The organism is Bacillus sp. (in: firmicutes), assembly GCA_017656295.1.
Classification (GTDB): domain Bacteria; phylum Bacillota; class Bacilli; order Bacillales; family JACDOC01; genus JACDOC01.
This window is the reverse complement of record JACDOC010000001.1, coordinates 230,686-288,356: the sequence shown is the minus strand read 5'-3', so window position 1 is coordinate 288,356 and position 57,671 is coordinate 230,686. Positions and strand designations below refer to the sequence as shown.

The 57,671-nt window shown below is 39.3% G+C and carries 49 protein-coding genes, 2 pseudogenes and 3 riboswitches (2 of these 54 only partly in view); of the genes and pseudogenes, 17 read left to right on the top strand and 34 right to left on the bottom strand.

Features of this window, described 5'->3' with window-relative positions; translation table 11 throughout:
* On the bottom strand, nt 1–2,550 hold the 5' portion of the coding sequence (locus tag H0Z31_01385; GenBank protein MBO8176090.1) for an S-layer homology domain-containing protein. 177 nt of this gene lie to the left of the window's left edge; only the first 2,550 of its 2,727 coding nucleotides appear in the window; the start codon lies at nt 2,548–2,550; its stop codon lies off the left edge, out of view.
* Between the two features lie 891 nt (nt 2,551–3,441).
* Between H0Z31_01385 and H0Z31_01380 the strand changes: the two genes are divergently transcribed.
* Complete coding sequence (locus H0Z31_01380; protein MBO8176089.1) at nt 3,442–5,892, top strand: N-acetylglucosaminidase; 2,451 nt, start codon at nt 3,442–3,444, stop codon at nt 5,890–5,892.
* A gap of 54 nt (nt 5,893–5,946) precedes the next feature.
* Here the strand turns inward: H0Z31_01380 and H0Z31_01375 are convergent, their stop codons facing one another.
* Nucleotides 5,947–6,264, bottom strand: coding sequence for a hypothetical protein (locus tag H0Z31_01375; GenBank protein ID MBO8176088.1), 318 nt, complete (start codon nt 6,262–6,264; stop codon nt 5,947–5,949).
* A 450-nt stretch (nt 6,265–6,714) separates the two neighbouring features.
* Between H0Z31_01375 and H0Z31_01370 the strand changes: the two genes are divergently transcribed.
* On the top strand, nt 6,715–9,000 hold the full coding sequence (locus tag H0Z31_01370; protein MBO8176087.1) for a S8 family serine peptidase: 2,286 nt from the start codon (nt 6,715–6,717) through the stop codon (nt 8,998–9,000).
* A gap of 35 nt (nt 9,001–9,035) precedes the next feature.
* On the opposite strand, the gene H0Z31_01365 is transcribed toward H0Z31_01370, so the two are convergent.
* From H0Z31_01365 to pxpB, 5 genes are all read right to left on the bottom strand, one after another.
* The gene (locus tag H0Z31_01365; protein MBO8176086.1) at nt 9,036–10,109 is read right to left on the bottom strand and encodes a LysM peptidoglycan-binding domain-containing protein; all 1,074 of its coding nucleotides are present in this window, start codon (nt 10,107–10,109) and stop codon (nt 9,036–9,038) included.
* Between the two features lie 98 nt (nt 10,110–10,207).
* Nucleotides 10,208–10,354 carry a hypothetical protein gene (locus H0Z31_01360; GenBank protein MBO8176085.1) on the bottom strand — a complete coding sequence of 49 codons (147 nt, stop codon included), beginning with the start codon at nt 10,352–10,354 and terminating at the stop codon, nt 10,208–10,210.
* 436 nt (nt 10,355–10,790) lie between these two features.
* Nucleotides 10,791–11,552 carry a LamB/YcsF family protein gene (locus H0Z31_01355; protein MBO8176084.1) on the bottom strand — a complete coding sequence of 254 codons (762 nt, stop codon included), beginning with the start codon at nt 11,550–11,552 and terminating at the stop codon, nt 10,791–10,793.
* 13 nt (nt 11,553–11,565) lie between these two features.
* Nucleotides 11,566–12,522 carry a biotin-dependent carboxyltransferase family protein gene (locus H0Z31_01350; protein ID MBO8176083.1) on the bottom strand — a complete coding sequence of 319 codons (957 nt, stop codon included), beginning with the start codon at nt 12,520–12,522 and terminating at the stop codon, nt 11,566–11,568.
* Complete coding sequence (pxpB, locus tag H0Z31_01345) at nt 12,519–13,214, bottom strand: 5-oxoprolinase subunit PxpB (protein MBO8176082.1); 696 nt, start codon at nt 13,212–13,214, stop codon at nt 12,519–12,521. The genes H0Z31_01350 and pxpB overlap by 4 nt, the downstream gene beginning before the upstream one ends.
* Before the next feature lie 340 nt (nt 13,215–13,554).
* Here pxpB and H0Z31_01340 point away from each other — a divergent pair, with 340 nt between their 5' ends.
* The 3 genes from H0Z31_01340 (at nt 13,555) to vanZ (ending at nt 16,264) form a co-directional block, all read left to right on the top strand.
* On the top strand, nt 13,555–14,817 hold the full coding sequence (locus H0Z31_01340) for a GHKL domain-containing protein (protein MBO8176081.1): 1,263 nt from the start codon (nt 13,555–13,557) through the stop codon (nt 14,815–14,817).
* 264 nt (nt 14,818–15,081) lie between these two features.
* Entirely contained in the window at nt 15,082–15,564 is a 483-nt protein-coding gene (locus H0Z31_01335) for a sigma-70 family RNA polymerase sigma factor (protein ID MBO8176080.1), read from the top strand.
* A gap of 280 nt (nt 15,565–15,844) precedes the next feature.
* Nucleotides 15,845–16,264, top strand: a complete 420-nt coding sequence (vanZ, locus tag H0Z31_01330) for a VanZ family protein (GenBank protein MBO8176079.1) — start codon at nt 15,845–15,847, stop codon at nt 16,262–16,264.
* Here vanZ and H0Z31_01325 read toward each other — a convergent pair.
* The 9 genes from H0Z31_01325 to H0Z31_01285 all read right to left on the bottom strand — a co-directional run bounded on the left by H0Z31_01325 (nt 16,226) and on the right by H0Z31_01285 (nt 27,991).
* Entirely contained in the window at nt 16,226–16,588 is a 363-nt protein-coding gene (locus H0Z31_01325; GenBank protein MBO8176078.1) for a hypothetical protein, read from the bottom strand. The genes vanZ and H0Z31_01325 overlap by 39 nt on opposite strands.
* 90 nt (nt 16,589–16,678) lie before the next feature.
* Nucleotides 16,679–17,653, bottom strand: a complete 975-nt coding sequence (locus tag H0Z31_01320; GenBank protein MBO8176077.1) for an NERD domain-containing protein — start codon at nt 17,651–17,653, stop codon at nt 16,679–16,681.
* Between the two features lie 103 nt (nt 17,654–17,756).
* Nucleotides 17,757–19,877 carry a 5'-nucleotidase C-terminal domain-containing protein gene (locus H0Z31_01315; GenBank protein ID MBO8176076.1) on the bottom strand — a complete coding sequence of 707 codons (2,121 nt, stop codon included), beginning with the start codon at nt 19,875–19,877 and terminating at the stop codon, nt 17,757–17,759.
* Between the two features lie 269 nt (nt 19,878–20,146).
* Complete coding sequence (locus H0Z31_01310; GenBank protein MBO8176075.1) at nt 20,147–21,703, bottom strand: AbgT family transporter; 1,557 nt, start codon at nt 21,701–21,703, stop codon at nt 20,147–20,149.
* 205 nt (nt 21,704–21,908) lie between these two features.
* On the bottom strand, nt 21,909–23,216 hold the full coding sequence (locus H0Z31_01305) for a hypothetical protein (GenBank protein MBO8176074.1): 1,308 nt from the start codon (nt 23,214–23,216) through the stop codon (nt 21,909–21,911).
* Entirely contained in the window at nt 23,182–24,456 is a 1,275-nt protein-coding gene (locus H0Z31_01300; GenBank protein MBO8176073.1) for a M20 family metallo-hydrolase, read from the bottom strand. Before H0Z31_01300 ends, H0Z31_01305 begins: the two co-directional genes overlap by 35 nt.
* Entirely contained in the window at nt 24,449–25,771 is a 1,323-nt protein-coding gene (locus tag H0Z31_01295) for an amidohydrolase (GenBank protein MBO8176072.1), read from the bottom strand. The genes H0Z31_01300 and H0Z31_01295 overlap by 8 nt, the downstream gene beginning before the upstream one ends.
* Nucleotides 25,764–26,963, bottom strand: coding sequence for an amidohydrolase (locus H0Z31_01290; GenBank protein MBO8176071.1), 1,200 nt, complete (start codon nt 26,961–26,963; stop codon nt 25,764–25,766). Before H0Z31_01290 ends, H0Z31_01295 begins: the two co-directional genes overlap by 8 nt.
* A 578-nt stretch (nt 26,964–27,541) precedes the next feature.
* Nucleotides 27,542–27,991: a hypothetical protein gene (locus H0Z31_01285; protein ID MBO8176070.1), complete on the bottom strand. Its 450-nt coding sequence runs from the start codon at nt 27,989–27,991 to the stop codon at nt 27,542–27,544.
* A gap of 79 nt (nt 27,992–28,070) precedes the next feature.
* Here H0Z31_01285 and H0Z31_01280 point away from each other — a divergent pair, with 79 nt between their 5' ends.
* The 6 genes from H0Z31_01280 (at nt 28,071) to H0Z31_01255 (ending at nt 33,771) form a co-directional block, all read left to right on the top strand.
* Nucleotides 28,071–28,790 carry a metallophosphoesterase family protein gene (locus tag H0Z31_01280; GenBank protein MBO8176069.1) on the top strand — a complete coding sequence of 240 codons (720 nt, stop codon included), beginning with the start codon at nt 28,071–28,073 and terminating at the stop codon, nt 28,788–28,790.
* Nucleotides 28,791–29,002: 212 nt separating this feature from the next.
* Nucleotides 29,003–30,010, top strand: a complete 1,008-nt coding sequence (locus H0Z31_01275) for a tripartite tricarboxylate transporter substrate binding protein (GenBank protein ID MBO8176068.1) — start codon at nt 29,003–29,005, stop codon at nt 30,008–30,010.
* Between the two features lie 80 nt (nt 30,011–30,090).
* On the top strand, nt 30,091–30,552 hold the full coding sequence (locus H0Z31_01270; GenBank protein MBO8176067.1) for a tripartite tricarboxylate transporter TctB family protein: 462 nt from the start codon (nt 30,091–30,093) through the stop codon (nt 30,550–30,552).
* A 12-nt stretch (nt 30,553–30,564) separates the two neighbouring features.
* A complete protein-coding gene (locus H0Z31_01265) occupies nt 30,565–32,085 on the top strand; it encodes a tripartite tricarboxylate transporter permease (GenBank protein MBO8176066.1) in 1,521 nt (506 codons plus the stop codon).
* A 1-nt stretch (nt 32,086) separates the two neighbouring features.
* A complete protein-coding gene (locus H0Z31_01260; protein MBO8176065.1) occupies nt 32,087–33,457 on the top strand; it encodes an acyclic terpene utilization AtuA family protein in 1,371 nt (456 codons plus the stop codon).
* Nucleotides 33,454–33,771: a DUF4387 domain-containing protein gene (locus H0Z31_01255; protein ID MBO8176064.1), complete on the top strand. Its 318-nt coding sequence runs from the start codon at nt 33,454–33,456 to the stop codon at nt 33,769–33,771. The genes H0Z31_01260 and H0Z31_01255 overlap by 4 nt, the downstream gene beginning before the upstream one ends.
* Here H0Z31_01255 and H0Z31_01250 read toward each other — a convergent pair.
* The 7 genes and pseudogenes from H0Z31_01250 to H0Z31_01220 form a co-directional block, all read right to left on the bottom strand.
* On the bottom strand, nt 33,758–34,453 hold the full coding sequence (locus tag H0Z31_01250) for a response regulator (GenBank protein ID MBO8176063.1): 696 nt from the start codon (nt 34,451–34,453) through the stop codon (nt 33,758–33,760). The genes H0Z31_01255 and H0Z31_01250 overlap by 14 nt on opposite strands.
* Nucleotides 34,446–36,047, bottom strand: coding sequence for a sensor histidine kinase (locus tag H0Z31_01245; GenBank protein ID MBO8176062.1), 1,602 nt, complete (start codon nt 36,045–36,047; stop codon nt 34,446–34,448). Before H0Z31_01245 ends, H0Z31_01250 begins: the two co-directional genes overlap by 8 nt.
* Nucleotides 36,048–36,700: 653 nt before the next feature.
* Nucleotides 36,701–38,173, bottom strand: coding sequence for a hypothetical protein (locus tag H0Z31_01240; GenBank protein ID MBO8176061.1), 1,473 nt, complete (start codon nt 38,171–38,173; stop codon nt 36,701–36,703).
* A 73-nt stretch (nt 38,174–38,246) separates the two neighbouring features.
* A riboswitch (cyclic di-GMP riboswitch) is annotated at nt 38,247–38,331 on the bottom strand.
* Nucleotides 38,332–38,842: 511 nt separating this feature from the next.
* Nucleotides 38,843–39,301, bottom strand: coding sequence for a hypothetical protein (locus H0Z31_01235; GenBank protein MBO8176060.1), 459 nt, complete (start codon nt 39,299–39,301; stop codon nt 38,843–38,845).
* Between the two features lie 13 nt (nt 39,302–39,314).
* Entirely contained in the window at nt 39,315–39,803 is a 489-nt protein-coding gene (locus H0Z31_01230; GenBank protein MBO8176059.1) for an NERD domain-containing protein, read from the bottom strand.
* Between the two features lie 41 nt (nt 39,804–39,844).
* The gene (locus H0Z31_01225) at nt 39,845–40,771 is read right to left on the bottom strand and encodes an endonuclease (GenBank protein ID MBO8176058.1); all 927 of its coding nucleotides are present in this window, start codon (nt 40,769–40,771) and stop codon (nt 39,845–39,847) included.
* A gap of 344 nt (nt 40,772–41,115) precedes the next feature.
* Nucleotides 41,116–41,438 (bottom strand): annotated as a pseudogene (locus tag H0Z31_01220) (DUF2628 domain-containing protein).
* Between the two features lie 453 nt (nt 41,439–41,891).
* Here H0Z31_01220 and H0Z31_01215 point away from each other — a divergent pair.
* The gene (locus H0Z31_01215) at nt 41,892–42,836 is read left to right on the top strand and encodes a LytR family transcriptional regulator (GenBank protein MBO8176057.1); all 945 of its coding nucleotides are present in this window, start codon (nt 41,892–41,894) and stop codon (nt 42,834–42,836) included.
* A 328-nt stretch (nt 42,837–43,164) separates the two neighbouring features.
* On the opposite strand, the gene H0Z31_01210 is transcribed toward H0Z31_01215, so the two are convergent.
* Both H0Z31_01210 and H0Z31_01205 read right to left on the bottom strand, forming a co-directional pair.
* Nucleotides 43,165–43,284, bottom strand: a complete 120-nt coding sequence (locus H0Z31_01210) for a transposase (GenBank protein MBO8176056.1) — start codon at nt 43,282–43,284, stop codon at nt 43,165–43,167.
* A gap of 167 nt (nt 43,285–43,451) precedes the next feature.
* Nucleotides 43,452–44,705 (bottom strand): hypothetical protein, encoded by a 1,254-nt coding sequence (locus tag H0Z31_01205; GenBank protein ID MBO8176055.1) that lies wholly within the window; start codon nt 44,703–44,705, stop codon nt 43,452–43,454.
* Between the two features lie 23 nt (nt 44,706–44,728).
* Nucleotides 44,729–44,811, bottom strand: a riboswitch (cyclic di-GMP riboswitch).
* 124 nt (nt 44,812–44,935) lie between these two features.
* Here H0Z31_01205 and H0Z31_01200 point away from each other — a divergent pair.
* The 3 genes from H0Z31_01200 (at nt 44,936) to H0Z31_01190 (ending at nt 47,847) form a co-directional block, all read left to right on the top strand.
* On the top strand, nt 44,936–45,832 hold the full coding sequence (locus H0Z31_01200; protein MBO8176054.1) for an S-layer homology domain-containing protein: 897 nt from the start codon (nt 44,936–44,938) through the stop codon (nt 45,830–45,832).
* 149 nt (nt 45,833–45,981) lie between these two features.
* The gene (locus H0Z31_01195; GenBank protein MBO8176053.1) at nt 45,982–46,647 is read left to right on the top strand and encodes a hypothetical protein; all 666 of its coding nucleotides are present in this window, start codon (nt 45,982–45,984) and stop codon (nt 46,645–46,647) included.
* Between the two features lie 12 nt (nt 46,648–46,659).
* Nucleotides 46,660–47,847, top strand: a complete 1,188-nt coding sequence (locus H0Z31_01190; GenBank protein ID MBO8176052.1) for an HlyD family efflux transporter periplasmic adaptor subunit — start codon at nt 46,660–46,662, stop codon at nt 47,845–47,847.
* Nucleotides 47,848–47,983: 136 nt separating this feature from the next.
* Here the strand turns inward: H0Z31_01190 and H0Z31_01185 are convergent, their stop codons facing one another.
* From H0Z31_01185 to H0Z31_01170, 4 genes are all read right to left on the bottom strand, one after another.
* Nucleotides 47,984–48,133 (bottom strand): hypothetical protein, encoded by a 150-nt coding sequence (locus tag H0Z31_01185; protein ID MBO8176051.1) that lies wholly within the window; start codon nt 48,131–48,133, stop codon nt 47,984–47,986.
* Nucleotides 48,134–48,344: 211 nt separating this feature from the next.
* Entirely contained in the window at nt 48,345–50,276 is a 1,932-nt protein-coding gene (locus H0Z31_01180; protein MBO8176050.1) for an S-layer homology domain-containing protein, read from the bottom strand.
* 443 nt (nt 50,277–50,719) lie between these two features.
* Nucleotides 50,720–51,919 (bottom strand): S-layer homology domain-containing protein, encoded by a 1,200-nt coding sequence (locus H0Z31_01175; protein ID MBO8176049.1) that lies wholly within the window; start codon nt 51,917–51,919, stop codon nt 50,720–50,722.
* 95 nt (nt 51,920–52,014) lie between these two features.
* Nucleotides 52,015–52,101: riboswitch (cyclic di-GMP riboswitch) on the bottom strand.
* A 275-nt stretch (nt 52,102–52,376) separates the two neighbouring features.
* Nucleotides 52,377–52,880, bottom strand: a complete 504-nt coding sequence (locus H0Z31_01170) for a transposase (protein ID MBO8176048.1) — start codon at nt 52,878–52,880, stop codon at nt 52,377–52,379.
* A gap of 167 nt (nt 52,881–53,047) precedes the next feature.
* Here H0Z31_01170 and H0Z31_01165 point away from each other — a divergent pair, with 167 nt between their 5' ends.
* Entirely contained in the window at nt 53,048–53,359 is a 312-nt protein-coding gene (locus H0Z31_01165) for a transposase (GenBank protein ID MBO8176047.1), read from the top strand.
* A gap of 41 nt (nt 53,360–53,400) precedes the next feature.
* Nucleotides 53,401–53,547 (top strand): annotated as a pseudogene (locus H0Z31_01160) (transposase).
* A 110-nt stretch (nt 53,548–53,657) separates the two neighbouring features.
* Here H0Z31_01160 and H0Z31_01155 read toward each other — a convergent pair.
* From H0Z31_01155 to H0Z31_01135, 5 genes are all read right to left on the bottom strand, one after another.
* The gene (locus tag H0Z31_01155; protein ID MBO8176046.1) at nt 53,658–54,929 is read right to left on the bottom strand and encodes a TRAP transporter large permease; all 1,272 of its coding nucleotides are present in this window, start codon (nt 54,927–54,929) and stop codon (nt 53,658–53,660) included.
* A complete protein-coding gene (locus H0Z31_01150) occupies nt 54,926–55,447 on the bottom strand; it encodes a TRAP transporter small permease (protein MBO8176045.1) in 522 nt (173 codons plus the stop codon). The genes H0Z31_01155 and H0Z31_01150 overlap by 4 nt, the downstream gene beginning before the upstream one ends.
* Nucleotides 55,448–55,492: 45 nt before the next feature.
* The gene (locus H0Z31_01145; GenBank protein ID MBO8176044.1) at nt 55,493–56,512 is read right to left on the bottom strand and encodes a TRAP transporter substrate-binding protein; all 1,020 of its coding nucleotides are present in this window, start codon (nt 56,510–56,512) and stop codon (nt 55,493–55,495) included.
* 75 nt (nt 56,513–56,587) lie between these two features.
* Nucleotides 56,588–57,271, bottom strand: coding sequence for a response regulator (locus H0Z31_01140; GenBank protein ID MBO8176043.1), 684 nt, complete (start codon nt 57,269–57,271; stop codon nt 56,588–56,590).
* Nucleotides 57,268–57,671, bottom strand: the final stretch of a protein-coding gene (locus H0Z31_01135; GenBank protein MBO8176042.1) for a sensor histidine kinase. It continues 1,201 nt past the right edge of the window; 404 of the gene's 1,605 nt are visible here — the last part of the coding sequence; the start codon falls outside the window, past its right edge — the gene reads right to left on this strand; it ends in the stop codon at nt 57,268–57,270. Before H0Z31_01135 ends, H0Z31_01140 begins: the two co-directional genes overlap by 4 nt.

The window sequence follows — 57,671 nt, the reverse complement described above, 5'->3', positions numbered from 1 at the left end:
TTTCAGTGAAAACGCACGAACTAAAATAGCGGCCATTTGTGCCCGTGTTAACGTTCCGTCCGGATCAAATATCCTACCATTTTGCTTTCCATTCATAATGCCAGCCTTCGTAACTGCAGCAATTTCCGCATAATATAGATGACTTGCCGGTACATCTTGATAGGAAAGAGTGATTCCCTCCTTTGGTAAGTTCAGTGCTCTCGCTAACAAGACTGCCGCATGGGCGCGAGTTAATTTGTTGTTTGGTTTAAAATACCCATTTGAAAACCCTTGAATGAGGTGGTGTTCTAATAAATATTGAATTTCATTTTTCGCCCAAAAATCGTTTGGAATGTCATGAAACAAAGGTTCTTCGTGTGACGTGCCATATTCCGCTTGCAACTGATCGAAGTACAAGGTCCCTGTGTTGTATCGATCTTTGTTCGTTTCGACCACATACAGTTGTTTTAATTGAATAGGGTAGGTAACTTCTGAAGGTATTTGTGCTTTAATGTACCTCCAGCCCGTCCAATCTAGTCCCCCTTCTTTGGTAAAACTCACCGTATACTCTTTGCCGCTTTGATCAATGATTGTTCCTCTTAACCAATGCTTGCCCTGATCACCATATACCCAAACGCCCAGATAAGAAGGATTTCCAGGAATCGCGAGAGGAGATGTCCGAACGACATAGGCTGCTTTCGTACCTTCTTCTCCTTTTTGGAAGTTATATTGGAGCTTTAATGTTTTCGATCCATGGAACAATGGCTGGTCGTAACCGGTAAACGAAATCGTCGCCACGGACCGTACAGTTTCCACGTTCCAATCCCCTTTTTCAAACGAGTCGAGAATAAGCGGTTTTGTTCGTACGTTGATTGTTGATTTTCCGACCGTACCTCGAATATTAGCGATGACTTCAGCAGTACCGTTAGTTGTTCCTGCAATAAACAGACCATTGTTAGAAATCGTTCCTATTGGTTGACTTAATGACCATAAAACTTGTTGATTTCGGAGGTCTAATAGTTTTCCATCGGCATCAAATGCTTGAATTGTGAATGAAACCGACTCCCCTGCCGTAGCTGTGATATTACTAGGAGTCACTTCTACTCGTGCTGGAGCATCGATGACTTTAACCGGTATCTTTTTAACCGCTCCTTCATAATAGCCGACGATAAATCCTGTTCCAGACCGCTCAGCTACAAACGTATTTCCTTCCATACGTCCAATATTTCCTTCTACTTCATAGCGAATGAGTTGTTTGTTTATTGTCAATGGATGATAAAATTCGTCTAACACGAATTGTTCTGCTACATCCACGCTGGAACCAACGAGCAATGTCGAATGACCTTGAAGACGAAACTCAAAATAGGTTGGCTGGCCAAAAGGAGACGTACTCACTACTTGTAAAATCGTTGATACCGCACGCTCGCTTCCATCCGAAGGACTGTTTACAACGGAAGTATATTTGTCCCCATATTGACGTACGGCCATTGTCGTCGACCCACCGCCGTCTAGGTTAAGTGCATAATACGCCCCTTTTTCTACTAAATATTGAGCGAATTCTTTTAACGTTAGCCCTTCACTATACCCCTGTTGCCGTCCATCAACTGTCACAAAAAATACACGCTGACCACTTTGATCCACTGCAACAGCCGTTCGCGGATTCCGTTGACGCGCCCGACTGCTTGTCTCATCAATCGTCATTTTCACCTTTCCTTCTTGCACTAATAACGGACCGCTTGCCAGCATAAACTGGGCATTTTTCCACTCACCAGAGACATTAATCATAAGCTCAATTTCTTCACCTGGCTCGATATGACTATATTGGGCAGCTAACTCCCCACTATGAATGGATATAACAAACCCATCTTGTGGAATCGGGGCATTTCCAGTTCCGTACGGATATACTTCGGCAACTACTCCACGTATCGGTTGGCCAAGATGGACTCCTTCATCCAATTGAGGTGTAGCTTGCTTAACCACTATCTCCATCCCATAAGAATTTGTCCGCGTGCTCGAATAGCTATACGATGGTGTATATAAAATAATTTCTTTATTCATTCGTTGTTTATTAATCGAGGTTACCGTACCTTTTTTTCCACCAACTTCAAATGAAATATCGTATTGAAACGTTCCGATTTTCGCAGTTCCGTCTTGTAAAATTCCAAAAGCAGATGGAACGCTCATATACTCATCGTTGCCGGTTGAAATGACTCCAAACGTTGAAACTCTATTATTCTTCAAAACTAAATATGCGGGCAAACGCGATTGTAAATGATAAAAAGAACCATTAATCGCTCCAACAACGTGATGCTCATCGTATGTATTGTTTTTCGCAAAGCGAGATGTTGGTGTAAGGGACGTCAACGGTTGAGGAATTCCTAATTCGACTTGAATGTGTGGATTCGACAGATCGATCTCTAATAAGTTTCCTACTTGCGGTTTTTGACTCATCTGAAACGATTCTTTTGTATATTCGACCCCTGGCGTAACAACTCTAGCTTGTATGGACATACCACCTACAAGACAACCCATACAAGCGAGTAAAAAGATAAACATCGTTCGGAATTTCATGTAAAGCTGCCTCCTAGTATGAAAGTAATAGAAAAATCTTCTTCCATTCTAGGAAACTATTTGAATTGTTTCAATATGTTAGTATAATGAAATGGGAATAATAGGTGAAGAAGGCTGAATTAGTATTTTTATAGGAGATTATTTTAGGGAATTGTACCTATGCAAATATTTTGAAACTGTAAATTTTTCGAAAAGGATAAAGAACAAATGGGCTAAGCTACAGTACAGAATTGTCATCAATTTCAGCTGTTTAAAAGATCATTTTCCTTTCAATAGGGCAAATAAGCTCAACAAAAAAGGGGCTGATCCAAAACGGACCATCCCCTTAATGGTCTTCATTCTTTATCAGAAAGAAGACCTCGGTTGGTGATTTTAGTTTACCATAGATCACACGATAATGGGGAAAAGTAATTATTTCCAAATGAATTCCCCCTATTTGACTATTAAAAAACATATCTACTAATTTTATAATATGGAAGGAAAAAATAGAAAAAAGGAGTCTAATGCGTCATGATTCATCGAATGTTTACGTTCATACTGGTCACCGTTCTGATGATCAGTCCTTTTTCATCTGTTGGAGCCATGACAGATGGTCCCCCATCGGCAGTCGAAGAATCGCTGTATATGTTCCAAACGACTGAACCGACGATATTATACTCACTGAACGAAGAGCCGGTTGGTGAGTTGCTAGAAGGGACAACGTTTTGGGGACAATGGGATGATTCTCGCATCATCGTAGAATCTGAGTATTTTGTTTTACCAGAAAAAGTCGAACCAATAGAAAGCACAGACGAACCGGCTTTCACAGATGACGTCCAACAACTAGAAATACCTTACGGCACGATCGTTTCTGAAAATAACGAAACGATCCTATCATTCACACAACCTATTATGGTGAACGTTCTTTTAGAAACCGACCAATATTATGAAGTAGAATTCGCAGGAATTACCGGTTTCATTTTGAAGGAAGAAGTCGAAGCAACTGAAAATACTTCCACAGAATCACAGGATAATCAATCAAATGAAATGACGGATGCGACAACAGCGGAAACTGAAGAAACCACAAGTGATTCGGTAAATAAGACGAACGAGACCGAAAAAGTAACCGATGAATCGGTAACAGTTGAGTCAGCACCTGTCACCTTCGCTTCGACCGACAAATACTTCCGCGTAAACGTCGAAAATGTCGTTGTATATGACAATAGTACAGGGAAGCTCGTTCCAGTCGGAGTATTATATGAAGGACAGGTTTACGAGCGGATCAAAGACCTTGGTAACTGGCATCAAATCCGATTTGGTAACGGATATGGATACGTCTACGAACCTTCTACTGTACCTGCAGAAAAAAGTGAAGTCCCTAATTTAAACAATGCACCAAATGGGGAGCGAACATTTGTCTCCTCAACAGCGGTTAACGTTTTTGATAACTCCACAGGATCGCTTGTTAAATTTGCAACCATTCAACCAGGTGTGTCGTATCCGATTGTTGGAGTTGCAGGTAATTGGTACAAGGTAAATGTATCTGGTCGGTTAGGATATGTTTATTCTGGTAGTGTCCAGCTCAACTACTTGAGTAGTGACCGTTATTTTACTCCTTTAATTGATCAATTAGGAATTTACGATAATTCATCGGGCAAGCTCGTCAAAGTCGCCGAACTTGTAAAAGGTGAAGCATATCCGTTCCGTAAAATTTCTGGAAACTGGTTAGAAGTCTATTTCGGGAACAAAATCGGGTATGTTTACAAAGGCAATACAGAACCAACAACAAGAGTCCCAACTCAAACAACTTCGACAGGTAGTGAGCTGTTGACTACTATTGTTGAAACAGGTGTGTACGACAATTCAACAGGGAAGCTCGTCAAATTTGTCACACTTCCAAAAGGTGTTACACTTACCTATATTTCAAAAATGGGTAATTGGTATCGCGTAAACATCGCGGGCCGAGTAGGTTATCTTCATGATTCAGCTATTAAACGACCATTCAAATCGACTGATCGTTATTTTGAAGTGTATGAAGACAACGTTTATGTCTACGATAATAGCGCGGGATATTTAAAGAAAGTCGCACTACTTGAAAAAGGACAAACGTATGAACGTGTGAGAGATATTGGCAACTGGCACCAAATCGAGTTCGGGGATGGTCACGGTTATGTATGGAAAGAGTCCACGAAGCCATCAAGTGCGTCGAAAGTTGCCAATTTAGACACATTAAATCTCCAAAATAAAGACATTAGTTTCCTTGTAAAAGAAGAGGTTAAAGTCTACGACAATACAGGCGGAAAACTCGTTCCATTTGCTACATTACTGACCAATACCTATTACCCAGTATTAGCAGATGGCGGATCTTGGTGGAAAGTCTCATTAGGCAATCGAATTGGATATGTCTATAAAGGACATGTCATTGCCGGTCCAATTATTACGTATACAAAATATGATGTAACCTTAGAACAAATGGTCGATATCCAAATGACGAAAAATCCACAAACGGATTTATATCGAAACAACCCTGCCTATGTACATAAAAATTATATAAACCTAAACGGTACATCTTTCCCAACAACAGGCGTCGTTACAGCCTCTGTGCTAAACGTTCGTGAAGGAGCTGGAACGAACTATTGGATTGTTGGCCAACTTAAACAAGGTCAAACGGTTCAAGTTTTAGCCCAAAAAGGGGACTGGCTCCAAATCAAATTTACAACATGGCGAAATGCGAAACCTGAAGATGTAAAGCGTTATTTAGACCCATACAATTATGTCAAAGGCAGTGCAGAATATTTCCAATTCCTTGTGTTGTCCCAAAATGCAGGCATTAGCGCTGACGAGTTAAACGAAAAAGTGTTAATTAACAAAGGGATTTTATCCGGAAAAGGTCAAGCCTTTGTCGAAGCAAGCCTAAAGCATAGCATTAACGAAATGTATTTAATCTCCCATGCCTTACTAGAAACGGGTAACGGCACATCGACATTGGCAAACGGCGTGTTAGTCACTTCCGTCGATGGTAAACCGGTCGAACCGAAAGTTGTTTACAACATGTACGGTATTGGTGCGTATGATTCATGCGCGCTAAAATGTGGAGCAGAAACCGCGTATAAAAACGGTTGGTTTACTCCTGAAGCAGCCATTATCGGCGGGGCTGAATTTATTGCCAAGTCTTATATTAACAATCCAAATTATCAACAAAATACGTTATACAAAATGAGATGGAACCCAGCGAATCCAGGCGTACACCAATACGCAACGGATATCGGTTGGGCAGTAAAACAAGTATTTAATATTAAAAAGCTTTACGACTTAATTGATCATTACATTTTGTACTTTGATATCCCGGTGTACAAATCATAGGAATAAAAAGGATCATCAACGGAGTTCCTCCTTTGGTGATCCTTTTTTCTATAATTAACTATTTACCATTTCCAAATTGATATAAATTGAGTAAATTTCATAAATTGCAGCCTTTTGAAAGCATAAGAAAAACTTAGCCGTTGCCAATTTTGACGAAGGCGACAACCAACTTTTGAGACGTGCTCCATTTTTAAGGGAAAATTCTTTTTTTATGAGCATATCTTCTGCTTTATGAGAAATAATTCTTATTTTATGAGAAAAAACTTCTGATTTATGGGAAAAATCTTCAAGGTCATGGGAATAACTCCTACTTTGTGAGAAAAAATCCTCTTTGTGAGCAAATCGGCTGCTTTTGAATTTCAACTGCTCCATTTTTTATGAGAAAATTCTACTTTTTATGAGCAAAACCTCACCTTTATGAGAAATGATTCTACATTTATGAGAAAAAACTCCCGATTTATGGGAAAAATCTTCAAGGTCATGGGAAAAACTCCTACTTTGTGAGAAAAAATCCTCTTTTGTGAGCAAATCGGCTGCTTTTGAATTTTTACCGCTCCATTTTTATGAGAAAATTCTACTTTTTATGAGCAAAACCTCACCTTTATGAGAAATAATTCTACATTTATGAGAAAAAACTCCCGATTTATGGGAAAAATCTTCAAGGTCATGGGAAAAACTCCTACTTTGTGAAAAAAATTCCTCTTTTATGAGCAATAATTCAAGTATTTTAAAACAACTACCAGGAAGATTCTCTAAATGATTATGAAAAAATGTCGATAGTATAATAGAAGCAGGAACTACTGTAAAAAGCGAGGGACATCTATGTTACGCTGGACTTTTGGATTTTTATTCCCTATTATTTTCCTATTCTTTTATCCTAGCAACGAAGTATTCGCTTCCACTCAAGAGTGGATTTTTTATTTTGATTCAGAAGAAGCAGCGGAAACGTTTCAAATTCAGCATCCGAACATAAAAACAGAGCGTCATAAACATATGCTTAAAGTATGGGCGAACGATCAAGACATTGAAGCATGGCACCATTTACATCCAAACATTGTCCAGATAGAACCGAACTTTATTAAATCCATAGTTTCCTCTATTCCAAATGACCCACTAAACAATCAACAATGGGCATTAGTCGCCATTCAATCCCATGCTGTATTTAAACAGTATCCACAACAAGAAAACAAGCTGTGGGAGCAAACGATTACATACGACGAAACATCTTTTTCTTATACGGGGCAATCGTTTTTTGCGAACGAATTTGAGATTGACATACCAAACGAACAACTTTCTCGTCTGTCTGTTACGTTATCCCGTGTTGAACATAACTGGGAACTTTCTGTGTACGACGAGAATGGTCAGCTTCTTGCCCAAAATGAAGGAGGTCTTCCTACCCTTGATGTCCTTCTTCCTAAAAAACGCTATTCGAAACTTACCGTCACCATTACGTTAAAAGATCATTGGAAGACACACCCTGTGATTGAAAGGCTAATCGGCGTGGACCACGTCACCGTTGCCGTTGTTGATACCGGAGCGAACGAACACGTCGATTTTTGTGACAACATTCTTTTCAGTCTCGGAAAAGATTTTCGTGAAGGCATGACCTATCCATACGACACGAATGGTCACGGAACCCATGTCACAGGGATTTTAGGAGCATGTTCGAATAATGGAATTGGCATGACAAGTGTCGTCGGCCAGGCACCAATCGATATCATTCCGTTAAAAGCGTTGGATAAGAACGGATTAGGTGGAGACTTTGAAATCAGTCAAGCCGTAGAAGACGCACTATCCTTAAATGTCGATGTCATCAATTTAAGCTTAGCGGGAAAAGGGAAAACCGTCATGCTCGAGCAATCTATTGCGAAAGCCTTTCAGCAAAATGTGATGGTCGTTGCAGCGGCTGGAAACTTAGGAAAGTCGACGGAACTTTTTTATCCTGCATCTTATCCATATGTGATTACAGTTGCTGGTGTTGATACTACATTGAAACGCGCTTCTTTTTCTAATTTCGGCTGGGAAGTCGATATCAGTGCGCCGGCTACTGATATTTTAAGTACATACGGAGAAAATGAATATAGACGATTAAACGGGACATCCATGGCTACGCCGATGGTATCTGGCCTTGCTGCCCTCATTAAATATGAATATCCGGATGAAGACATCGTCCGATGGCGGTCCCGACTGTTTCTCGGATCCTTGGATATTGGGAACAGAGGGTTTGACAAAGAAACGGGACATGGTTTCATTCAAATGACAACTCCGTTTGAATCCATTACTCCAAACAAATTGGAATGGTTAACATTATATAACCAACAGATGGGGCAAAAAGGAAACTATTTACTTACTGTTTCACCATCACTAATGGGCGAGTCGTTACATATTGCGTTAAACGGAGAACCGTACATCGACTTCAAAATCGATAACACCATGCTTTCCATTCCTATCTCATTTGAAGGCACGAACCCAATTTTTCGAGTATTATCGGTAGTTGTTGAGGACCAAACTTTGATTCATACTAATCAAACGTTTGTTCAAAATCTATCCCCTTCAACAGAGACGTTTTCCGACGTCCCATCGAGCTTTTGGGCCTATCAAGAAATAAAAGGAGCCTATACACACGGATTCATCAACGGGTACAATGACGGAACGTTTCGACCGAATGCGTCCATTAAAAGGCGCCACGCAGCGATGATGATGAGCCGCCTCTTACAGTGGGATGGAACGGTGCCGTACGAAAGTCCGTTTGTCGACTTATCGGTAGCGCTTGATGAAGCAACGCTTTCGATTTTACACGCCTCCCAACGAAATGTATTAAAAGGGTATTCAAACGGATATTTTCACCCCGATCGTTCATTATTACGAAGTCAAATGGCGTTAATTTTAGCTAGGGCATTAAACCTTGCTGACACGTTGATTGACGTAAATCAACCTTATCCGTTCCAAGATATAAAAGAATCAGACGAATTTTACATCGCTGTACAAAACTTAGCCGCTCGTGGAATTATTACGAAACAAGATTACTTCCGTCCATATGAACCGATGACAAGAGCGCAATTTGCGGCGATGGTTGAACGTACATATCAATATTTAAATAAAAAATAGAGAAGCGAGGCACGATGGCCTTCACTTCTCTATTTTTATTTAAAGCGATAATAGCCTACAAAATATTTGGACCAATACGGGTTATCAAGTTTAGTAATCGCAACTCCATTTGAGCTACTTGCATGAATAAATTGATTGTTTCCAATATAAATTCCCATGTGGGAAATGCCTTCTTTGTACGTGTTGGCAAAAAAGACTAGGTCTCCCACGTTCGGTTGATTAATTTTATAAGATTGGGCAAAATATCCCTCTGTCGTTGACCGTTGAATGCTTTTTCCAGCTTGGTTAAATACATAATAAATAAATCCGCTGCAATCAAAACCTGATGGAGAAGTTCCGCCCCATGCATAAGGAGTTCCAACGTGCTTTTTCGCTTCTTCTACTAAACGAGAAGAGAAGCTTTTGGTTGGTGTTGGAACAGATCCACTTTGGCTAGTGGTACTTGGCTTTGACACCGTTAACGTTTGACCTACTTTAATTAGATCGGAAGTTAACCCGTTCCACGCTTTTAACTGTTGAACAGTCACATTGTATTTTTTCGCAATATGGCTAAGTGTATCCCCTGGCTGAACGACATATTTGTTCGTTGATGGAGCGCTTACTTTTAACGTTTGGCCGGCATAAATAACGTCTGATGATAAGTTGTTCCATGCTTTCAATTGTCCTACCGTAACACCAAAACGCTTCCCGATACCGCTTAATGTATCCCCTGGTTTCACGTGATACGTATTGGTTAGACTGTTGTTTGCGACCACTAACGTTTGGCCAACATAAATTCGATCAGAGTTTAATCGATTCCAAGTTTTTAATTGTTGGATGGTGACGCCAAACTTGTTCGCAATTTTATATAACGAATCACCTGAAACCACGGTATACGTCTTTCTTGTACTTGACGGAATATTCAAATTTTGATTCGCATAAATGACATTACTAGTTAGTCCATTCTCATCTTTTATCGCTTGAACGGTCGTTCCGTAGTTTTTGGCAATTTTATATAACGTATCACCCGATCGAACGGTATATGTCTGACCATAGGCTTTTCCTACAAAACTAGTAGAAACAATAGCAAAAGTCGTTAATGCTATAATTGTCTTCCTCAAGATGTCCATCCTTTCTGTCGTCGACGTTACATGTACCATTATACAGAAAATTTACGCAATACTAACTGGGAACTGGAGGTCCTTGAGGAAGATATTACTATATAAAGCTATTTAACAAGCATCGGCTTCAATTCGCTTTTCAACCATTCAATCATTTTTTCGGGGGTCATATCCCGATGATTTCCTCTTAAAAATGCTTGTTTTAAAACTTGTTCTAATAAATCAATTTCTTTCTCACTCATATTACTTTGCATGATCGTACACCTCATGTCTGTATGATGGAATATACTGGATTTTACTAAAAAAGTAAATTTTACAAAACTTTTGTCCTACTATCTAACAAAAAGTTGACGAAAAATTCATTGAAAAATGATTCAATTACCTTATTAAAATAATACCTTTTTGACGATATTAAAAGTGTCTTATTAGTTTTCAAGGAGGAATGAATGTGACTCGGTTTTTAACTCCCGAAGAAATGCACCGTAAACGGGAAATGAAAAAAAAGATCGTCTATGTTTCTATTTTTTCATTAATTGTTTTAATAAGCGCAGGTATTCCTTATATTTTACAATTTCTCTAAATGGCCTCATTTTTTTATTATAGTGTTCATCGTATTCTGTCAGTTTTAGTCGGTATTTCTAATGTAAAGTCAGGGAATGGAGAATCCCTGATTTTTTTCTGCTTTTTATTTTACGTATTTAACGCTCGTACGGTGACCCCATTCTTTACCAGCGCTTTATTGAGTTTATCGGCAAAAAGAACCGCCTTCTCCCCATCCCCATGAATACAAACCGTGTCCGCATGGATGGGAACGAGGGTCCCATCGACGGCACGAACGAAGCCGTGTCGAACGATGTGTAAGACTTGAGCGATTACGAGTTGTTCGTTGGTGATAAGTGCGTTCGGTTCCGTTCGTGGTGTGAGCGTTCCATTTGGTTGGTACGTACGGTCGGCGAACACTTCGTGAGCGACTGGTAGGCCAAGTCGCTCTCCGGCTTTCGTTAATTCGCTGTTTGCTAATCCGTAAAGGATGAGGTTCGGGCTGATTTGATATACTGCTTTAGCAATCGCTTCCGCTATCTCTGAGTTTTGGGCAGCCATGTTATACAGTGCGCCGTGTGGCTTAACGTGATGGAGCTTTCCGCCGTTGGCTTGCACAAAGGCTTGGAGAGCGCCGATTTGGTAAAGAACCAGCTCATAGATTTCGGTTGGCAACATCATCATCTCTCGTCGACCGAAGCCTTGGCGATCCGGAAATCCAGGATGGGCCCCAATGGCGACATTGTGTTTGAGAGCGAGTTGGACGGTTTGGTTCATTGTTGAAAAATCGCCAGCATGACAACCGCAGGCAATATTGGCTGATGAGATGTAGGGCATCATCTGTTCATCTACCCCAAATGAATAGCGTCCAAACCCTTCGCCCATGTCACAATTAAGATCAATCGTAGTCATGATTCTTCCTCCTTTACGTTGTTTCATAGGCTTGTTGAACGACTTTTTTCAACGATTGTAAATGGTGGTACCGTTTTTTCCGAAGCGCTTGGGCTTCTTCGATCGAAACAAATGAAAAACGAACCTGTTTTCCCGGCCGTTTTTGCGCAAGCTTTGGCAAATCAACGGTGATCACATTACCGATTTTCGGATAGCCCCCAGTTGGTTGCCGGTCGGCCATTAAAATTATTGGTTGTCCATCCGGTGGGATTTGGATTGTCCCGAATGCTGTCCCTTCTGTAATGAGCGAGTTGGTTTTTTGAATGGAGAGGGTTTCTCCTTGTAACCGATAGCCCATGCGGTCGGACTGGGGAGTAATCGTATAGGGATGTTGGGTGAACGGTTGCATCATTTCTTTGGTGAACCACTCATATTGTTTGCCTGGGATCACTCGAATCGTGGTGTCGTTTATATATGAAAATAATTGCGGACTGAGCTTCCAATCGGTCGGTGGAAGCTGCTTTGGTGGTTTGATCGGTAAAACGTCTCCTGGTTTTAGCGGATGACCGTTTAGGCCGCCGAGTTGTGCTTTGACATACGTGCTTTTACTTTGGAGTACGGGTGGGATTTGGATTCCCCCTTGAATCGCTAAGTATGTACGAAAACCGTTTTGGGCTGCCTGTAAGCGGAGTTCGCTTCCGGCTTTGATATAGTAGGGACGACCGAGTTCGAGTTTTTTTCCATGTAACGTCGCATTCATGTCCGCGCCGGTGAGACAAATGACAGCCGGTTCTTGGAATTTATAATTTGCCCCAATCATCGTCATTTCAATAACCGCTTCTTCTTCATCGTTTCCGACCGCAATGTTCGCGAGGCGCATCGCATAATCGTCCATTGCTCCGCCACATGGGACACCGAGCTTTTGATAACCAAATCTCCCGCTATCTTGGATTGTCGTCAACACCCCTGCTTTCGTGATGGTCACCGTCATTCGTCGTCCTCCTTAAATCCGTTGACAATTACATTAAATTCTTTTTCTGAAATCGGGTGAAAAATAATCCGGTCGCCAGGTCGAATGAGCGTCGGCTGTTCTTTTTCCGGAAAAAATAAAGACAGAGGCGTTCGCCCAATGATTTGCCAACCACCAGGAGACTCAACAGGATAAATGCCGGTTTGTTGCCCCGCAATACCGACAGAGCCAGCAGGAACCCGTGTTCTCGGAGTGGATTTACGAGGTGTAGCGATAGCTGGATCTAGCCCAAGTAAAAACGGAAACCCAGGAGAAAACCCGAGAAACGCAACCGTATATGTATGATTTGTGTGCCGTTCAATGACCTCTTCCGGTGGGAGGCCGTGGTAATGCGCGACCTCATCTAAATCTGGTCCGAACGCTCCTCCGTAACAAACAGGAATTTTAATCGTCCGGCCTTGAATAGGATGTTGCTCGGATAGTTGTTTCATGGCTTTTTGAATATAGTTTGAGACTTGAGCGAACGCTCGGTCGAAAACCTCTGGTCGGTAAAACACCGTTACCGTCGTATACGCAGGCACTGCTTCAATAAACCCTGGAAACGGCTGTTGTTCGAGCTTTTGTGCTAGCTTAATCGCTTGCTCGCTTACTTTTTCATTCATCTGGTCGCCTAACTCAACAATGACAGCCCCATCGCCTAATGGAAAAATCATGGTGGCCACCTCCGTTTGATGGAGAAGAAAATATCCTTGCTTCAATATGTATAAAAACGATCGTTTGATTTTGTCGAAAAACTGTAGTTTACTTGCCAGAATTCGGATTTTATTTACCGATAGGGGAAGATTCCTACCAAGTTTGACCTATATTTGCCGATACAACCATTAACTTTTTACTCACAACAAAAATACACCGACAAATTCGACAAAAATGATCCGTTTTCCTCCCTACCTTTTAATCATATTTTCAAACTAACACAGGTATCTTTTCTTATGTTATGATGAATCAGGACATATTTTTATTGGACAGCAAGACGGTGTTTAGGGGAATCACAGGATGTTTATTCATATCATTAAACCTTTAATTGTTAACTACACGATTATCATTGCCTTTCTCGTTAGTACGAATCTTTTCTTTCCTTTGAAAAAAAGAAAGCAATATCCGTTTAACGAACAAGTGATCTATGCACTGGTTGGAACCTTAGCTGCGGTGTTATGTATGTTTTACCCGATCGAAGTGCTTGGGGACACGAACTTTGATTTCCGTATGGTGATTCTATTAGTGTTAACGCTATACCGAGGAAAATGGGTCGGTTTATTTTGCTTTTTCATCGTAACAATCATGCGGATCATCATTGGTGGAGAGTTCGTCGTTCCTGGGGTTGTGATTAATATTATTGCTTATTTATTAGGAATCGGGTTTCGAAAGCCTTTTCTAGAAGCTCGTCAAAAGGCACCTATATCTTTTGTCATTTTTATTTGTTTTACTGTTTTCTCATTAATTACTTTAGAGTTGTTTGTTCCCTTTTTAACATCATCTTTCTATATTATTTACTTTTCACTCTTTTTTCCTACGATGTTTGGGTTAATTTTTACAATGGAAAAGTTAATGGAAATCAATCAACAAATTGAAGATACCTTATATGTAGAACATTTAAAGACGGTCAGTCATATGGCAGCCGCCTTTGCTCACGAAATTCGTAATCCATTAACAACGGTTCGCGGATTTATTCAATTTTTAATTACTAATAATCAACATCATCTGTTACCACAGTATTCTGATTTAATATTAGAAGAATTAAATCGAACAAATGAAATTATTTCAGATTACTTATCATTATCCAAACCAGGGAAAGATGGGCGTGAGACATTCGTCGTCGAAACGACGTTAAAAGCCATGGTCGAACTCATCAAACCAACGGCTCAAATGAAAAATATCACGATTGACCTCGATTTATCCAACGAACATCTTGTTCATGTGGAGAAAAAATTTCTAAAGCAAGCGCTATTAAATATTTTGAAAAACGCTATAGAAGCCATTGAAAATAAAGGAACCACCGATGGTAAAATTACCGTTAAATCGATGAGCTTACCAATCCAAAAAGTAGCCATCATAATAGAAGACAACGGCATCGGACTAACCAAAGAAGAAGTAAAGAAAATTGGTCTACCGTATTACACAACTAAATCAAAAGGAACCGGCTTAGGTACATTAATCATACGTAAACTCATCCAAGACATGGGCGGCACAGTACATTACTACAGTCAAAAAAATCAGTGGACGCGAGTAGAGATTGTGTTGCCGGTATATAAAAAGTAGATAAAAGGTGAAGTAGTTAGGAACGTTGTTTTGGGGCAGCGTTCCTTTTTTATTTTTAAGATACATTTTTTTAAAATCATCAATTTTCTGTCATTAATGGAAAATCGTAGCACTAATTAATAAAACTTTTTATTTTCTCTTATAGATATTTTTATTTTCTATCAATGTTCGAAATTTTTCGCCATTCGAAAATTGTGCGGGGAACCGGTATGGTGAAGGTACCCGGGAATCCATTGGAAGGCGCGCTTTCCAGAAGGAGTTCGAATGGAAAGCTTTGAGGCGGTAGTGAAGAAGTTTGAGCCGATGATCCACCGGATTATTCAATCGCTTCATATTTATAAGGACAAGGACGAGTATTTTCAAATTGGGTTGATTGGACTATGGGAGGCGTATGAGCGATTTGATCCTTCAAAGGGGAAGTTTTTTAGTTATGCGTACTCATTTGTCTGGGGACGAATACTGGAGGAACTGAAAAAATCGAAGCGCCATGACGATCGAAATGTTTTGCCTGATACGGAATTTTGGTTGATGATAGACTCGGCAGACGTGTCGATTCAGGAAAAAGAACTGTTGCTTTCAATGAAAGAGGTGTTGTCCGAAAAGCAATTTGAGTTAGCTTGGCAATTCGTTTGCGGACTAAGTGTAAAAGAAGTTGCTGAAAAGGAGGGTGTGTCGGAATCGGCGATTAAAAAACGAAGAGCGATAATGAGGACACAGTTAGCGCGTTGGAAAGAGGAAATTTCATAGAATAATAGATTGTTTTTGATATGCGGCTGAACCGCTCGAATGGAGTTGGCGGTCAGCCGGTTTTTTATTATGAATGGTTGGGGACAGATTTCCAGACACTTTTTGAAATTTTACGGACAGATTATTCGTATTTCTGTGATTGGTTTCCAGACAAATGGGCTACATGTTCCGGACACATTCTCCTACTTTACGGACAATTATCGGCTCCAAACATACTTTATTAACAGAAAGAGGGGTACCCTAACCTCTCGTTGGTCATGCTGTGAATGAGGTGAGAAGATTGGAATGGATCTTATTATTCGGGACGGATAAATGGCAACATTTTATCGCATATGCAATCGCCGCTTTCGGGTTATCGATTTTCGTTTGCCTAATCCCCCCATGGCAAAATGGTATAAAGAAAATCATAACGGTCTGGTTTGGATTAAATATCATTGGGTTACTCGAAGAATACCGTCAATTATGGTTACCGATACGGACAGCCGAATGGATGGACGCGGCTGCTAATATCGTGGGAACAACTGCGGGTATCAGTGTTCCGTTGCTTCTTTGTGTCATATGGCGTGCGTTTCAAGACAAGCCGATTTGTTCGAAAAAGAGCATGCTGACCTGTTTGGCTCTGCTCGTTTTTTTCATCGGTCCGTTGTTTTATGGACTGGTTTTATGGAATGAGGACATTCCGATAACAAAAGTGGAGTGACACCTGCTGATTTTTGTAGGTTTCACCAGTTATTAAGCCATTTTTATCGTCTATACACTCAGGTTTGCAGGCTAGGAGCACTGGGCTTTCAGTTTTTCGCTGTTTGGCTTGCACTTCTACTCGTTCGGCTTGCACTTCTACTCGTTCGGCTTGCACTTCCTCTCGTTTGGCTTGCACTTCCTCTCGCGCGGCTTGCACTTCCTCTCGCGCGGCTTGCACTTCCTCTCGCGCGGCTTGCACTTCCTCTCGCGCGGCTTGCACTTCTACTCGTTCGGCTTGCACTTCCTCACACTTGGCTTGCACTTCCTCTCGCGTGGCTTGCACTTCCCGCCACTAAGTTGCTGTTATCCTGCTTTTTTATAGTTTGCGTACTTCGTTTTACCGTCGCCCCACTTATTACCGCCTCAATGTTTTCTATTCATCAAGTGGTAAATTATATTTTGGATGGCTTTTTGACCCTGTGTATGGAAGGTTCATTGAACGTAATAATCTAGCCGTCGTCCACGGTGATTGGATATGAAGAAATTCTCGACATTCGCGGTTAGTAATAGTGGTGCTGATTAAAAGCGCGTAGTCCCTCAACGAATAGATATGGGCGTGAGGATGCTCTTTTTTACAATTAGGACATTTCCATTTATTCCGATTCGGATGTTTTGGAATCGGCAAAGTGGAGCAGCTTGGACAGTGGACTCCAGTCAAAATATCCTCTCTTGAAAGTTTGAAATAGGATACTATATCACTATTTAGTGGTGTATGTTCCTTATGAAATAACCTCGACATTTTATTCATTTCTTTTCTTGTTAATTTTTCGACTTGATGTTTTGCTTCAAAGGATTTGATCTTTTGAGACAAGTTAGATGCTCGGACAACCTTTTGGAAAATTTCTTTATGATAGGAGGAAGCTTTGATAATTGTTGAGGGGTCACTAATAACGATGAGCGACTCGATTGGAGGAACTGGTAGACGATGTAATTGGAGCCATGAAGATAACAGTGTTTGCTGCCGGTTTACTTGTGAAATGGGGTCGGGAAACCCATCTTCTTTTTCATCTTTGACACGAATGAGTTGGTGAAACGATTGGTCGAAATACAGTGTCCCTTTAATATTCTTAATTTCGAGGATTAGAATGTAAGAATGGGATAAAAGAATCGTATCAAATTGAGCATATTCATCCTCTACTGGTAACCGGAGATTATGAAAAATGTAATACCGCTCTTTCGGGACTCCTTTCAAATAATAGTCAATCGATTTTTCTCCTTCCAGTCCGGCTCGTCTTTTCAATACTTCCTGTTCAATAAGCTCACGCTTCGGATGGTCTTTCGGAAGGCGGCGTAGCAAAGCTTCATATTTTTGGAGAATGAGAGGAACATTGCGAGGTTTTTTAATCAAAAAATCACCACTCCTTTCTATGACCCTTACTATATTTCAACAAATATAAGAAAAATCCTCTTTCAATTAAAAAGACTGCCTACCAAAGGCAGTCTTTTACTGATTACTTGTTCAGTGCACGTTGTAAGAATACTGCAAATTGAACACGTGTTGTTTGCTTGTGTGGATTAAATTTGCCGTTGGAACCCTTTGTAATGCCGTTTTGGAATAAAATTTCGACATTGGCTTTGTGAGAGGCAGATACGTGTCCAAGGTCGCTTAATTTCACTGGCATGTCTTTTTTCTGTAGTTTAAAGGCACGAACCAAAATAGTCGCCATTTGTTCGCGAGTTAATACTTGATCCGGACGGAAGGTGCCATCCGCATATCCGTTGAAAATGCCAGCATCTTTTACTGCAGCAATAGCTTCTGCATATGGATGCGATTCATCGACATCGGCAAACACATTTACATTTTCAGGAACTTTTAACATTAAGGCATTGGTAAGCCATGCGGCAGCTTCAGCACGAGTGACTTTCGCTTGTGGGAGAAACTTTCCATCTTCTAATGGCACAATATTGCGAGCCACGATTTCTTGTGCAGCTTCAAAACCAAAGTCTGTTGACTTCATATCATGGATTGATTGTAAGATACGTCCTTCAAATGTCGCTTTAACCGTACCAATCTCTTCAAGATAAGCATTAAACACTTCGTAATCTGGAACGAATAATTCTGTCATTCGACCTTCGTCTTTTGCCTTTTTGAACACTTGATAGTCATCGCCGCCATTAGCAATATAGGCGTTTGTTGCTAACACATACATGTTGTCTTTATCGATTGGTTCATAGCCGTTTTCAGTTTCGACAAAGACTTCCACAATTCGTTCACCAGCTGGTTTCGTTGAATCAAACGTAAATTTCATACCTGATACTTGTAGGAAACGTCCTGCCACTTCTTCAACTTTACTTACACCATTTTCAAGGGCTTCAATGACTTCCGCACCGCTTAATTCGAGTGTCACCAATGTGTTACCGAATGGCATCGTTGTTAGTACTTCACCAAGGGAAATTTCGCCTTTATCAATCGAAGCACGAATACCGCCGCCATTTTGTAAAGCAAGCGTTGTTTCTGGAATCGCTTTTTTCGCCGCTGCTAACATGCCGTCCGTAATTAAGTTCCCTAAGTTTGTTTCGCCCCGACGAACGAAAGTACGTTCGCCATTTAAAAAGACATCAGAAGTACCGACGATTTCGGCTTTTAATTCTTCAATCGGGCCAAGTAATTCTTCATATAGTTTTTGTGCTTCTTCATCTGAAGGAATGAGATATTGACCGTTTTCATCTTTCGCGTCAATGTGGACGAGTTCTTCGTTCCAAGAAGTCAGTACCCCGTCTTTATTAAACACAACGTCTAGTTTTCCTAAATATTCGCTATATTCTTTTGCTTGCACAACAATCGTTGGTTCCGTATCTTCGTTAAAAACGACAGGTTCGTCCAACTGTGTATGACTATGGCCACCAACAATAATGTCAATACCTTCTACTTGTTTAGCAAGTTCTACATCGTATGGATATCCTAGATGCGTCAAAGCAATAATTTTGTTAATGCCACGTTGTTCTAACTGTTCAACGGCTTCTTTTGCTTTTTCAATTTCATTTTCAAACACAACATTTTCCCCAGGGTTAGCGAGAAAAGCCGTTTCAGGTGTTGTTAATCCGAAGACACCGATTTTTTCTCCGCCTACTTCTAAAATAATCGCCGGATAAATCGTTCCATCCTCAGCAGGGCTACCGATTTCATCTTTAAATAAACTGTTTAATGCAGGTTCATTGCTATAATCAATATTCGCACTGACAATCGGGAATTCGGCTTGTTTAATAAACTCCGCAAACACTTCTGGACCTTTGTCAAATTCATGGTTTCCAGGAACCATCGCGTCATATCCGATCATGTTCATAAACTGTAAATCAGCTAATCCCTCGTATTGGTTGAAAAAGAGCGTTCCAGAAAATACATCCCCTGCGTCAAGTAAAATCGAATTCTCGACTTCTGCACGCGCTTCTTTAATTGCTGTCACCCGACGTGCAACATTATCGAGATGAGAATGCGTATCGTTAAGATGAAGCACGCGTAACTCAAAATCACCACTATCTGCCTGTACCGTTTGACCAACAGGTGTCAGCAAGCTAATCGACATCACTGCGGCTACAACAGTAGAAACCAAACCTCGAAAACGGAATTTCAAACCAAATCCTCCCCCTAATCGAAATTGTTTATATGTCAATTATAGTATTTTCTTGTAAAAAAAGGATTAATTTTTGGTAAATTTGTTGAAATATATAAAAGATTTTTAATTATATCGGGTTGTGAGAAAGATTTCTTCGATCGACTCTTACAGTTTGAGCCTTCTGATACCTGTTACTAGTTTGAACCAATTTTGTTCATGAAATCAAAACACGTACGTTATTAAGCAAAAAAATTGGACGGTGAATTTTTCACCATCCTTACGTTCAATTATAAGTACATTCCAATTCCAGGTCCGAATGGAATCCCAAATACAGCAAAGACAACTAATAAAATCAACCAAATGACAAAGAAAATGATGCTATATGGAAGCATTAGTGAAATTAAAGTTCCAAGTCCTGCTTTTTTATCGTATTCTTTCATAAATGCTAAAACAATTAAGATATACGGGTTTAGTGGTGTAATAATATTAGTTGAGGAATCAGCAATACGATAAGCGGCTTGGATAAATGCTGGATGATAGTCTAATAACATCATCATTGGGATAAAAATGGGTGCCTCCAGAGCCCATTGTGCAGATCCACTAAAAATAATTAAATTTAAAATGGATGTAAGCACTGAAAAGCCAATGACAACAGGTAGCCCCGTTAGATTCATGGACGTTAAAAGTTCAGCACCATTTACCGCAACCCAAGTTCCTAAGTTCGTCCAATTAAAATAAGCAATAAATTGAGCGGCTGCGAAAATTAAAACAATATAACCTGACATATCCTTCATCGCTTCGCCCATATATTTCGGAATATCTCTTGTACTAGTAATTTTCTTTGTAGTAACACCATACGCTACACCTACTGTAATAAAGAAGAATAATGTAATCGGAATGATACCTGATAAAAATGGTGATGGAATGATGCCACCTTCTTCATTCCGTAAAGGTGAATTTGGCCAAAATAGCCCTACTACAATAACAGCAATATATACGAGACCTGCTATTAAACTATTACGTAATCCTCTTCCTTCAAGTGGGCTTTCCTCTTCAAGTGTTTTCTGAACTTTTCCTTCATACTTTTCAAGACGTGGTTCAATTAAATTCTCCGTAATCAGTGCTCCAACAATAGAAAGGATAAAAACAGATGTAATCATGAAATACCAGTTATCAACTGGTGTAACAACCATATCAGGGTCAATACTTTTAGCAGCTTCTGTTGAAATACCTGACAATAGTGCATCGGTACCAGCGATAAAAATGTTAGCTGTAAATCCAGATCCTACCCCTGCAAAACCTGCAGCTAGTCCCGCTAGCGGATGTCGACCAACCGAATAGAAAACCATAGCAGCAAGAGGAGGAATTAATACGAAAGCAGCATCAGAGGCTAAGTTTCCTAAAATCCCAATAAAAACAACCGAATACGTAATTAATGATTTTGGTGCATTTAAAATAGATTTCTTAATGGCACTTTCTAATAGCCCAACTTTTTCAGCTAACCCAATCCCGAGCATCATAGCCAATACCAGACCAAGTGGTTTAAATTCTGTAAAGTTCGTTAACATCGAAGACAAAATATATTGAAGACCTTCACCAGAAATAAGACTTTTAATTGGAAGTTCTTCACCTGTCCCTGGGTGCGTAACAGTTATCCCCATACTACCTACAACCCAAGATAACAGCATGACAAAAACGGCTAAATAAATGAAGATAAAAAATGGGTCTGGTAGCCTATTCCCAATTCGTTCAACCGTATTTAAAAATCGAGCCAGCCCCTTTGATTGTTTTGGAACGTCTCCCCCAATTTGTGGTTGCGGCAATTTACTCACTCTCCCTTTCATTGTTTATTAACGGAATTATTCCATTTTTATACCGTTATTAATTAGTATTCGTTGTTTATTTTTAAATTCCTCTAATATTATGAATTTTTAGAATAAAATTGATAATAAAATTTGAGCAAAAGAACATCTGTGGTTAACAATATCAAAGACTTGCTCTTTTGCCCTTGATTAAATTCTCTGGCTATAATACAAATTCCAATACCTTTTAAAAAATAAGTTGGTAGATTTTACGTGGACGTCCACGACCGACTGACTCTTCACCAGTTACCTTGGCAAGGCCAATACGTTCCATTTCAGCTAATATCCGCCTTGCGTTTCGTTCGGTACTTTTTAACCAACGAGCCAGATCATGTGATGTGATAGCCGTTTGCCCGTAATGATGGGAAAGGGATTCAATTTTTGCTGCCAGTGACGAACTGATACCAGCGTCTTTAAATAACTTTTCCCACTCACTACCTTGTTTCCGTTGTATATAAGAAATATGTTGTTCGTCCTCAAGTAATTCAATAACTTTTTTATCCTCATTAATAATAACCACACCAGAATCCTCTTGTTTTCTGACTTGTTCAATGGCCATTCTTACATGTTCTTCTGCTTCGAGAACGGTTAATCCATAGCCAATTCCAATCCGAACAGGTAATTTACTATTCACAAATATCTCGTCTACTATTGAATAAATAGAGCGTTGTTTTGTAAAACGTTCTAGTTCTCCTCTGGTCGTATATATATAATGCAAACCATCGCCAACTTGAACGATGGAACCACTTATTTCTTCTACGAAGTCGAGCAATACTCGCTTAAGTTCAAGTTCTTGATGTTTCAGCTTAAAAGAAAATGGATGGCCCATACTTGCTTGAGAAGGATAAATAATTTCAATGCCAATCATAACAAGCTGGGATTTTCGATACCAACTTGTTTGGCCTCGCTCTTTAATAAAGCCTAATGACCTCTGAACGGCGAGCTCTGATTGAATCACACGGTACACAGGAATCCTTAATTTTTTTAGTGCATGGTAAACCGAACTGATACAAGTAATTGCAACGTCTATTTGGTTGTTTTCATATAAATTCTTATGAAATTGAATAATGTCCTCAGCAGGCATATAGCCAGAATACGAAATTGTATAAAAGGTTAGTTCATGAAGCGAGAACGCATTTTTAGCCTTTTCAATTTCATCTTCTTGTATCGTATCAAGACTAACACGATGAACAATTTTCCCTTCCTTCACGAACATTTCAAGAAGTGTGCTAAGCAAACTAGACCCATGTAATGGGACATAGCTACCTTCATCCTCTGTTAGAACTCCCTTTGATAAAGCATAATAATAAGGTGCTTGCCCTGAGAAAAACCATTGATCTACCCAGTCATGATTCCGTACAATGATATCTTCTGTTTCTTCTGTTCGTTCATAGATAAATGGAATTAAATCGAGCTCCTTAAAATGTTCACCTGCTTTTAAAACTTGCGTAACAGAATCCTTAGGCCCTACTACTCCCACTCGTACTTTTTTCATTTAAACCACCTGCTTCTTTTTTTAAAAAGCCAGCGATGATGTTTACACCTAATCGCATATCTTCAAGGGAGGCATGTTCAGCAGGATGATGACTTAGCCCATCTTTACAAGGTATAAAAATAAGTCCTGATGGCCATTTCTTTGCCATATTCATCACGTCATGCCCCGCTCCACTATTCATCATTAAATAAGAGTAACCCATCTCGCTAACAACTTTTTTTAACTGTTGTTGAATGCGTTCATCTAAAAAGACAGATGGATTATCAACCAGTTTTTCTATTTCGATAGAAACATGATACAAACGCTCTAGTTCATTACATTTCTCTCGAATGGATTGCTCTACGATTTTTTTTAGAGAATCTTCGACACTTCTAATATCGATTCCGACCTCGACATACCCAGGAATCACATTTATCGAATTCGGCTTTACCTCCATTGTACTAACTGTCGCTACAACAGGTGTAGAGTTTTCTTCGCTAAGTTTGGTTGCCGTTTCGGACACATAGGAGATAAGAGGTGCAACTGCTACTAACGCATCTCGACGTCCGTTCATTGGGGAAGTACCCGTATGTCCCGCAAGACCAAATACTTTGACTTTAAGACGGATCGGACATGCCACTCCATCAACAATTCCATAATCTTTTTGATTTTCTTCAAGAACGGTTCCTTGTTCGATATGTAACTCTAAAAAGCATTTCAACTCTTCCTTTTTCCGTTCAGCTTTCGAAAACTCATCCCAATTAAATCCAAGGGTTGCCACGGCTTCTCGAATCGAAATACCTGAGGAATCTTTTACACTCCCAATTTGTAAATCTAACAATCCGGCCATTGCTTTACTGCCTATTGTAGAAATACCAAATCTAGCAGATTCTTCGGAGCGAAACACAATCACCTCAATCGGATGAGTTGGCTGGTATCCTTCGTCTTTTAATTGCTTAACAGCACCAAGGGCACAAAGGACACCTGCAGTTCCGTCATATCCCCCACCCGACACCACTGTATCCAGATGGGACCCTACTGCTACTGCTGGTAAATCTTCTGACGCGCCTATCCAGCGGGCAATCACATTTCCTGCTTGGTCCCTTTTAATTTCTAGCCCTAATTCTTTGGCGATTTTTTCAAAAGCAGCTATCGATTGATTTTCTTCGTTTGAATAGCCAAGTCTTGTAAAGCCCTCTGGTTGATTCATCTTATCCACTAAATTCAATTGAAGTAAATGGTCTTCAAGCCATTTAAGCATGAACAGTTCCCTCCTTTTTAATCATCTCTAGGACTGTTCGTGATAAGGTTTCAACAGCTGTAGGAATCACCATTTCATCATAGTCAAATTGAGGATGGTGGTGTCCTGCACGTAATGGACTTGCAAAAATCATAAAAGTAGCCTTTCCACCATGTTTTTGGACATGATTCATCATATATGTCACATCCTCAGAAGCTCCAATTGGTAAGACGGGGAACACCTTTTCAATCAACGAGCTTTGTTGGCTTATTTTTTCAACAATCGGTATAAACACCTCATCACAAGTAGCATTGAGTGCTGTACCAACAAACTCGATCTCCACTTGAACATCATATAAAGCAGCACTTGCCTTAATGATTCGCAACGCTTCTTCTGTCATATATTCGTTAAGTGCAGTTGTTTCACCACGTGTTTCAATTTCCATACGAGCATAATCTGGTACGATATTTCTGCCGCTACCTGCTTCTAATTTACCGATATTTATTCTAGTAGCCCCATCAGCATGGCGAGGAATCCCGCTTAAATGAAGACTTGCAGCAGCTGCCGCTAACAGGGCATTTTTTCCTGCGTTTGGTTCAAGACCAGCATGTGCTGACTTTCCTTTTAAAATAATGTTATATTTTGAACTCGCTAAAAATTTGTTGGTAGTTGCAGCAACGGTACCTACTGGAAGCGAATGAACGCCAATATGTCCACTAAGAAAATAATCTACATGATCAAGCCACCCACGCTCGACAATTGGCTTTGCCCCTCTTCCACCTTCTTCTGCAGGTTGAAAAATAAGTGTAAATTGACCCGTAAGTCCATCTTTGAAATGTTGAAGAAAGCGAGCAACTCCTAACCCAATCGCTGCATGTCCATCATGCCCACACGCATGCATAACGCCGTCCCTTTTTGAAGAAAAATGATATTGAGTTGGTCGATGTTCTAGGTCACGAGACTCTTGTATTGGTAACGCATCAATATCAAACCTCATTGCCACATGCTTTCCCGGACGTCCGGTTAGAAATTGGGCGATGACACCAGTGTGTCCTCCCTTCATTTTTTCAAGAAAGTCCATTGGAACTCCCATTTTCTTGGCACGTTCTTCATTTTTTAAAAGTTCTTGCTCAGAAGGAACTCCTAACCGGGCCGAGCTTACCATCATATCTTTTCCAACCGTAAGCTTGTATCCCATTGCTTCTAATTCTTTTGCCAGCTTATATGTAGTTACATATTCCGTCCAGCCTACTTCAGGGTGTTCATGAAGCTCACGCCGTTTTTTGATTAAATAGGGTGTAATAGATTGGATAAAAGATTCATAGCTTTCACTCATGGACGACACTCTCCTTTTTATCATTTAATTTTTTCAAAATATCGATCGCTGCTTGGGCCATTAACTCAATACCATAAGGTAAAGCATCTTCATTTACCATAAATTGTGGATCGTGTAACGGCTTTTGTCCTTCTCCAATAGATGTACCAAGCCAATAAAAGACACCTGGATACTTTTGTAAAAAGCGCCCAAAATCTTCTCCACCCATACAAGGTTCAACGTGAGGAGTACTATTTTTACCAAATAAATTGGTTGCCGTTTCTTTTATTTGATCAGCCCATATAGGCGTATTTACCGTAGCTGGATAACCGTCCATGTATTGAATCTCTACTTTAGCCCCCATCGATTGAACGATACCTGTAACAACCTGATAAAATTTTTCTTTGATTAGTTGCTTTGTTTCGTTTGTAAAAGTACGAACCGTTCCTTCTAATGTGACCATATCAGCAATCACATTGTACCGATAGCCACCCTCAATTTTTCCGATGGTAATAACAGCGGAATCAACTGGATCGACATTCCGACTAACAATCGTTTGTAAGGATGTAATGACTTGATTAGCAACAATAACAGCATCAATCGCTTGGTGAGGCATACTCGCATGGCCGCCCTCCCCTTTAATCACAACTTTGAAACGATCAGAATTGGCCATTATTGGTCCTGGTTTTACACCAATGGTACCAACGGGAAGATCAGGCCACACATGCTGACCAATAATGACGTCTGGCGTATAAGTACTAAATACACCATCCTCCATCATCTTTGCTGCTCCTCCACTTGGCGCATTTTCTTCAGCAGGTTGAAAGACTAGTAAAATAGTACCTTGGAGACTATCTTTCACTTCATTAAGTAAAATACCTGCTCCTAATAACATAGCCGTGTGCGCATCATGACCACAGGCATGCATCTTCCCGTTCACTTTTGAAGAGAATGGCAAATTCGTCTGTTCTGTAATGGGAAGGGCATCAATATCTGCCCGTAAAGCAACGGTCTTTCCGGGCTTAGCACCTTTTATAATTCCCAATACTCCTGTCTTAGCAAAACCCGCTTCAAATGGAATACCGTACTTCGTTAACACTTGTTGAATTTTCTTAGAAGTTTCGTATTCCTCTCCGCTCAACTCTGGGTTTTCGTGAAGGTCTCTTCTAATATTAATCATTTGATGAATAATTTTTTTTGATTTTCCTTTCATACTGATAACCATATGATTCTCAACCTTTCTAAATTTACGGGATGCCACGAATACGATTTTGTTTTTCATACTAAACATCTTTTAAGGAAAAATTCCTTTTTATTACCGTTAATAAATATATACTACATAATTTGTTTGAATTCCTTTAATTTTTTGAAAATATAATAGCTAAATGGCCAACTGTAAGATTTGATTTAGTTATTCGACCGCTTTTTTGCAATTGTCCCAATTTGTTTTGAATTTTGTTTGAAGGTCCTATAACTTTACTTGCAGTTCCGGCAATATTACTTTCAGTTCGCACTATTTTTCTTGAAGTTCGAACTACTTTACTTTACGTTCACTCTACTTTACTTTTAGTTCGCACTACTTTTCTTTACGTTCACTCTACATTTCTTGAAGTTCAGGTAATTTTACTTTCAGTTCGTTAAAATTTACTTAAAGTTCGTTACTACTTTCTTGAAGTTCCGGCACTTTTACTTGAAGTTCACACTACTTTTCTTTCAATTCCTGCTATTTTTCTTAACGTTCACGCTACTTTACTTTCAGTTTCCACAACGTCATAGCAGCTGTCCTTTATCTTATCTGTCAAATTTCCAAACAATTTTCCACTGGCCTTTTTCCTTTACTACATACACGTCTTGCTGAATTGTGAAGGTCCCGAATTTACTATGAAAAGTTTGTTGTACCGTAACTTGGTACGCTTCCTTGAACGCTGGGCCGTCTTCGCTCATTTTAGATCGTTTTTCAGCTTCGTCGGAAAGGGTGAAATCAAAGGTGGTCACACCGAAATGACTCATGTAAATATGAGAACGCTCTGTCACGTAGCTATTTTTTACAAAGCGTTCTTTCATCGTGGAATGAAACAGCTCCCATGCGCTGCCAAAATCCCCTTTTTGCTCATATGCGTAAAATTGGCGTACAATGGAGGTAGGGTCAGGTTTAGAAGTAAATATAAAATATCCCGCTATACCGAGAAGTCCTGCAACTACTAAAAAAAGGATGTTTCGTAAAGCATGGGGGTTACTCATCTGATCACGCCTTTTTTCGTCTTTTAACCAAATTTATATGTACGATAGGTAAAAACTTTGTCTCAAAGGAGGTTCCTTTATGAAAATCGCCTTTATTTCAGATATTCACGGCAATGCGATCGCGCTGGATGCGGTGATGGCAGAGCTTCAACAAAAGAAAGTCGACCAGATCTATGTACTTGGCGACCTATGTTACCGAGGGCCGGAGCCGAAAAGAGCGCTTGAAGTGATTCGTTCGTTGGATGCGGAGGTTATTAAAGGAAATGCCGATGAGTGGGTCGTGCGTGGTGTAAAAAAAGGAGAAGTGCCAAATCACGCGTTGGAATTGATGAACCGCGAGCGGGACTGGACGGTTTCGCAGCTAGATACGGAAGACTTAGAATACTTAAAACAGTTACCAACAGAAAAGACGATTCATGTAGAAAACGTGACGATCCATGCGTTCCATGCGACACCGGATAGTTTGTTTGATGTGGTCTTACCGCACATGGATGATAACGTAATCCAAGAAAAAATCATGTCCAAAAAAGATCCCGATATTTACGTGTATGCTCATATACATAAGCCGTACATTCGCTATATTAATGGAAAGATTGTGATGAATTTAGGCAGCGTCGGTTTGCCGTTTGACGGAATGCCGAAAGCTTCGTATGCGATGGTGGAAATAGAAAAGGGGAATATCCGGACCTCCATTGAACGAGTAAACGTGGACATTGAAAAAGTCGTTGAAAAATATCAAGAAGTGAACTACCCGAATGCGGAGATGATGATTGATATCGTACGAAAAGGGAGTTTGTAAGCCGTCTTTAAAAGGCGGCTTTTTTGTTTGGGTAGCCTGAAACTACAATTTTCCCAAGTCAACCGTTTTCTAATTCTTTCAAAATTCCCCTATGAACTTTATGAACAAAATGCCCAATACATACAAAATGCGGTTATTTTTCGGAATATTCACAACGAACTTGATAAAAGGTTATGATGAAAACGATTCCAATAAGCAAAGGGGGTTTTTTCATGAAACGGTTGGCATGTTTAATGGCTGCTTTCATGGTTATGATGCTAGCAGCTTGTAGCGGAAATAGTGAGACCGCATCAAATAACGGGAACAATGGGGATTTTAAACCACAAAAACCAATTGAAGTGATTGCTCCTGCGGGTCCTGGCGGTGGTTGGGACACGACAGCACGCACGGTAGCTAAAGTTCTGCAAGAGGAAAAAATCATTGATCAACGGATGGCGGTTGTGAATAAACCAGGCGGTGGAGGTGCTGTCGGTTGGGCATATGTCCATGGTAAAAAAGGAGACAATCATACCCTATTTGTAACGTCACCACCTATTTTATTCGTTCCACTCAATGGTCAATCGGACTTAGGTCATAACGATTTTACTCCAATTGCGGGAGTCATTGCCGATTATGCAGCCTTTATCGTAAGTGCAGATTCACCATTTGATAACATGAATGATTTAGTCGAAGCGTTAAAGAAAGATCCGAAATCCGTATCCATTGTTGGAGATTCGGCTCCAGGAAGTATGGATCATTTGCAATTTGTAAAAGCCGTGAAAGCAGCAGGAGTTGACGTTAAACAATTAAAATATGTGTCTGCCCAAGATGGAAACGGAATGAGCATGCTGCTTGGCGGAAAGGTCGATGTATACTCTACCGGTTTAGCCGAAGCGACCGAACAAGCTCGAGCAGGAAAAGTGAAAGTTTTAGCGATTACGGCACCGGAACGTCTCGAAGGTGAAACGATATCCGAATTCCCAACCCTCAAAGAACAAGGCATTGACGATGAATTTATCGTATGGCGCGGCTTTATGGGGCCACCTAATATGGACCCTGCAGCGGTAAAATATTACGAAACTGCAATTAAACAGATGATGGAAACAGATACGTGGAAAGAGCAGCGTGACAACTTCGGTTGGAAAGACAACTTTATGTCTAGTGAAGAGTTTAAAGAACATCTGGATAAAGAATACGCCATTATGAAAGAGCTCATGGAAGAAATCGGTTTAGCTAAATAACCGTATACTACATTTATACAAAGGAGGATGGTTCATCTATCCTCCATTCTCCTATTTTTAAAAGAAAGAAGGTGTTGATCGTGTTCCTTCATTCAACGAACCGGAAGATATCAGTGATTTTACTTCTGTTCGCGGTATTCTATTTGTATTTGAGTTACCAATTACCAGAATTCCCTTATGCGATTGTGGATTCAGACGTCCTTCCGAAAGGCTTAGGCTTTTTATTAATTGTGTTATCCATTGCATTATTTATTGAAAATAAACCAGAAACCGAAGCAGAAAAAGAAAAGAGAAACTTAAAGAAAGAAGAACTCACTATTCTTTTGACCATATTAGGGATGATTTTACTTTATATTTGGCTATTAGAATGGGTAGGGTTTGTGTTAACGACCATCGCCTTTTTGCTCGTGACTACAAGACTTTTAGGTTATCAAAACTGGAAAGTGAATAGTCTCGTAGCGGTTTTGTTTACATTCACCGTCTACTTTTCTTTTAATTACTTACTCAGCATTTATTTACCGCAAGGCATCTTGCCATTCTAAAGGAGGAAGCCTATGGACTACTTAGATAGCATTCTCTATGGTTTTAAAGTCGCATTAACCTTTCAAAATATTTTATTTGCTTTTATTGGTGTTTTTGTCGGTACCATCATTGGTATGCTGCCTGGTCTTGGCCCAATCAGTGCGATTGCCATCATGATTCCGCTTAGCTATGGAATGGAACCAGCTTCGGCGTTAATTTTAATGGCTGGTGTGTATTACGGTGCGGTGTTTGGTGGATCGACTTCTTCTATTCTATTAAATGCTCCAGGTATTTCGGGGACAGTCGCTACCGCTTTTGACGGATACCCGTTAGCGAAGCAAGGAAAAGCGGGAAAAGCATTGGCGATTGCTGCGATTGCCTCCTTTTGCGGTGGTACGATCAGCGTCGTTGCCTTAATGCTTGTCGCCCCAGTAATGGCCGATTTCGCGATTACATTTGGACCAACTGAATATTTTGCTCTCATGCTTCTTGGACTAACGGCCATTGCTAGTTTGTCGGAAGGTTCAACCATCAAAGCGCTGATTTCAGCGACTCTCGGATTAATCGTGGCTACAATCGGAATGGATCAGCAAACAGGAACGCAGCGCTTTACGTTTGGAACTCCGAATTTACTTGAAGGCATCGATTTTCTCATCATTGCCCTCGGTTTGTTTGCGTTAGCGGAAGTTTGTTCGTTAATTCTGACGCGAAAGCAACACAACTTTGGAAAAGATTCCAATGTGGGTGAGTTAAAAATTTCGAAAAAAGAAGCAAAAGAAATTTCTGGTCCGATCGCACGGCACTCGGTTCTCGGCTTTATACTTGGCGTCCTCCCTGGTGCGGGTGCAACCATTGCATCTTTTATGTCTTATCTAACTGAAAAACGATTAGCTAAAGATTCCTCTACTTTCGGAAAAGGAAATTTAAAAGGACTAGCAGCACCTGAAGCATCCAATAATGCCGCCACGAGCGGTGCTTTTGTTCCATTATTAACTCTCGGTATTCCAGGGTCAGGAACGACAGCCGTTTTACTAGGTGCCTTATTAGTTGTGGGCGTGCAACCAGGTCCATTGATGTTACAAGACCACCCGGATGTGTTTTGGGGAGTCATTGCCAGTATGTATATCGGAAATATCTTTTTATTAATTTTAAATTTACCGCTCATTCCTTATATCTCTCGTATTTTATACATTCCAAAACCGATGCTTATTTCGCTCATCATTGTGTTCTGTTTAATCGGTGTGTACGCCGTAAGTTTTAACACGTTTGACTTATACTTGCTAGTCGCTTTTGGCGTGTTAGGGTATTTGATGAGAATTTTCTCGTTTCCAGCACCACCGTTTATTTTGGCGTTCATTTTAGGCGGCATGATGGAACAAGCGTTTCGTCAAGCCCTTACCATCTCTAACGGACGTTACACGATCTTTTTTGAAAGTAAAATTACAATTATCTTGTTAATTCTTTCTTTCCTATCGCTAGTCATCCCGTTGATTCGTCAACGGTTAAGCAAACGAACAGAAATTCATAACCAAGGCCGAGAGAAGGAGATGTAAAATGAAAGAAATTCGAATTCTCTCCCCTCAAGGAATGCTTGGATACGGCTATCCGATCGAATCTTTAGAATACGGACTAGCACAACATCCCCATGCAATTAGTGTGGATGCGGGCTCAACAGATGGTGGCCCGCACCGGTTGGGGATGGGGGTAGGAGGTGTAAGTCGTTATGCTACGAAAAAAGACTTAAAGCCTCTTGTGATAGCTGCAAAAAAGCACAACATCCCCCTTCTCATCGGATCAGCTGGAGGTTCAGGCGCCAACCTTCGTGTTCAATGGACGGTGGATATATTAAAAGAAATTGCTGAAGAAGAAAATATAGAGCTAACGATTGCAGCCATTTACGCAGATGTGTCCAAGGAATGGTTAATGACCAAATGGGAACAAGGAAAAGTCACGTCGGTCGGTTCCGCTCCTCTTTTAACCGAACAGGCGATTCAAGATACAACCGCCCTAGTAGGACAAATGGGCGTAGAACCGTATTTAGAGGCCTTAAAAGAAGGAGTCGACATCATCGTAGGTGGCCGAACGTATGACCCGGTGATGACGGCTGCTCTTCCCCTTTTCTATAGAATGGACCCTGGTCTCAGCTGGCATATGGGAAAAATTTTGGAGTGCGGGGCAATCGCTGCCACACCAGGGACGGCTAAAGACGGCATGATTGGTATGATCCGCGATGACCACTTTTTAGTTCGTCCGTTACATCCGAGCCGAAAATGTACCATCCAATCCGTAGCTGCACATACGTTGTATGAAAAATCTCATCCCTACCTTCTACCAGGTCCAGGGGGTATCCTTGATTTATCACAGTGCAAATTTTCGCAAGAAGATGAGCGAACCGTTCGTGTCACAGGTAGTCAATTTATTCCTTCGTCCCAATACGAGATTAAATTAGAGGGGGTTCGACCTTCAGGTTATCGAACAGTACTCGTTGCAGGCGTTCGCGATCCTTTCTTCATCCATCAACTGGAAACCATTATTGAAAAAGTGAAAATGGATGTCGCCGACTATTTTCCTGAAATTGAGTCCAGCGAAGCGAAACTTTATTTTAAATATTATGGACTCAATGGGGTGATGGGCCCTTGGGAGAAAACATCATCTGAGCCACTGGAGGTCGGAATCGTGATCGAAGTCGTGGCACCAACGCAAGAATTAGCAGATAGTATTTGTGCCTACGCCCGGTCCGTGTTGATGCATATCGATTATGAAGGAAGAGTATCTACCGCCGGAAATTTAGCACTTCCTTTTGCACCTCCAGAATTTTCAGCAGGGCAAGTGTTTGAGTTCTCGATTTATCATACAGTTGCTGTCGATGACCCTCTCGAACTTTTTACGATTAAACGTATCACCTTGGGAAGGAGAAAGTCATGAGTAAACAACCTTTAAAAGACCTCGCTCAAGTTGTTCGTAGTAAAAATGCCGGACCGTTTGAAATAACATTTGATATGATTTTTCCAGACCAGCCCTCCTACGAACGAGTAAAAACGTCCAATGTAATTACGAAAGAAACGATTGCGAACCTCTATCAAATCCATCTAGAGGACATTGTCGAACTTGTCTATTTTGACCAAGCCTATGCGATTAAATTTACAATCAAACGAACCATTTCCTCAGGAGCGCCTGGAGAACGAGATACCTATGGTGCGCAGCAGCACGCTCCACTTCTCGAACTTATGATCCCTTAAATTGTAAGGAAATATATCTTCGTTCAGGTCTGCCGACACTACCATACGTGAGGTCGGCACGTACCGCTCCTGTCGAGACGAGATATTCTAAATAACGGCGAGCGGTGGTTCGACTCACACCCACGTATTGACCTAATTCTTCCGCAGTAACTCCATCGGAAAACCGTAATAGATGCTGTTGTACTTTTTTTAACGTTAATGGATCAATCCCTTTAGGAACGACCGATTCGTTCACTTCTTCTTCCTTCATACGATGCAATAAGCGATCGACTTGATGTTGGTTGACTTCTTTCATTGTTTGGAGATTATTTCGATATTCACGGTATTTTTCTAATGTTTGCTGGAGTCGTTTAAAAATAATCGGTTTAATTAAAAAGTCAAACACTCCGCCGCGAATCGCTGCTTCTACTCGATCCACTTCCTTCGCTGCCGTAATTAAAATCACATCAACGTCTCGGTAATGTTGTCGAATATACCATAAAAAATCGATTCCGTCCCCATCGGGAAAATACACATCAAGTAACAAGAGGTCTGGCTCAAGAATAGCGATGACCTCTTTCGCTTCATCAATCGACGACGCCACTCCGCATACTTCAAATCCTTCTACTTTTTCCGTAAAGCGACGATTAATTTCTGATATTTTCATATCATCTTCCACAATGAGTACTTGGACGTTACTCATGCTCTTTCCCCCTTTTCGGAATGACGACGGTAAAAACGGCCCCTCCTTGAGGACTGTTCTCAACCGTAATGTACCCATTTAAATAGTGAGCGGCTTGGTTGGCTAAATATAGCCCCATACCTCTTCCTTCCCCTTTTTTCGTGCTCACACCTTTTTGAAAAATTTGATCGATCAACTCTTCCGGTATGCCGTTCCCGGAGTCCTCGACTTCAAAAATCAAATCGTCCCCGATATCCGTCATAAATAAATGAACCGTTTTTTCTTTTTTATTTGCGGCTAACACGGCGTCAAAGGCGTTATCAAGTAAGTTTCCAATGATGGTGACAAGCTTCTCGCGATGGATATGGGGTGGGATGTCTTTCATACTGCTCTCTTCATCTATCTGCAAGTCGATTTTTAACTCGTGGGCCCGGTTATATTTTCCTAGAATAATAGCGGCAATCATCGTATCTGGAACCGTTCGCATTAACTGTTGAATGATCGTTTGATATTCTACAGTTTCTTTATGTATAAAATCGAGCGCTTCTTGATAAGAACCAAGTTGTATGAGTCCTGAGATGGTGTTTAGTTTATTCGAATATTCATGCGTTTGAGAGCGTAATGCTTCAGCGAATCGGTGAACTTGGGTTAATTCTTTCGTCAGTTGGTCAATTTCTGTTTTTTTCCGAAAACTAGATACGACTCCTATGATGTCATCGCCATTAAAAATGGGTACCCGATTGACAATGAGTTCGTTGTTTCCAATCTTGAGTTCTTCGTCAAAATGACTTTCTTTCGTTTGGAGCACTTCTACCATACGTGAGTTTGGTATTACTTCATGAATCGATTGACCAATCCAATTTTTCTTCCGGTCCATCCCGAGAATGTCATAAGCTTGTTGGTTAACCATCGTAATGTTCCCGCTGTTATTAATGGCAATAATCCCTTCACGAACAGATTCTAAAATGGCGTGTTTTTCAACAAATAGACTCGCAATCTCATGAGGTTCCAGTCCAAAAATCGCCTTTTTAAACCCTTTGGAAATGTAAAAAGAACCGATTGCTCCAATTGTGAGGACGAAAACAACAAGAAACATCACTTTGAATTGATAGTGCTTTTCGATCGTTTCAATGTCTTCTAAAAGAAAGCCAACCGACACAATGCCAATGACTTCTCCTTTTTCGTCAAAAATCGGCGCTTTCCCTCGTAAAGATGGACCAAGAGAACCGACCGCTTTGGATACGTACGACTCGCCTTTTATTAGCGCACGATCGTTATCCCCACCAACCATCTTTTTCCCAATCCGCTCAGGAATCGGATGGGAATAGCGAATACTATCTTTATTTCCGACAACGACAAATTCGGCTCCGGTTTTGATGCGCACATCTTCAGCAATCGGTTGAATCACAGAAGATGGATTCTCTAAACTAAATGCCTCGCGAATCGCTGGCATCTCAGCAACCGTTGTCGCAACATGTAACGCCCTTTTCCCTGTTTGTTCTTCCAACGTTTCAGAGATCATATGGGTAAAATAAGATCCTAAGATCCCTAACACTATTAACAAGAGCAAACAAATAAACAACGCCATTTTCGTATGAAGCTTAATTGCTCTCATGATGATCTCCTTCAGATAAATTCTGTTATTTATTATAATTGGAATTGTTATATTTTAAAATATTCGTAAAATTATGCTTGGAGTGCTACCAAACCATTATTGTATTTTTATTTAAATGTCAATATTATTTTTTAGAACGAAATTATAAATAACGAACACAGAGAAGGTGATGAATTGTTTAAGCGAAATGCCTTAGCTGCTTTATATACATCTTTTTTTTCTAACAATAGGTCTTGCCGTCCTTCCATACTTTTTGTTATGTATTCGGAAAAGAGTGAGATGGGTAATCCGTATACAAAATTACCAATTGTATACGCTATAATCAGTTCCATCCTTTTTTTCCTGGTTGATGGAAGACTTAAAAATTACTAGTACAAATTATTAGAGTAACTCACTTATTGTTCATTTCTTGTTTTACGAGTGCATTAGTTCAACATAAGTAAAAAGGCATTGTTAAAAAACAATGCCTTTTTTTTGCGAAAGAAGTAACATTTACCTAACGAACCGGGAACCGTTATCCTAATTAGATTTTTGTACTCTAACTCGAACCCGTTAAATGAATATCCAAGCGTTTTTTATCTTATATTTTTTATTTTTTCTCTAAATATATTTAAGTGATTCGGTAGTTCTTTTTTCTCTTGATCTCTTATATATTAATCTTGGTCATCATCGTCCTCTTTTTTGTCTTTCCCTCTGTTCTCATTCTTTCGTTCTTCATGTTTTTCCTTATGATCTTTTTTGTCGGATTCTTTTTGTTTATGGTGGTCTACGTTTTCTTTCTGTTCTGTATGTTTATCGACTTTTTTTGGTTCTGCTTTGTCATTTTCTTCTTTATGTGCTTCATTTTTCTCTAATCTTTTATTCTGTTCTTTCGCTTCTTCACGGTCTTTGTTTCTGTGCTCACGGCGTTTTTCTTCTTCACGTTGTTTATCTTTGTGTTTCGCCTCACGTTGTTTTTCTACTGCTTTTTGACTTGATTCTGCGTTCATGTTTACAGCTACTTGACGAACAGATTCTTTGTCCTCGTTTTCATTAACTTTTTCTTGATTTTGTTCGTTCTCTTTATTGCCTTTATGTTTGCTATTTGCCTTTTCGAGGACTTTTCCTACAACTTTATCTGATTCTTTTTCGAATTCCTTCCGCAGTTCTTCTTGCTCTTCAACTAACTCTTCGTTCATTTCAGCTAGTTTTTTGTCATATTCTTCTTGAGTCATCTCGCCAGATGCTAGTTTCTCTGACAGTTCCTCACGTTGTTGATCGGCTTTCCATTCTTTTTCTTGGAGCTTAGCCAATTTTTTATTGATTTTCTTCTCTAACTTCTTTTGAGCCTTTTCAATATTCTTTTGAAGAGCTTCTTTTGCTCGAGGATTTTCAACTTTTTCAAGAGCTGCCGTTAAAGCTAAGATGTTCGCAGTGAATTTTTCTTCAAGCGCTTGGCGAATGGAATCGTCGGAAGCAGGTGGTTGCTCCTCGGCCTCTTCTTCATTGGTAGTGTCGGTTTCATTTTCAGATGAAGCGTCCGTCTCCTCTTCAGAATCAGACTCAGCCTCTTCATATTTCGCTAGGGCTTGTTCTTGTTGCTCAATCGCTTTTTCTAGCACTTCTTTCGCTAATTCTTCTTCACCGTTCGCAATCAGGGCCTCGGCTTCTTGAATCCGCTCTTGGGCAAAAGATACGAGTAATTCTGCTTCTTTCACCTCATCAAATGTTAACGCTAGTTGCACATTTTCAAGAAGGATTTTTACAAAATAGAAAAAGTCACCCGGTAAAAGGGAAGGAGTTTCGGTTCCCTCTTCTTGTTCAGTAATTGGCTCGGCTTCTGGGGCAGGTTCTTCATTAGTCATATCACCAGTTTCTTCAGCTGCTGGCTCTTCGTTACTTCCTTCATCCTCTGGTGCTTGTTCCTCTTCGGTTGCTTCTTCTGAGGAAGACTCCGCTTCTTCCGGTGTTGATTCTACCACCGTTTCATCTGTTGTCGGTTGTTCTAATATTTGCTCTTCCTGTGTGGTTTGCGGTTCTGTCGGTTGCTCATCGCTTTCGGCTAGAGCTTGACCCGTTCCTAAATAAAAGGTAAAAGCTGTCGCAAGGACACTTGTCGTAAGGACATTCCGTACATGTTTAAACATAACAATTCCTCCAATACAAATTTTTTTGATCGGAAGAATTTTGAATCTACTCATTTCGAGTAGTTCTCCATTCTTCAGCAGTCCAGCCACCATAGTGTTACCACCGTAGGTCTGTAACTTTGCGTCTCTACCTTTCGATAGATTTGCCTTTTTCAAATGAAGAACGTGTACTCGATGAAGGCGTTCTTCATTTCGCATTATTAAATATACTTTAATTAATGAAAGAAATGATATAGATAATTTTTAGTATTTTCAAGAAATATCTGATTTTTGTTGTGTAGTTCTTTTTTCACCAAATAGAACCTTTATTTTCCACGATAAACAAAAAAAGGGGACGCCTACGTGTTCCCCTTTCGTTTCGTCATGAGCCATATACAGATCTCGAAACTATCGACGCCAACATTTGAGATTGATGCCGAACGTCCCAGCAGTAGATTAATGCCATTCGGCGGCGAGCGCTACTATAAGTCAATTTCTCTTTCTGTTTGACGTAATTACTTTCAGTTCGAGAAAATTTACTTTACGTTTAATGCAATTTACTTTACGTTCCGCTAATTTTACTTTACGTTTGACCTAAATTACTTTCCGTTTAATGCAATTCTTTCAGTTCCGAATATTTTTCTTTCTGTTAGACATAATTTTCTTTCCGTTCACAATGACTCACCTTCCTTATTCAATGAGAGGCAAAACATATTTTAGATCACGGAATGTGCCAGTATAATCGAGATTCATTGCTGCTAACAGTTTTGCTGCTGACGGTACAGAAGTTAAATGCAAAAACCGCCTACACTCTCGATTAGTAATGGTCGTTCCAAGTAAAAGTGCAAAGTCGCGTAATGCAGCGATGTGGGCATCAGGATGAATCGTATGACACTTGGAACATGTCCAGCGATTGCGGTGCGTATGTTTCAAATTAGGCAGTGTATAACAGTTCGGGCAGTGGACACCTGTTAGGATGTCATCCTTTGATAGGTGAAAGACCGATAAAACATCACTATTGAGCGAGGTATGTTGTTTGAGAAAAAGACGGGAGATTTTGTTCATTTCTTTTCTAGTTATTTTCTCTTCCCGGTACATTTTTTCAAAGGCTTCGATTTTGTGAGGTAAATGGGCGGCACGGATGACCATTGGGGGAATCCTTTTATGGGGAGGAGCGGTTTTGAGAATCGCTAATCACAATGAGAAACTCGATAGGAAGCATCGGTAACTGGTAAGAGGTAAGCCATGAAATTAACTTCTTCTGTTGCCGTTCCGTTTGTAAAATCGGATCCGGAAACGCTTCTTCTTCTGAATCAATCACTCGAAGCAGTTGAATATAAGGATCTAAGTAAAGGGTCCCTTTTATATTTTTCACTTCGAGAATCAGCAGGTAGGATGCGGATAGTAATACCATATCAACTTGAACAAAGGAATCGCCTATCGGTAGCCGCAGATCATGAAAAATAAAGTAACGATCCTTCGAAATCTCATTTAGATAGTAGTCGATTGACTTCTCTCCTTCATATCCTGCACGTCTTTTCGATAGCTCTTTTTCAATCAGTTCCCGTTTCGGATGAGCTGCCGGAAGCCTTCGTAGCAAAGCTTCATATTTTTGGAGAATAAGAGGAATTTTACGTTCTTTTTTTATCAAAAGCATAACTCCCATCATAATAGAAATATCGGTTTGTTGACTTAGAAATGAATTTCATGTACCAAATCTGGAAAATCAATAAACGGGTTACGGTTTCCTTGAATGTGATAAATGGCTTGGTTGCGGTGTTTTTCATAGATGGTGACAGGGAATGCTTCATGCCATTGGATGAGTAAACGAAGATCGATTTGTTCTAAGAAGCTTTTTTTGATGGCCTTTGGGTAGCGTAAAAGAAAGTACAGCATCGCTCGAGCAGCGGCGCCTTTTCCGTATTCAGGTTCGAAGCGTCCGTCCATGACGATCCCACAATGATTGCGGATTTTTTCTGTTGGTAATTCGGGTTGATAAAAAGAAAAGTCAGCATAGGGGTAATTGGACCTTCTTGAATTGCAAGTAGGATGGCAGACAAATAAATGATGCAAATCGCCTTTCATTGGTTCACGTGCATGAAACCAAGATTGGGGAACAATATGTTCTGTATTATACTTTAGTTCCCTATCAATAATTTTCATTTTTTTCAATAAGGTAGAGTCCTTCTTTTTCACTTGTTTTAAAAGGGATTGGAATTGGACATACCTTTTTTGATTCGTTAAAAAGTCTTCCTGAATGAGCTTTTGCGGATCCTCTTTTTCCCCAGAATAAATACTTTTCACCGATCCATCCGGTTGCAAATCGACCCATGGATATAAATAGCGGTCTTTACTGATGGAATAAGGTAATTGGTTTTTATGCGTTGTTTTGACTAGTTCATGAAAAAGGTGAAACAATTCCGTCGCAGATTTATTTGGATGGCTAACATCTTTATAATAGGTTTGAATGTCTTTTATATCACTTTCTTCATTATAATAATGGGTGGGATCTTGCCGAATTTTCTCTTGATTTTTTAATAAAAGAAGCGAAGTGCGAAGACGATCGTTCACTTGCCTTTCTTGTTGTTCGGAGAAATAATTCGTCACTAATTGTTGCATCTGTCTCTCCTCATTTTTCATCAATGGAAAGCCTCCCTTTATTTAAACAAACGTTTATTTATATCTTGGATTAAACAAACGTTTATTTAGACCTTGTCTTAAGTAATTATTTCGCCATTTATGATTTATTTCCTTTTTATCATCGAGGTTGCTCGTATGCTCGATAACTAGAAAAAGTATTTTACTATACATTTTTATATCTTTAAAATCGGTAAGTAAAACTAATGGGTGTCATCTAAAGCGGATTATAAGAGGGGTTAGAACAGGAGATACGGATTTAAAAATATATAAGGCTGATCTAATAAAATGTAAAAATAAGATCAGCCTCAAGTTTTTAAATAAAGTTATGCATTAACGTTTTGTGATGTTGATACCGTAGAAATAATTCCTCTAGATTGTAATTCAGTTTTTGTCTGCTCATCTGCAGGGCGGTATCCTTTTTCTAATAATTCTTTTATGTATATTTTGTTATAAACAAATGAAAAAATAATACCAGGAATCCAGGCTCCAAATCCAAGAGTAAACAATCCAACTACTGTTGCAGTAATAAACATAATAGCCGCCCACTTCAAATCTCCTCTAAATAGTGCCGGGAAAAATCCAAAGAGCTAAAACCTATTTTAACTTCCTTGGTTACACCTGCATCATTAATTAATCTCCCTCGCATGGCTTTTTCCTCCTTATGACGTATAAATAAATACTAAACCAATTTTACCACAATTACTCCAGAAATTGTATATTGTTGTAAAAATTAATTATTTCCACTATTTCAAATACATAAGTTTTACTTTTCAAGTGGACTTTAGAACTTTTACAACATATGAATAGCTTTGGTTATGTTTAAACTTAATTTTTTAATAAATCGGCGATCAGCTTTGTCGTAGTCCTATTAAATCAAATTATTCCATCTATACGGAATAATAAATATTATTTCTGTAATCATCCAATCATATGAAAGATTCAAACAGACCTAATAATCAAGTGTACTAACACAAAATAAATATTCTGCTAAAATTTTCATTTCAGTGGAACAATAACCATTGTCAAGGTGGTTCGTTTCAAATAATCTACAATTAAAATAGAATAAATATTTTCGTGTGACGAAGAAAGGAACATGAGTATGGCAAATCAATTGCGAAGTGAGCGTAAAAAAAAGAAAAAGCGCTGGTGGAAACGGATCGGGGTGTTCTTCCTCTTTGTTTTGATAGCTGGAGGAGCGTATGCGTATTCTGTTTATCATTCTTTAAATAAAGCCATTGAAACCATCCACGAACCGATTGAGCGAGTGAAGTCGGGTAAACGTGAAGAAGAATTGAAGTTGGAGAAAAAAGAACCTTTTTCGGTGTTGCTCCTTGGTGTCGATGAGCGAAAAAATGACAGCGGACGTTCCGATACAATGATTGTGTTGACGGTAAATCCGAATGAGCCTTCTGTTCAAATGGTCAGCATTCCACGGGATACGCGAACGTTGATTGTCGGTAAAGGGGTTAAAGATAAAATTAACCATGCGTATGCGTTTGGTGGTGTAGATATGGCTATCGCCACGGTGGAAAACTTTTTAGATATCCCGATTGATTACTATATTCAAGTGAACATGGAAGGATTTAAAGATATTGTCGATGCGGTCGATGGAGTGACGGTTCAGAATGATTTTTCGTTTACGTATGGAGGAGTCCATTTTCCTAAAGGGGAAATTACGTTAAACGGCGAGGAAGCTTTATTATATTCACGTATGCGCAAACAGGACCCGCGTGGAGATTTCGGCCGCCAAGATCGTCAGCAAAAAATTATACAAGGGGTCATCAAAAAAGGCGCAAGCATTTCAAGCTTGTGGAACTACGGAGATATTTTTAACGCGATAAGTAAAAACGTAAAAACAAATATGTCGTTTGAAGAAATGGTCGAAATTCAGAAAAACTACCGAGAAGCTGGAAAACATATCGACCGCCACCAAATCTCTGGAAGCGGAAAAACGATCAACTCGGTATGGTATCTCATCGTGTCTGATGAAGAAAAAGAAAGAGTGCAAACATTATTAAAAAAGCACCTTGAACTTAACGATTAGAGTGAATCTTTAATAGTTTAAAGGAGTGAGGGACAGTCCCGCGTTGCTTTAAAGCAACGCGGGACTGTCCCTCACTAGTGTCCCTCACTAGATTACTCCCCTACCACTTTAAAGTATTCCAATCCTACCATAAATTACATTCGACAAATTTTGTCGAATATTGTAGAATAAATTCCGCGGTAATACTTTGGTTGGCTAGTCATCCCCTTCCCAACTGGATGGCTAGCCCTTTTTATTTTAGGTTCTATACTAAATGTTGGGGTAAAGAATTTCATAAAAATAAAGGTTCTCCATCAAATGTTGGGGTGGTAAAGAAATCAGGCCACCCCTATCCTATATGTAGACCCATTCCTTTATACTGATGTCTTAATAAGATTCTTGCTCGAAATCTCTTGAAGTTTTTATATCCATAGTCGTTTCGCTTGATGACTTTTGTCGTATTATTGATTCTTTCAAAAAGCTTCCTTCAGATTCCGCGTCACCACGGACACCCTTGCGTTAAGCTAACTGCTACTTCTACCTTCGCAGTTCGGGACTTTCACCCTATAGATTACACCCATGCCGGGCACACATAAAAGAGGTATGCAAATTCATATCTGCATACCTCCTTAACTACTATTCTAAGTTTTCTTCTTCAGCTGTTGGTTCTGGATTTTCATTTGGAAAATCAGTATCTTGTTCATCTTGTACTTCTTCATTTTCGGTTGATTCTTCTTGCTTATTCGTATCGTCTTCAGTTTGATCTAAACCTTCTTCTTGTTCTACGGGTTCATCCTCAACTGATGGAACCGTCTTTCCTGCACGTAATTCCTTTACTCGTTCAATTTCAGATTGGGCTAGCTGGATTAAATCTTCTGCACGTTGTTCTAATGCTGTGACTTCAGCATCGTCTTCGCTTACTTTTTTCTTAAGGTTTTTAATTTGCTTTTTCACTGCATGAAGTTTGTTAATTTGAGCATTTAATTTGCCAATAAAACTTTGGGAACGATCCTCACTATCCTCTGTGTCGCCTTCGTCTGACTCTTCATCTTCATCGATGTCGTCATTTTCTTCTGTGATATCTTTTGTTTCATCCTCTTCTTCATCTACGCCGTCAATTAATGTTGCTTCTATAACTAGGACACCAGAATTGAATAAACTAGAATGTTCCTCTGTTTCCTTCGATTCAACTCCACTTTCATCTTCTGATCCTGTATTGTCTGGATTTTCGGTAGTTTCCTCTTGGGAACCATCTACTTTATCCATTACCGAATCGTTTGTAGCATCCTCTTCAGATGAAGAATCTTCCGTATTTTCCGCTCCTTCTTCAGCATTACTTCCCTCATCGTTCACGGAACTCTCATCTTTAATTGAGGAATCGTCTGTACTTTCTTCTTGATCAGTTTCCGTTGTTTCTTCTTCCGTTGAACCAGTTTCATTTTCTGACTCGGTTTCTTCCCCGTTTTCTTCCGTTGAATAATATTCAGTTATTTCGTTTGACACTTCATTAATTTTTTCTTCAATTTTATCTAAACGTTTTGAAATACTATTTGTTCTCTTAATTTTTCCTTTTTCTTTATTTGGTTTATCTTTATCTTTTTTTCCTGGATGATCCTTTTCTTTCTCTGGTTTGTCTTTTTCAGGTTTGTCTTTCTCTTTTTCAGGTTTCTCTGGTTTTTCTTTATCTTTATCTTTTTCTGGTTTATCGTAATCTTTTTCAGGTTTTTCTGGCTTACCTGATTCCTTGTCTGGCTTTTCTGGTTTGCCTTTCTTTAATTGGGATACCTCTTCTTCCGATGATAATGGGCTAGCTGCAGAAATAGGTGCAGACACCATTAAAGAAAATAATGAAACAAAAAGGCATGCTTTCATTAAAAATTTTCTTTTCATTACCTTTCCTCCTGTTTAATGGTAATGGCAGCTGGCTGGCATAGGAATCCCCTTAGCCCCTATAGCTTTGTGACATCAGGTTTCCCTGATTGTACCCTACTCCATAGTAGCAAACATTTTTTTAAAACAAAATATATTGTGGAAAAAACGGTATAATCTTCCCATTCTTCCTTACTCTACTAGAATTATATAATAGACATGATTATGAACTATAAAAAGGTGGGTCATGTATGAAGCGGATTATGATTCTTTTTATTACAACATGGTTCCTGTTACCTAGCATGAACTCGTCAGCCGCCACTAATTTCCCAGATGTAAAGGAAGACTTTTGGGCTTACGATGAAATTCATTTTCTTGTAGAAAATCAAATTATTAGAGGATACAAGGACGGGAATTTTGGGCCAAATGACCCGATTAAACGAATGCAAGCGGCAGAGATGTTAGTGAAAGGCCTCGGTCTAAGCACAGAAAATCGTCCAAATCCAAATTTTAAAGATCTTAAACCAGGCGATTATGGCTATGAATACGCTGCTACATTAGCAGATGAAGGAATTATGACTGGAAGTAATGGCTATTTTAAACCATGGGATACATTGACAAGAGGCCAAATGGCGAAAATCCTTGCAGAAGCATATGACCTTTTATATGTGTACGATTCTGAATTTACTGATGTGCCGTATGATCATTGGGCTTACGACTACGTATCTAGTTTATTTGATAATCATATAACGACCGGTTACCCTGACGCTACATATCGTCCTAACGGAAATTTAACACGAGCCCAGTTCGCTGCGTTTATGGCAAGAATTCTCAATGATTCCTTCAAACAAACCGTTCTGATAAATCCAATCAATTATGAGTGGGATCAAGAGGGAGGACTCACTCTATTAGTAGAATTCAAAAATAATTTTGATTATCCTGTGGAGTTAAGAGATACTATGGTTGCTGTCACAGCAGATGGTGAAATTATAGCGGAAGGACTATTTGAATTCACAGCCGATGAATTTTCTTTAAAAGCAAAAGATACTGCCCAAATCGGTTTATATTTCTCACCTGATCTCGTTTATTATGTAACCGAAATGAACAACATCAAGCTATATTCACATACTAATTTTGTAAAAAATTAATATAAAAAGTGCCGTGACTTCAAACGGCACTTTTTATTGTACCTAATAGTATATTTTCGACAATTTTCGTTCCTATGACCTGTCGATAAATGGTGTATAATGGAAGTGTTAGATTGATAGTTTTAGAATTGTTATCTAGGAGGGATTAGATGTCCTATCGTTTAAAATTATGGCAAGGCTTGTTCAAACGAGACGTCGCCAGCTATCAATTACATAAAGCCGAAATTTTTTATGGTGTATGGGCACGTGTAGTCCTTCTTTTATTTTGTAGTGCCGTTATATACGGGGTAAGTGGATTGCTAGGCATTGGGACAGAGCCGATTGTAAAAGAAATCCCAAATACTGGTTTAGATAAGATCTATATAAAACTTTCATTATTTACGCTTGGAAAGATGTTTGCTGGGATTGTCATTGCTTTATTTCTACTATTCGCCCCAGCGCTTATTTATTGGTCATTAACCGACATCCCTTATCGAAAGCTTGTGATTATACAAACGTTTGTTTTAATGATCTTTTTATTAGAGCGAGTGGTGAACATCCTCCTTATGTACGTGTTTCATTTACCTTGGTTTTCGTCGCCACTATCGCTAGGTGTTGTAGCACAAACACTTGAACTGCCAACTCTTGTCATTTATTTGGCTGGTGGAATCTCGATCTTTTTTGTTTTATCGATCAAGATCACGTATGACTTTTTAAAACAACTGACGGACACCTCACGAATGAAAGTCCTCTTTATGGTCGTTTGTTGGCATGTGTTTTTACTATTGACTCAAACAATACTCGCTTTTGTCGATGTTTCGACATTGTTCTCTTAAAGGAGGGCTCATATGAAAAAAACATGGATTGGATGGAGTGTGCTTTTCCTTCTCGTCGGTTTGAATGTATGTTTACTAGTCAAAAAAGATTCTCCGATTACGAGCTATTCTTTCATAAGTGAATGGGATGAAGTGAAAATCAGAGATTTGGAGCAAATTGTATCTACAAAAGGAAAAGTAACGCCGGCTGACGAATATCACATCTATTTTGATGAGCGAAAAGGCTCGTTTGAACAGTTTCTCGTCGATGAGGAGGAATTTGTTCAATCAGGCGATCCTCTATTTCAATATCGAACAGATGATACGGATGACATAACACTTCAGTTACAAGAACGAATGGACCAATTAGAGAAAGAGGCCGATAGTTTAGAAGAGTTCATTGAAGAACTAGAAGACATATTAGATGAACAAGAAGCAAATGAGGAAACTAACACGGGGACAAAAGTCGCTTTACAGACAGAAATTTTTCAAAAGCAACATGAACTAAACGTTATTGAAGCAGAGATCGATTCATTAGAAAACCAATTGTTAAGTTTGAACGGGAACGAAACAATCATTACGGAACAAAGTCCAGTCGATGGTATTATCCGCTCAATTAATTATTCGTTAACCAATCCAATCATGACAATTATTGTGGATGAACCGGTCGTGAAAGGAAACGTCCAAGAAGCAGACCTTGACCAATTAGAAAAAGGAATGACTGTCCGAGTAAAATTAGATAACGAAACAACTGCCGAAGGAACGGTTACTGCGGTTTCTCCATTTCCAGAAGAGAAAGAAGAAAAATTAATGTATCCTGTAACAGTGCAATTAAATGATGTCGACGACATGGAACTACCGTTTGGAAAAAAGGTTAATATGGAAATCATCACGGCAACAGCTCCGTCCGTGATGTCGGTTCACTTATCAAGTGTGAAAAACGGGAAGAATCAAGCGTTCGTATGGACGATGAATGGAAAAGGACAAGCAGTAAAACAGCCTGTAACGTTAGGTCTAGAAACAGAAACGTATGTGGCAGTAGCAGACGGGTTGAGTGAAAATCAACTAGTAGTCGCGAACCCAGAAAAGGTGCAGGAAAACAAATCACCTGTTCTTTTCCCTCATACGAAGATTGACCCTATTTTCAAAAAATCAACATACAAAAAAAAACATTGGAAATATCTTGTGTACGGTTTTCTCGGTACGAACCGGATGCCGTAATGTTAAAAAGGTAGGTCTTCTAATCAGGAGGCCTGCTTTTTTATTAGTTATAATCACTCTTTTTGAGGTTAGGCTAGCTTTTATTGTGGCAGTTGTGTTCCTTGTTTTGTAGTTTATCCCGTTTGTTTTGTAGTTTCTACCGTTTGGCTTGCAGTTTCCGACGTTTGGCTTGCAGTTTCCACCATTTGGCTTGCAGTTTCCAACGTTTGGCTTGCACTTTCCGACGTTTGGCTTGCACTTTCCGACGTTTGGCTTGCACTTTCCGACGTTTGGCTTGCAGTTTCATTATTCTAGAATCGAGTTTCAATCACAGAAATGATAAAAATAATCAAGTCCCCTAGTATATACAACTTAATATAAAAAGGGATGGAATATTTTTTTTACTAGAGTGGAAATGATTGACATCAGAGGTTGGATGACAATTTTTATCCCATTTATACGATATATAACAAGATTCCTACCCCAACAACATTCATGGTATGTTGGGGTAGTTTTTTTCATTGAGTAAAATGAGACATTAGCATAGACCTTCTTACAAAGGCAGCAAACTGAGCGCGGGTTGTTTTCTCAGTAGGTCGGAAATGTTCTTGTACATTTGTCACTTTATTGGCTTTTAAGACAGAAATGTATGGATACGACCAGCGATTTAACTCTACATCCTTAAAGGAAACTGTTTCGGTGCCTGTTAACTGATAGGCGTTCACCAAAATTTTTGCCATCTGTTCTCGGGTTAACGGATTGTTTGCACGAAAATAACCGTTCGAGCCGCTAAATATTCCTTGATCCACAACCGTTGCGATAATGTCGTAGCCTTCTTGACCTGGTTTTACATCTACTAACTTTGGATCTGGACGATTTTTAGTAGATAACCCGAGAGAACGAACTAGAACGGTTGCTGCCTCTAGTCTCGTTATTGGTTGATTAGGGCGAAATGTACCATTTTTATAGCCATTGAAGATACCTAAGTTAAATAGATGATTAATATCTTTTTTGGCCCAAAAGGATGAAGAAACGTCCGAAAAGACAGCGCCATCTTTTATTGTCGCTTGACTGCGGTTATTTGTGATGGAAATAATTTTAGAGTCTGCTGCGATGCTTAGTCCATCTTTATTCCTTCTTCCCGTATGATAGGTAGCGACCAATCGATAATTTCCTTCCACTGGATTTTTCGGTAAAAATAACTGAATTTTCTCTGGATAGCTTGCACCAAGAGGTATAATGCCTACTATGTATTTTTCATAAGTGTCTTTTACTTTTCCAGAAGGATCGATCAGTTGCACAGTCATCGTGCCTCTTGTAATTACGTTTCCTTCATTTTTGCTGGTCATTGTTGCGTAAACGACATAATCATTTGCTCGTGGATACGCTCGAACGTCGCTTAAGCGAATCGAAACGTCCCGGTTTATCGAATGAAAAGTGTCCAACGGGTGAGATGTCCACTTCACGGACTCATCAAGGAAGACTTTCAGCACATCGCCGCCAATTAAACCGTCCCATGCTTCCCCTCTAACCTCTTTTCGGCCTTTTGGATTTTGGACATCCCATTCATTCGAACGTTCATTAGGGACAGCTATATAATTTAACGGCTGAAAACCAAACCATACAGCTTTTCCTTTTCCGTATTCGATTGCATAAGCCGCTCCCGTTCCAATTGGCGTATGTTTAGGCACACTCGAATAACCAATATAGCTGTATTGTAATAACGGCGTGACATAACTATTTGGATATGGGTTAATAACCTCAATCCATGTTGGCCCATACATGTTGTATCTCATATCTTGGATGACCACTTCTGATGTACCGATTTGTTTTTTCGTATTTTTAACTATTGGATGATTTCCCGTACTAGTCATCTTCGCATTTCCAACCATTACATCGTTAACAAAAGCGGACTGGAACAACTCGCTTACATTATCCCACTCCCAAATCCACGTCTTCGTATCGTATATAAGCGGCGTTAGATCTAAGTCTGTGTCTTTATAAGGAAAGTGAGCACTCTCATTTCGTGCAAATGCAAAGGCAAAAATTGCGCCACCACCATCTTTGATATATTTTCTAACAGCTTCCCGTTGTTGTTTAGACATCATCACTGTGTTAGGAAAAAACACAGTATCATACTTCTTTAATTCATTAACGTTACTTAGTTGTTGATCATTAATGTACGCTACTTCATACCCGAGGCTTTCTAGAAGGATTTTTGTTTTAATGCGTTTGTTTTTAATGGAAGAACCAATGGATTTTGGCATAATATAAACCCCATGATTGTAACCACCTGGCCGCTCAATAAAGGCATATTCCTCACTTAGTGCTGAAACTACGACTCCTACTTTAATTTCTTTTTCGCCTGCTTCTACAGGAAGTAAATGTGAACAAGCAAGTACAAAAAAAGAAATCAACAAGAATAGGATTGTCTTATTCAAAATCTTCATTTCACCACTCCCTTAACTAAATAAGCCATTTTTTTACATTATTATTTTACTATATAATTCCTATAATATATATTTTTCATTATTTCATAATTCGTAGATTCAAATGTTTGTGCCTGTAGAATGTTAGTTATTCTATTAAAAAAATTTAGGATGATTCTTCGGTTCTATACAAAATTAAACAATATGCCCCCTGTAGAATTTAGGGAGCATATTGCATCTTAATATCTATTTTTTTTTAGGAATTGACCACAGGCACCAATCCATAATTTATAAAAAATCATGATATTGATACATCGACCCCTAAAAGGAGAAAATGTATCACGTAATTTATAGTAGCGGTAAGTTTTTGGTTGGTGAGTCATTTACAGTCTGATTGTTTTTAGGGGCTACCATCTGTGAATGACTCCCATTTTAGGGTGTACTTATAGACATTCCTTCCTGTTTTACTGATAATCACTAAAATTAATTTCATATTCAAATGTATTCACTCGATAGTTTGGAACATCCTCAACCATTACTTCAAGTGTAGCAGGCTGTTCAAAATCAAGAACAGAAGCATCAAATGCAACTAAATATGAGTTGAAAATAAGTTCTTCCCCAGACTCTGGATCAGTAATAGAGCTTAATTCATTATTAACTTGTTCTATTTTTAATGGCTCTCTTTGAATGTGATCTTGAATAATATATACGCTATCTTCTTTTTGCTCACCTGGGTATTCATAAGTCTCAACTAAAAAGTATATCAATTCGACTGGATACTCTTCTCTTAATATTGATTTGGCTGTTTTCACATCTGGCAATTTTTCTCCTAGTTGCTTAGAACCCGCAGAAGCAAAAACTGTATACATATAAGGTGTTACAATCGCTGTCATAGGCTCTATTGCATCATATGTTTTTCTCTTAAATGGCAAAGAGTAATTTTGCCAAAAATATGTTTTTAATTCTTCCTCATCCTGCTCTCCTAATGCAATCGCTTCTTTAAATTCTTGATCAGTTAAGGTATAAATAAGCTCTTTATTCAAAGCGGTACCTTTACGGAAGTCAGGATTCAAGACCCTCGACATAAAGACTGAAAACTGTGCACGGGTCACTGTGCCTTTTGGTCTATATGTATTGTCCATATATCCTGTTGTTATTCGGTTGGAAAGTAGAGCTGCAATATTTTCTCTATATTTATTGGAATAATCGATATCCGTAAATTTTAAATCATCGATGAAGTTAGGCAAATAGTAAGCATTAGTTAATACATATGCCATAATATCACGTGTTAGAGGAAGATTGGGCTCAAACTTTTCAAATACAGGAAAAATCCCTTCCTCCGTAACTGCGGCAATTTCCTTTACCGCCCAAAAGTCACTTGGAATGTCATAATAATGATTTTGATGGTTTTCAAGTGATAGGTTTAAAGCTCTAGCAATCATCACAGCAGCCTGTGCTCTTGTAACAGGTTTAGATGGTTTAAACGTGTCATCTGAATAGCCTTTAATGATACCAAAATCTGATAAGTATTGGATTTCATTATATGCCCAATAATCCGTTGGGACATCAGAAAATTTTTGTTTCGTCGCTGCGGATGGCGACATCGATGGGAACGCTGACATTACTAAAATGAATACAAGAATAAAAGAAATGAATTTTTTCATACTGACCCCTCCCATAAACAAGTTAGTAATAAAAAATGCTGCCTTTTTTGGGCAGCCATCCAAAACAAAATAAGACAAGACAAAATGATAAACGTTGTGGCGGCCCGGCGATCATCGTTCATTGGAACTTTAGACCCGTAGCTTTGCGTCCCTACCTTTCGATAAGTTTGCCTTTATCACTTATATATTAAATTTTCTAACATTTTTATACTACCATTTTTTATGTCATGTTTCTACAAAATATTACAATTTTTTAAAAATAGTATTTTCCTATTGTCGTATTTATCTACATTTTTTACATGTTTTTATATAGAACATAGTTACAGCACTCTAAGCCACTAAGAGCTTATTAGCTGTTTCTTAATCAACTGCTTTGTTGATTGTTACAATAAATTGTTTAAGGTTAAACGCACCTACCAGATCAGTTGAAATATTATATCTAAATTTTCGGTCTTTTTTACTTACTTTGTTTAAGTTTATCTCTAGTATTAAAAAATTGATTTAGAAACCTATCCATCGCAATATAAATTATTAGAATAAAATAAACCACACTTGCGCGAGTGAGGATCCTGAGCTGTCGATGAATTCCTTCTGGTAATTTATTTTCCATTCCTTTATTTTGAATTAATGCATGGGCAATCGCATAAAGGTCTAGATCGTCTGTTTTACTCCAGTTTAAAGCTCTTGCTCTCTCTTCATAGGCTGTTGCCGCATTAATAATAGTAACCCCATATCCAAATTTCCCTAATTCCCTTACGATATCCTCATAGTAGTGACCTGTAGCCTCCACACCAATAAAAATACGTTCAGCTAACACTTCATTTTTAGCTTTTTCTATCCTTGAACAAAGATCCTGAATGCCACTCTGATTGATACCAAAGAAAAATGGTTTTTCTATTACATCACCTAAATAATTACAAATTAAAGCTTTTTGAAAAAACTTAGCTGCATCAATTGCCACGATTAATACTTTTTCTAGGTTTATCCCCGGTATCTCTATCTTACAACAAGAAGTAAGCTGGGGTCTTTTTTTATGTCAAGAAAAACCTTTCGACATTATTATCTTATACACCAGGCACGCATTCCCAACAAGAGGCCATTGAAGAGGTATTTCCCAAAGCGATTCACGTGCTCGATCGATTTCATGTCATTCAACTGATAACAGATGCTTTAATGCGTCGTCGCTACTATTTAGACAAGAAAGGAAAACATCAAACCGTCCGCCATATGAATCGTCTTCTTACATCAGAGCTGGGTTTATTAAGTGAAGAAGAACGGATACAAGTTCGAGAATGGTGCTTACAAGACGACAACTTATCTCAACTTTATAAAGGGCTTCAACACATCCGTTATGTGTTGAAGTCGACTTCGATGACACAAGCCAAACGACGATGGAACGATTGGGTCCAACTTTTGTCCGGAATCGTTGTTCGGTCATGAGAAAAATCGTTAATACGCTTCTCACCAAAGAAGAAGTGTTTCTTTCCTGTGCTTTTTTATCATTGTCTAATGGAGTCATGGAAGGAACAAACAATAAAATTAAACTTCTTAAACGTCGTGCTTATGGATATCGCAATGATGAACGTTTCTTTTTACGTATCCGTTTAGAAACCGGAAGCATAAGATAAAGAATTTGTCATCCACGACTTATGGTGATGAACCAATAAATATATTTCCCGATATTTTGTATTCGACACTATCTATACATAAAAAAACACGCCAACCTTAACGATTGGCGCTAACGAATTAAAAATGTCGACAAATCTTCCCACACGATAATGATGATTAGTTCAATTAACATGATGAATAGAAACGGCAAGATAGCTCGGATTACCTTTTCGAGCGGTTCTTTGGCTACACCGCTGACGACAAACAGATTCAGCCCAACTGGCGGTGTAATCATAGCGATTTCGAGGTTAACGGTCATAATAATCGCAAAGTGATATACGTTAATTCCCATATCGTGAAGGACTGGTAAGAAAATTGGCAATGTAATTAAAATGATGGCAATGGCTTCTAAAAACGTCCCTAAAACAAAGAATAGTAGGTTTACTAAAATAATGAATACCCACTTATTGAATTGATGATCAATAATCCAATGGGCAATAGTTTGCGGAACTTGTGCCAGTGTTAAATATTGCTTAAACAAAATCGCCGCAGCGATAATCATAAAAATCATCGAACTAATATGAATGGTTTCTCGTAAAATAGGACGCCATGATGAGAATGGCAATTCTCTATACAAGAGAGCCGATACGATGATGGCATAAGCACCAGCAATGACCGATGATTCTGTCGGAGTGGCCACCCCTGTATAAATAGAACCAAGAATAATGACAGGCATGAGTGCTCCTGGAAGTGCCTTTAATGAATAACGCCAACGGTCAGACCATGATGCTTTTTCTCCTTTTCCAAATCCATGACGGCGTGCATAGAAAATAGCGGATATAATTAAAATGATTGTTAAGGAAGCACCTGGAATCATTCCTGCCATAAACAATTTACTAATAGTGGCATGCTGTTCGGCAACATATCCATACATAATTAACGGAATGCTTGGCGGAATAAGAATTCCAAGTGTTCCAGCGGCTGCCACTAAGCCCATCGCATATTTTTTACTGTAACCCGCTTGCACCATTCCTGGAATCATAATGGACCCAATGGCTGCAGCCGTAGCAGGACTCGATCCAGAAATCGCCGCAAAAATCATACATGCTAAAATGGTGACGACCGCCATTCCTCCAGGTAAGTGTCCAACCCACGCGCGCAATCCTTCGATTAAATGTTTAGAAATTCCCCCTCTCGCTAAAATAATGCCAGCAAAAACGAAACCTGGAATCGCCATCAATGATGTATGATTTAAAGCAGAAAAAATTTCAATTACTGCACTCTCGTAATGAAAGTTAAAGAAAGGTAAAAAAATAAGTGCGGATAAAGCTAGCGCAAATGCAACAGGAACACGCAGCAACATGAGTAGTACAAAAACTAGAAACAATCCGACTGTAATCATTTCATTTCCACATCCTTATGCTCTATATCTGACTCTGGCAGCCCTTTTAGCAGGCGAACAATACGCACGATAAATCGAATTGTCAGCAGCAATCCGATTAACGGCATAACAAGATATATTTTCCATAAAGCAACTCCTTGGCCGATAGATACTAAATTCATCCGATACACACTAAACTCATCTAAAAAAATACCTTTAATTCCAAATACAAAAAGAAACAGCGCAAATAACAGACCCATGGTATTAGCAAATAGATCTACACTTTTTTGAAAACGTTGCGGTAAAATTTGATACAACATATCAACACGAATATGATGATTATCACGAAGCGCCACGACCGCTCCAATCATGGCTCCCCAAACAATCATGTAACCAGAGTACTCCTCTACAAAACTCAGTGGTGCATTGAATACATAACGCATTACTACCCCAATAAAAATTAACCCAAGTCCCCCTGCAATCAGTAATCCTGCAAGCCAATCTTCTACAGCTTCAATCCAATCTTTCCATCGACTCATCTTCATTTCCCCCTTGCAAAAACAACCTGGAATATCTCCAGGTTGTTATTCATTCAATTTCTTCGCCAGTTCTATTAAATCTTTGCCAATTGTGTCTGAAAATTCGTCATATACTGGCTGCATTGCTTCTTGGAATTGTTTAATCTCTTCTTCTGTTAACTCATACACTTCTAAACCGCTTTCTTTCAAATTTTCATAGGATTGTTGATTTAATTCTTCTGACCATTTTCTTTGCTGGACAGTCACTTCCTCAAATACTTCTTCTAATGTTGTACGGATATCTTCAGGAAGTTCATTCCAAAACTTTGCATTCGTTAACACAGGATAATCTAATCTTCCATGTCCAGAAACGGTTAAATATTTTTGAACTTCAGCATAGCTCTGTGTATCAATGTTATTAAACGTGTTTTCTTGTCCATCAATTGTTCCTTGCTGTAATGCAACATATACATCAGCAAATGCCATCGGAACGGCTGATGCGCCGAGTACTTCAAACTGCTTTTCCAACACTTTTCCTGTTTGTGTACGGAACTTTAATCCTTTAAAATCTTCTGGCGTTTTCAAAGGACGCTTCGCATTTGTAAAATGCTTCGCGCCGTTCGCCCACATACCTAGCACCTTAATATTATGTTTTTCTAGTTTTTTAGACAGTTTCTGTCCGCCTTCTCCATCAAAAAACTTATAAACTGCCTCATCACTTGTAAATAAAAATGGCAAATCAACAATTTGGAAAGCAGGATCATAGCTTACGAGTTTAGTAGCTGATGGAGCAATAATTTGCACCGTATTTCTTGGAAGTTCTTGTAACGCTTTATCATCATCAAACAATTGGCTAGAAGGATATACTTCTACCTTCACGCGACCATCCGTGCGCTCCTCTGCCAATTTTTTGAACAACTCTGCTGCTTTCCCTTTTGGACTATCTGGTGATGTAACATGAGAAAATTTAATAACAATCGGCTTATCACTTGATGTATTTTCACTCGTTGAAGATGAAGAAGAACTACATCCCACTAATAACACTAGAATGAGCGTAAAAACCCATCCTAACCACATTTTCTTCATAAAAAACTCCTCCATTCCTTGTTTTTTACATGATAGCGCTTACAAGAAATAGAATAAATATTTAGAATATATTGTTCATTTTGGTCTTTTTGTTCTCAACATGTATCTGTGAATCGGTCTGCCAATGGTCCCGTATTGAACATCTCTTTCTATTTCACCTGCTTCCGTTAAATATTCTAAATATCTTCTTGCTGTTACTCTTGCGATGCCGATTGCTTCTGCTGTTTCTTCAGCAGACCGCGGAACTACTTGCGTTTCTAAATACAGCATAACTTGACGAAGCGTTTGCTGTTGCAAGCCTTTCGGTAAACTGGTGTGCACAGGCTTTGAGTTAGCATATAGCCAGCAGTCCACTTGTTGTTGTGCTATCGTCTTATTTTGATTGAGGTCATTTCGAAGTTTCTCATATCGTTTTAATGCTTGCTGAATACGTTCAAACTGAAACGGTTTTATAATATAATCAATTGCTCCATGTCGTAACATTTCACGTACCGTGTCCGCGTCGTTTGCAGCCGATATAACAATGACATCAACGAGTTCATTTCTCATTCGTATTTCGCGTATTGTTTCTTTTCCATCGCGTTTAGGCATATAAATATCTAGCAATACTAAATCGGGCTTAAGTTCCTCCAGCTTCATTAATGCTTCTTCCCCTGTTATTGCTGTACCAACCACTTCGAATCCACCCACTTTTGAAACAAATTGAGCGTTTACCGCTTGAACCATCGGATCATCTTCAACAAGCAATACTCGTATCATACCGTTTCCCCCTTTGTTTGTATCGGAAATGTAATGGTGATGGTTGTGCCGATGTTGATTTGTGAATCAATATCCATTTGACCATTGCTTTTTTTCAAGATGTTCGCGATTAAATACATCCCCACCCCTCGATGAGAACCGCTTTTCGTTGTAAAGCCGTAATCGAGCATATATTTTTGTACATCTTCTGTCATTCCAATTCCATTATCTTCGATGACGATATAAAGCTGTTCGTGATGTTCACCAATATACATTTCAACAAGTTGTTCTTCTTTTCCACTTGCTTGACAAGCATCGAAGGCATTTTCAATAAGATTACCTAGCAAGATAACAAAGTCATGACGGTCAAGCCGCGGCGGAAAATGGAGCAAACGGCTATTTGTATCAATCATTAAGAAAA

Bases quoted from the DNA above. Each gene is read 5' to 3' on its own strand.
- H0Z31_01235 (MBO8176060.1), bottom strand. From the start codon at position 39,301: ATGGTCATCCGTGCCGCCCATTTACCTCACAAAATCGAAGCCTTTGAA.
- H0Z31_01365 (MBO8176086.1), bottom strand. From the start codon at position 10,109: ATGGACATCTTGAGGAAGACAATTATAGCATTAACGACTTTTGCTATT.
- H0Z31_01225 (MBO8176058.1), bottom strand. From the start codon at position 40,771: ATGCAACAATTAGTGACGAATTATTTCTCCGAACAACAAGAAAGGCAA.
- H0Z31_01305 (MBO8176074.1), bottom strand. From the start codon at position 23,216: ATGAAAAAAGTACGAGTGGGAGTAGTAGGGCCTAAGGATTCTGTTACG.
- H0Z31_01260 (MBO8176065.1), top strand. From the start codon at position 32,087: ATGAAAGAAATTCGAATTCTCTCCCCTCAAGGAATGCTTGGATACGGC.
- H0Z31_01275 (MBO8176068.1), top strand. From the start codon at position 29,003: ATGAAACGGTTGGCATGTTTAATGGCTGCTTTCATGGTTATGATGCTA.
- H0Z31_01175 (MBO8176049.1), bottom strand. From the start codon at position 51,919: ATGAAAAAATTCATTTCTTTTATTCTTGTATTCATTTTAGTAATGTCA.
- H0Z31_01360 (MBO8176085.1), bottom strand. From the start codon at position 10,354: ATGCAAAGTAATATGAGTGAGAAAGAAATTGATTTATTAGAACAAGTT.
- H0Z31_01140 (MBO8176043.1), bottom strand. From the start codon at position 57,271: ATGATACGAGTATTGCTTGTTGAAGATGATCCGATGGTTCAAGCGGTA.
- H0Z31_01295 (MBO8176072.1), bottom strand. From the start codon at position 25,771: ATGAGTGAAAGCTATGAATCTTTTATCCAATCTATTACACCCTATTTA.
- H0Z31_01265 (MBO8176066.1), top strand. From the start codon at position 30,565: ATGGACTACTTAGATAGCATTCTCTATGGTTTTAAAGTCGCATTAACC.
- H0Z31_01150 (MBO8176045.1), bottom strand. From the start codon at position 55,447: ATGAGTCGATGGAAAGATTGGATTGAAGCTGTAGAAGATTGGCTTGCA.
- H0Z31_01200 (MBO8176054.1), top strand. From the start codon at position 44,936: ATGAAGCGGATTATGATTCTTTTTATTACAACATGGTTCCTGTTACCT.
- H0Z31_01350 (MBO8176083.1), bottom strand. From the start codon at position 12,522: ATGACGGTGACCATCACGAAAGCAGGGGTGTTGACGACAATCCAAGAT.
- H0Z31_01250 (MBO8176063.1), bottom strand. From the start codon at position 34,453: ATGAGTAACGTCCAAGTACTCATTGTGGAAGATGATATGAAAATATCA.
- H0Z31_01370 (MBO8176087.1), top strand. From the start codon at position 6,715: ATGTTACGCTGGACTTTTGGATTTTTATTCCCTATTATTTTCCTATTC.
- pxpB (MBO8176082.1), bottom strand. From the start codon at position 13,214: ATGATTTTTCCATTAGGCGATGGGGCTGTCATTGTTGAGTTAGGCGAC.
- H0Z31_01340 (MBO8176081.1), top strand. From the start codon at position 13,555: ATGTTTATTCATATCATTAAACCTTTAATTGTTAACTACACGATTATC.
- H0Z31_01155 (MBO8176046.1), bottom strand. From the start codon at position 54,929: ATGATTACAGTCGGATTGTTTCTAGTTTTTGTACTACTCATGTTGCTG.
- H0Z31_01290 (MBO8176071.1), bottom strand. From the start codon at position 26,963: ATGAAAGGAAAATCAAAAAAAATTATTCATCAAATGATTAATATTAGA.
- H0Z31_01380 (MBO8176089.1), top strand. From the start codon at position 3,442: ATGGTGAACGTTCTTTTAGAAACCGACCAATATTATGAAGTAGAATTC.
- H0Z31_01310 (MBO8176075.1), bottom strand. From the start codon at position 21,703: ATGAAAGGGAGAGTGAGTAAATTGCCGCAACCACAAATTGGGGGAGAC.
- H0Z31_01300 (MBO8176073.1), bottom strand. From the start codon at position 24,456: ATGCTTAAATGGCTTGAAGACCATTTACTTCAATTGAATTTAGTGGAT.
- H0Z31_01280 (MBO8176069.1), top strand. From the start codon at position 28,071: ATGAAAATCGCCTTTATTTCAGATATTCACGGCAATGCGATCGCGCTG.
- H0Z31_01355 (MBO8176084.1), bottom strand. From the start codon at position 11,552: ATGACTACGATTGATCTTAATTGTGACATGGGCGAAGGGTTTGGACGC.
- H0Z31_01255 (MBO8176064.1), top strand. From the start codon at position 33,454: ATGAGTAAACAACCTTTAAAAGACCTCGCTCAAGTTGTTCGTAGTAAA.
- H0Z31_01285 (MBO8176070.1), bottom strand. From the start codon at position 27,991: ATGAGTAACCCCCATGCTTTACGAAACATCCTTTTTTTAGTAGTTGCA.
- H0Z31_01190 (MBO8176052.1), top strand. From the start codon at position 46,660: ATGAAAAAAACATGGATTGGATGGAGTGTGCTTTTCCTTCTCGTCGGT.
- H0Z31_01195 (MBO8176053.1), top strand. From the start codon at position 45,982: ATGTCCTATCGTTTAAAATTATGGCAAGGCTTGTTCAAACGAGACGTC.
- H0Z31_01335 (MBO8176080.1), top strand. From the start codon at position 15,082: ATGGAAAGCTTTGAGGCGGTAGTGAAGAAGTTTGAGCCGATGATCCAC.
- H0Z31_01185 (MBO8176051.1), bottom strand. From the start codon at position 48,133: ATGAAACTGCAAGCCAAACGTCGGAAAGTGCAAGCCAAACGTCGGAAA.
- H0Z31_01205 (MBO8176055.1), bottom strand. From the start codon at position 44,705: ATGAAAAGAAAATTTTTAATGAAAGCATGCCTTTTTGTTTCATTATTT.
- H0Z31_01245 (MBO8176062.1), bottom strand. From the start codon at position 36,047: ATGAGAGCAATTAAGCTTCATACGAAAATGGCGTTGTTTATTTGTTTG.
- H0Z31_01215 (MBO8176057.1), top strand. From the start codon at position 41,892: ATGGCAAATCAATTGCGAAGTGAGCGTAAAAAAAAGAAAAAGCGCTGG.
- H0Z31_01145 (MBO8176044.1), bottom strand. From the start codon at position 56,512: ATGAAGAAAATGTGGTTAGGATGGGTTTTTACGCTCATTCTAGTGTTA.
- H0Z31_01180 (MBO8176050.1), bottom strand. From the start codon at position 50,276: ATGAAGATTTTGAATAAGACAATCCTATTCTTGTTGATTTCTTTTTTT.
- H0Z31_01240 (MBO8176061.1), bottom strand. From the start codon at position 38,173: ATGTTTAAACATGTACGGAATGTCCTTACGACAAGTGTCCTTGCGACA.
- H0Z31_01375 (MBO8176088.1), bottom strand. From the start codon at position 6,264: ATGGAGCAGTTGAAATTCAAAAGCAGCCGATTTGCTCACAAAGAGGAT.